At 66.1% G+C, this 57,671-nt stretch carries 50 protein-coding genes (2 of these 50 only partly in view); 35 read left to right on the forward strand and 15 right to left on the reverse strand.

Going from position 1 to position 57,671, the window contains the following annotated elements; genetic code table 11:
• Positions 1-1,319, forward strand: partial view of an NAD-glutamate dehydrogenase gene (locus tag DQ353_RS00855; RefSeq protein WP_113761223.1) — the final stretch only. 3,496 nt of this gene lie to the left of the window's left edge; 1,319 of the gene's 4,815 nt are visible here — the last part of the coding sequence; the start codon falls outside the window, past its left edge; it ends in the stop codon at positions 1,317-1,319.
• A gap of 5 nt (positions 1,320-1,324) precedes the next feature.
• Complete coding sequence (locus tag DQ353_RS00860; RefSeq protein WP_113760910.1) at positions 1,325-2,800, forward strand: sensor histidine kinase; 1,476 nt, start codon at positions 1,325-1,327, stop codon at positions 2,798-2,800.
• 90 nt (positions 2,801-2,890) lie between these two features.
• On the opposite strand, the gene DQ353_RS00865 is transcribed toward DQ353_RS00860, so the two are convergent.
• Complete coding sequence (locus DQ353_RS00865; protein ID WP_181578183.1) at positions 2,891-4,429, reverse strand: lytic transglycosylase domain-containing protein; 1,539 nt, start codon at positions 4,427-4,429, stop codon at positions 2,891-2,893.
• 201 nt (positions 4,430-4,630) lie between these two features.
• On the opposite strand from DQ353_RS00865, the gene DQ353_RS00870 reads away from it, so the two are divergent.
• Complete coding sequence (locus DQ353_RS00870) at positions 4,631-4,987, forward strand: Rv2175c family DNA-binding protein (protein ID WP_181578184.1); 357 nt, start codon at positions 4,631-4,633, stop codon at positions 4,985-4,987.
• Positions 4,988-5,102: 115 nt separating this feature from the next.
• Here DQ353_RS00870 and DQ353_RS00875 read toward each other — a convergent pair whose 3' ends face one another.
• Positions 5,103-6,209 carry a polyprenyl synthetase family protein gene (locus DQ353_RS00875; RefSeq protein WP_113761225.1) on the reverse strand — a complete coding sequence of 369 codons (1,107 nt, stop codon included), beginning with the start codon at positions 6,207-6,209 and terminating at the stop codon, positions 5,103-5,105.
• A gap of 99 nt (positions 6,210-6,308) precedes the next feature.
• On the opposite strand from DQ353_RS00875, the gene dinB reads away from it, so the two are divergent.
• The 22 genes from dinB (at position 6,309) to dnaE (ending at position 32,662) form a co-directional block, all read left to right on the forward strand.
• Entirely contained in the window at positions 6,309-7,511 is a 1,203-nt protein-coding gene (dinB, locus tag DQ353_RS00880; protein ID WP_113760912.1) for a DNA polymerase IV, read from the forward strand.
• A 175-nt stretch (positions 7,512-7,686) separates the two neighbouring features.
• Positions 7,687-8,064, forward strand: coding sequence for an SCO2097 family morphological protein (locus DQ353_RS00885; RefSeq protein WP_113760913.1), 378 nt, complete (start codon positions 7,687-7,689; stop codon positions 8,062-8,064).
• 605 nt (positions 8,065-8,669) lie between these two features.
• Entirely contained in the window at positions 8,670-9,098 is a 429-nt protein-coding gene (gene mraZ, locus DQ353_RS00890; RefSeq protein ID WP_113761226.1) for a division/cell wall cluster transcriptional repressor MraZ, read from the forward strand.
• A gap of 139 nt (positions 9,099-9,237) precedes the next feature.
• The gene (rsmH, locus tag DQ353_RS00895; RefSeq protein ID WP_113760914.1) at positions 9,238-10,266 is read left to right on the forward strand and encodes a 16S rRNA (cytosine(1402)-N(4))-methyltransferase RsmH; all 1,029 of its coding nucleotides are present in this window, start codon (positions 9,238-9,240) and stop codon (positions 10,264-10,266) included.
• A gap of 2 nt (positions 10,267-10,268) precedes the next feature.
• Positions 10,269-11,012 carry a cell division protein FtsL gene (ftsL, locus tag DQ353_RS00900; RefSeq protein WP_113760915.1) on the forward strand — a complete coding sequence of 248 codons (744 nt, stop codon included), beginning with the start codon at positions 10,269-10,271 and terminating at the stop codon, positions 11,010-11,012.
• Positions 11,013-11,087: 75 nt separating this feature from the next.
• Complete coding sequence (locus tag DQ353_RS00905) at positions 11,088-12,917, forward strand: peptidoglycan D,D-transpeptidase FtsI family protein (protein ID WP_113760916.1); 1,830 nt, start codon at positions 11,088-11,090, stop codon at positions 12,915-12,917.
• Entirely contained in the window at positions 12,917-14,545 is a 1,629-nt protein-coding gene (locus tag DQ353_RS00910) for a UDP-N-acetylmuramoyl-L-alanyl-D-glutamate--2,6-diaminopimelate ligase (RefSeq protein WP_113760917.1), read from the forward strand. Before DQ353_RS00905 ends, DQ353_RS00910 begins: the two co-directional genes overlap by 1 nt.
• 13 nt (positions 14,546-14,558) lie before the next feature.
• Entirely contained in the window at positions 14,559-16,034 is a 1,476-nt protein-coding gene (locus tag DQ353_RS00915; RefSeq protein WP_113760918.1) for a UDP-N-acetylmuramoyl-tripeptide--D-alanyl-D-alanine ligase, read from the forward strand.
• Entirely contained in the window at positions 16,031-17,134 is a 1,104-nt protein-coding gene (gene mraY / locus DQ353_RS00920; RefSeq protein WP_113760919.1) for a phospho-N-acetylmuramoyl-pentapeptide-transferase, read from the forward strand. Before DQ353_RS00915 ends, mraY begins: the two co-directional genes overlap by 4 nt.
• Positions 17,116-18,660, forward strand: coding sequence for a UDP-N-acetylmuramoyl-L-alanine--D-glutamate ligase (gene murD / locus DQ353_RS00925; RefSeq protein ID WP_113760920.1), 1,545 nt, complete (start codon positions 17,116-17,118; stop codon positions 18,658-18,660). The genes mraY and murD overlap by 19 nt, the downstream gene beginning before the upstream one ends.
• A gap of 9 nt (positions 18,661-18,669) precedes the next feature.
• On the forward strand, positions 18,670-19,959 hold the full coding sequence (gene ftsW / locus DQ353_RS00930; protein ID WP_113760921.1) for a putative lipid II flippase FtsW: 1,290 nt from the start codon (positions 18,670-18,672) through the stop codon (positions 19,957-19,959).
• A 39-nt stretch (positions 19,960-19,998) separates the two neighbouring features.
• Positions 19,999-21,126 (forward strand): undecaprenyldiphospho-muramoylpentapeptide beta-N-acetylglucosaminyltransferase, encoded by a 1,128-nt coding sequence (gene murG / locus DQ353_RS00935; protein ID WP_113760922.1) that lies wholly within the window; start codon positions 19,999-20,001, stop codon positions 21,124-21,126.
• 5 nt (positions 21,127-21,131) lie between these two features.
• Positions 21,132-22,532, forward strand: coding sequence for a UDP-N-acetylmuramate--L-alanine ligase (gene murC, locus DQ353_RS00940; RefSeq protein WP_113760923.1), 1,401 nt, complete (start codon positions 21,132-21,134; stop codon positions 22,530-22,532).
• Positions 22,532-23,287: a cell division protein FtsQ/DivIB gene (locus tag DQ353_RS00945; RefSeq protein ID WP_113760924.1), complete on the forward strand. Its 756-nt coding sequence runs from the start codon at positions 22,532-22,534 to the stop codon at positions 23,285-23,287. Before murC ends, DQ353_RS00945 begins: the two co-directional genes overlap by 1 nt.
• Before the next feature lie 199 nt (positions 23,288-23,486).
• Entirely contained in the window at positions 23,487-24,656 is a 1,170-nt protein-coding gene (gene ftsZ, locus DQ353_RS00950) for a cell division protein FtsZ (protein ID WP_113760925.1), read from the forward strand.
• 38 nt (positions 24,657-24,694) lie between these two features.
• Positions 24,695-25,438: a purine nucleoside phosphorylase YfiH/LACC1 family protein gene (locus DQ353_RS00955; RefSeq protein WP_113760926.1), complete on the forward strand. Its 744-nt coding sequence runs from the start codon at positions 24,695-24,697 to the stop codon at positions 25,436-25,438.
• Between the two features lie 170 nt (positions 25,439-25,608).
• Complete coding sequence (locus DQ353_RS00960) at positions 25,609-26,142, forward strand: cell division protein SepF (RefSeq protein ID WP_113760927.1); 534 nt, start codon at positions 25,609-25,611, stop codon at positions 26,140-26,142.
• A 21-nt stretch (positions 26,143-26,163) separates the two neighbouring features.
• A complete protein-coding gene (locus DQ353_RS00965; protein WP_071213501.1) occupies positions 26,164-26,469 on the forward strand; it encodes a YggT family protein in 306 nt (101 codons plus the stop codon).
• Between the two features lie 214 nt (positions 26,470-26,683).
• Positions 26,684-27,373 (forward strand): DivIVA domain-containing protein, encoded by a 690-nt coding sequence (locus DQ353_RS00970; RefSeq protein WP_113760928.1) that lies wholly within the window; start codon positions 26,684-26,686, stop codon positions 27,371-27,373.
• Positions 27,374-27,460: 87 nt separating this feature from the next.
• Positions 27,461-28,063, forward strand: a complete 603-nt coding sequence (gene lspA, locus DQ353_RS00975) for a signal peptidase II (protein WP_113761227.1) — start codon at positions 27,461-27,463, stop codon at positions 28,061-28,063.
• Positions 28,060-28,998, forward strand: coding sequence for an RluA family pseudouridine synthase (locus DQ353_RS00980; protein ID WP_113760929.1), 939 nt, complete (start codon positions 28,060-28,062; stop codon positions 28,996-28,998). The genes lspA and DQ353_RS00980 overlap by 4 nt, the downstream gene beginning before the upstream one ends.
• Before the next feature lie 97 nt (positions 28,999-29,095).
• The gene (gene dnaE / locus DQ353_RS00985) at positions 29,096-32,662 is read left to right on the forward strand and encodes a DNA polymerase III subunit alpha (RefSeq protein ID WP_113760930.1); all 3,567 of its coding nucleotides are present in this window, start codon (positions 29,096-29,098) and stop codon (positions 32,660-32,662) included.
• 36 nt (positions 32,663-32,698) lie between these two features.
• On the opposite strand, the gene DQ353_RS00990 is transcribed toward dnaE, so the two are convergent.
• A complete protein-coding gene (locus DQ353_RS00990) occupies positions 32,699-33,202 on the reverse strand; it encodes an SRPBCC domain-containing protein (RefSeq protein ID WP_181578185.1) in 504 nt (167 codons plus the stop codon).
• A gap of 168 nt (positions 33,203-33,370) precedes the next feature.
• Here DQ353_RS00990 and hisD point away from each other — a divergent pair, with 168 nt between their 5' ends.
• Together hisD and nrdR are read left to right on the forward strand one after the other, a co-directional pair.
• A complete protein-coding gene (gene hisD / locus DQ353_RS00995) occupies positions 33,371-34,729 on the forward strand; it encodes a histidinol dehydrogenase (protein ID WP_181578186.1) in 1,359 nt (452 codons plus the stop codon).
• Positions 34,730-34,879: 150 nt separating this feature from the next.
• Positions 34,880-35,368 (forward strand): transcriptional regulator NrdR, encoded by a 489-nt coding sequence (gene nrdR, locus DQ353_RS01000; protein ID WP_113760932.1) that lies wholly within the window; start codon positions 34,880-34,882, stop codon positions 35,366-35,368.
• Between the two features lie 121 nt (positions 35,369-35,489).
• Here nrdR and ppgK read toward each other — a convergent pair whose 3' ends face one another.
• Complete coding sequence (ppgK, locus tag DQ353_RS01005; RefSeq protein WP_113760933.1) at positions 35,490-36,272, reverse strand: polyphosphate--glucose phosphotransferase; 783 nt, start codon at positions 36,270-36,272, stop codon at positions 35,490-35,492.
• A 53-nt stretch (positions 36,273-36,325) separates the two neighbouring features.
• Positions 36,326-37,201 carry a type I methionyl aminopeptidase gene (map, locus tag DQ353_RS01010; RefSeq protein WP_113760934.1) on the reverse strand — a complete coding sequence of 292 codons (876 nt, stop codon included), beginning with the start codon at positions 37,199-37,201 and terminating at the stop codon, positions 36,326-36,328.
• A gap of 135 nt (positions 37,202-37,336) precedes the next feature.
• On the opposite strand from map, the gene DQ353_RS01015 reads away from it, so the two are divergent.
• Positions 37,337-37,531: an SPOR domain-containing protein gene (locus tag DQ353_RS01015; protein WP_113760935.1), complete on the forward strand. Its 195-nt coding sequence runs from the start codon at positions 37,337-37,339 to the stop codon at positions 37,529-37,531.
• Positions 37,532-37,554: 23 nt separating this feature from the next.
• Here the strand turns inward: DQ353_RS01015 and panB are convergent, their stop codons facing one another.
• Complete coding sequence (gene panB / locus DQ353_RS01020; RefSeq protein WP_286166536.1) at positions 37,555-38,409, reverse strand: 3-methyl-2-oxobutanoate hydroxymethyltransferase; 855 nt, start codon at positions 38,407-38,409, stop codon at positions 37,555-37,557.
• Positions 38,410-38,533: 124 nt separating this feature from the next.
• On the opposite strand from panB, the gene glnA (DQ353_RS01025) reads away from it, so the two are divergent.
• From glnA (DQ353_RS01025) to DQ353_RS01040, 4 genes are all read left to right on the forward strand, one after another.
• On the forward strand, positions 38,534-39,874 hold the full coding sequence (glnA, locus tag DQ353_RS01025; RefSeq protein ID WP_113760937.1) for a type I glutamate--ammonia ligase: 1,341 nt from the start codon (positions 38,534-38,536) through the stop codon (positions 39,872-39,874).
• Positions 39,875-39,895: 21 nt separating this feature from the next.
• Positions 39,896-42,916, forward strand: a complete 3,021-nt coding sequence (locus DQ353_RS01030) for a bifunctional [glutamine synthetase] adenylyltransferase/[glutamine synthetase]-adenylyl-L-tyrosine phosphorylase (RefSeq protein WP_113760938.1) — start codon at positions 39,896-39,898, stop codon at positions 42,914-42,916.
• A 70-nt stretch (positions 42,917-42,986) separates the two neighbouring features.
• The gene (locus tag DQ353_RS01035) at positions 42,987-43,316 is read left to right on the forward strand and encodes a cupin domain-containing protein (RefSeq protein WP_113760939.1); all 330 of its coding nucleotides are present in this window, start codon (positions 42,987-42,989) and stop codon (positions 43,314-43,316) included.
• A gap of 91 nt (positions 43,317-43,407) precedes the next feature.
• On the forward strand, positions 43,408-43,611 hold the full coding sequence (locus DQ353_RS01040; RefSeq protein WP_113760940.1) for an AsnC family protein: 204 nt from the start codon (positions 43,408-43,410) through the stop codon (positions 43,609-43,611).
• A gap of 117 nt (positions 43,612-43,728) precedes the next feature.
• On the opposite strand, the gene glnA (DQ353_RS01045) is transcribed toward DQ353_RS01040, so the two are convergent.
• Entirely contained in the window at positions 43,729-45,153 is a 1,425-nt protein-coding gene (gene glnA, locus DQ353_RS01045; RefSeq protein ID WP_113760941.1) for a type I glutamate--ammonia ligase, read from the reverse strand.
• A 280-nt stretch (positions 45,154-45,433) separates the two neighbouring features.
• On the opposite strand from glnA (DQ353_RS01045), the gene DQ353_RS01050 reads away from it, so the two are divergent.
• On the forward strand, positions 45,434-45,868 hold the full coding sequence (locus DQ353_RS01050; protein ID WP_113760942.1) for an RDD family protein: 435 nt from the start codon (positions 45,434-45,436) through the stop codon (positions 45,866-45,868).
• 141 nt (positions 45,869-46,009) lie between these two features.
• On the opposite strand, the gene DQ353_RS01055 is transcribed toward DQ353_RS01050, so the two are convergent.
• Genes DQ353_RS01055 through lipB form a run of 3 tightly spaced genes read right to left on the reverse strand, consistent with a single transcriptional unit; the run spans position 46,010 to position 48,475 of the window.
• Positions 46,010-46,765, reverse strand: coding sequence for a DUF4191 domain-containing protein (locus DQ353_RS01055; protein WP_113760943.1), 756 nt, complete (start codon positions 46,763-46,765; stop codon positions 46,010-46,012).
• 31 nt (positions 46,766-46,796) lie between these two features.
• The gene (lipA, locus tag DQ353_RS01060; RefSeq protein ID WP_113760944.1) at positions 46,797-47,798 is read right to left on the reverse strand and encodes a lipoyl synthase; all 1,002 of its coding nucleotides are present in this window, start codon (positions 47,796-47,798) and stop codon (positions 46,797-46,799) included.
• Complete coding sequence (gene lipB / locus DQ353_RS01065; protein ID WP_113760945.1) at positions 47,795-48,475, reverse strand: lipoyl(octanoyl) transferase LipB; 681 nt, start codon at positions 48,473-48,475, stop codon at positions 47,795-47,797. The genes lipA and lipB overlap by 4 nt, the downstream gene beginning before the upstream one ends.
• 105 nt (positions 48,476-48,580) lie before the next feature.
• Here lipB and DQ353_RS01070 point away from each other — a divergent pair, with 105 nt between their 5' ends.
• Positions 48,581-50,212 carry a serine/threonine protein kinase gene (locus DQ353_RS01070; protein WP_113760946.1) on the forward strand — a complete coding sequence of 544 codons (1,632 nt, stop codon included), beginning with the start codon at positions 48,581-48,583 and terminating at the stop codon, positions 50,210-50,212.
• Positions 50,213-50,261: 49 nt separating this feature from the next.
• Here DQ353_RS01070 and DQ353_RS01075 read toward each other — a convergent pair whose 3' ends face one another.
• The 5 genes from DQ353_RS01075 to DQ353_RS01095 all read right to left on the reverse strand — a co-directional run bounded on the left by DQ353_RS01075 (position 50,262) and on the right by DQ353_RS01095 (position 56,360).
• Positions 50,262-50,699, reverse strand: coding sequence for an OsmC family peroxiredoxin (locus DQ353_RS01075; RefSeq protein WP_113760947.1), 438 nt, complete (start codon positions 50,697-50,699; stop codon positions 50,262-50,264).
• Between the two features lie 178 nt (positions 50,700-50,877).
• Positions 50,878-51,228 carry a hypothetical protein gene (locus DQ353_RS01080; RefSeq protein WP_113760948.1) on the reverse strand — a complete coding sequence of 117 codons (351 nt, stop codon included), beginning with the start codon at positions 51,226-51,228 and terminating at the stop codon, positions 50,878-50,880.
• A 118-nt stretch (positions 51,229-51,346) separates the two neighbouring features.
• Positions 51,347-53,050 (reverse strand): 2-oxoglutarate dehydrogenase, E2 component, dihydrolipoamide succinyltransferase, encoded by a 1,704-nt coding sequence (gene sucB, locus DQ353_RS01085; protein ID WP_113760949.1) that lies wholly within the window; start codon positions 53,048-53,050, stop codon positions 51,347-51,349.
• Between the two features lie 146 nt (positions 53,051-53,196).
• On the reverse strand, positions 53,197-54,576 hold the full coding sequence (gene lpdA / locus DQ353_RS01090) for a dihydrolipoyl dehydrogenase (protein ID WP_113760950.1): 1,380 nt from the start codon (positions 54,574-54,576) through the stop codon (positions 53,197-53,199).
• A gap of 269 nt (positions 54,577-54,845) precedes the next feature.
• On the reverse strand, positions 54,846-56,360 hold the full coding sequence (locus DQ353_RS01095) for a leucyl aminopeptidase (RefSeq protein WP_113760951.1): 1,515 nt from the start codon (positions 56,358-56,360) through the stop codon (positions 54,846-54,848).
• 411 nt (positions 56,361-56,771) lie between these two features.
• On the opposite strand from DQ353_RS01095, the gene DQ353_RS01100 reads away from it, so the two are divergent.
• On the forward strand, positions 56,772-57,671 hold the 5' portion of the coding sequence (locus tag DQ353_RS01100) for a proteasome assembly chaperone family protein (RefSeq protein ID WP_113760952.1). Its footprint extends 36 nt past the window's final position; the window shows 900 of its 936 coding nt (coding positions 1-900); it begins with the start codon at positions 56,772-56,774; its stop codon lies beyond the right edge, outside the window.

The raw sequence follows: 57,671 nt of genomic DNA on the forward strand, positions 1-57,671 counted from the left end.
ACGAGGTCAACATCAAGATCTTCGTGGACCGCATGGTCGTGGCAGGGAAGCTGGAGGCCTCCGAGCGCGCCGCCTTCCTGCACTCGATGACCGACGAGGTCGCCCGCCTGGTGCTGAAGACCAACTTCGACCAGAACGTGCTGCTGCTCAACGACAAGCAGGAGCTCACCAGCTGGTCCCCGGCGTTCGAACGCCTCATGGACTGGCTCGAGGAGCATGCGGACCTTGACCGGAAGCTGGAGTTCCTGCCCTCCACCGAGGTGCTCGAGGCGCGCCTGGCCGCCGGGGGAACGCTGACCGCACCGGAACTGGCGGTGCTCGTGGCCTACGCGAAGATCCAGCTGGCCGGCGCCCTGGCGGCGTCCGACCTGCCCGACGACCCGCACTTCGCCAAGACGCTGCGCAACTACTTCCCGGTGCAGCTGGCCGAGCAGTTCGGGGCGGACCTCGACTCCCACCCGCTGCGCCGCGAGATCATCGCCACCGTGGTGGCCAACGACATGGTCAACATCGGCGGCACCACCTACGCGTTCCGCGTGATGGAGGAGACCGGTGCCGACGAGGCGCAGGTCGCCAAGGCATTCGTGGCGCTGCGGGAAATCTACTCGCTGGACACCGAGATCGACGCGATCAACGCGCTGCCGGCCTCCTTCGACTCCACGCACTGGTGCCGTCTGCACCTGGACATGCGCCGGCTGCTGGATCGGGCCACGCGCTGGTACGTCCACCACGTGGACCGCGAACAGGACGTCGACGACGCCGTGGCCGCGCTGGCCCCGACCGTGCGGGCGCTGCGCCCGGAGGTCGGTTCGATGCTCCGGGGGGTCGATGCCGAGCGCGTCGCGACCTGGACGACCGAGGGCAAGGGCTGGGGCCTGGACGAGGCGTTGGCGACGCGCTGGGCCGTCCAGTTCGAGTCCTTCGCGCTGCTGGACATCGCCACGGCCGCGGCCCGCACCGGGGCCGATGCCACCGAGCTGGCCAAGGTCTACTACGTGCTCTATGACCGCTTCGGCGTCGACTCGCTGCTGGAGCGGATCACCTCGCTGCCGCGCGACGACCGGTGGAAGGCGCTGGCCCGCGCCGCGCTGCGCGACGACCTGTACTCGACCATCATCGACTTCACCCGCGACGTCGTTGCCGTCACGGATCCGGGGGAAACGGACCCGGCCGCGCGTGTGGCTGCGTGGTTGGAGGCGAACGCGGCTAACCTTGATCGTGCACAGAACATGTTCGCGGAAGTGAACCGGCTGGAACGCGATGACATGGCGTCCCTGTCGGTCGCGCTGCGGCTGTTGCGTTCCATCGTACGGAGGTAATATCCATGGCCATCTTCACGGACCAGCTACGCCAGGGCGCGGACTTTGGTCCGGGGGATGAGGATTGGATCCACCTGTTGGTGGGGGACTGGCAACTCATCGCCGACTTGGCCTTTGCCGACTTGGTGTTGTGGTTCCCGGTCCCGGAGGGGACGTACAAGGCTTTGGCCCATGTGCGTCCCTCCACCTCGCACACCGTGTTCCACACGGACTTCGTCGGGGAGCGGATCCGCAAGGACCTCAAGCCGCTGGTCGAGCAGGCCTGGCAGACCCAGGACATCGTGCGTTCGGACGCGGGCACGGTGCGGCCCGGTGAGCACTCGATGCTCATCGAGGCCGTGCCGCTGGTCCGCAACGGGCGCACCCTGGCGGTGCTTTCGGTGCACTTCGACCTTTCCGGCTCGCGCCTGCCCTCGCGGCTGGAGCTGACCTACCGGCAATGCGCCGAGGACTTGCTGCGCATGTGCACCCGAGGGCTGTGGCCGGACTTCGCCACGCCCACCGGTTCCCGGCGCGGCGCCCCGCGCGTGGGGGACGGCTTCATCCGGCTGGATGCCGACGCGGTGGTGCAGTACGCCAGCCCCAACGCCGTCTCGGCCTACCGCCGGCTGGGGGCCGCGGCGACCCTGGAGGGCGTCTCGCTCTCCGAGGCGACGATGTCCCTGGTCAAGGACCGCCGGCTGACCGACGAGGCGCTGCCCCTGGTGGTCTCGGGGAAGATGCCCTGGCGCACCGAGATCGAGTCGATGGGCGTGACGCTGTCGCTGCGCGCGATCCCGCTGCGCAACGCCAAGGGACGCTACGGCGCCCTGGTGCTGTGCCGCGATGTGAGCGAGCTGCGCCGCCGCGAAAAGGAGCTGGTGTCCAAGGACGCCACCATCCGGGAGATCCACCACCGGGTGAAGAACAACCTGCAGACCGTTGCGGCGCTGCTGCGCATGCAATCGCGCCGGATGAAGTCCGAGGAGGGCCGGGCGGGCCTGGACCAGGCCATGCGCCGGGTCGCCACCATCGCGGCGGTGCACGAGACCCTCTCGCAGGGCCTGAGCGAGAACGTGGACTTCGACGAGCTCATCGACCGCCAGTTCCGGATGATCGTGGAAATCGCCTCGCCCGGGCAGAAGGTGATGACCGAAAAGACCGGGGCCTTCGGGCACCTGCCGGCGGAGCTGGCAACACCGCTCTCGCTGGTCATCAACGAGCTGGTCACCAACGCCGTGGAGCACGGGCTGGCCGAGCGCGACGGCACCGTCCAGCTGGCCGCCGAACGCAAGCGCAACGCAGTGGGGGAGGACATCCTGCGCGTGGCCGTTTCCGACGACGGGGTGGGGCTGCCCGATGGCCCGCGCACCGAGGGCCTGGGGTTGCAGATCGTGCGCACCCTGGTCACCAGCGAACTGAGCGGGAACATCCACTGGGAGGACCGCTCGGGACCCGGGACCCGGGTCGTGATCGAGTTGCCGGTCGCCGCCCGGCGCTAGGGCCAGGCAGGCAAGCCCACGACAACCAGGTGGGGCCCGGTTCCTGGAAAGGAACCGGGCCCCACCTGTCTGCGTGGTGCGAAGGAGTGCCTAGAACTTCTTGCGGTGTGCCAGGATGCTGGCGACGTAGGTCTTGGTGTCCGCATACATGCCGTTGCGCTTCACTCCGGCCGCGCCCTGGTAGTAGTAGGCGATGCCCAGCTCGACCGACGGTGCCGAGCGCTGGTGCGCGCGGATGATCGCGACACCGGCGGTGACGTTGTCCTGCGGGTCCAGCAGGTCGAGCTTGCGCCCGACCAGTCCCGAAGCCCATTCCCCGGCCGCGGGGATGACCTGCATGACGCCCACGGCGTTTGCCGGGGAGACAGCGTTCATCCTGAAGCCGGACTCCTGGAAGGCATGGGCCTGGGCCAGGGAGGGATCGACGCCCATCTGGCGGGCGGTGCTGGCCACCATGGCCTGCATGGCCGCAGGGGAGGGCAGGTTGCGGGAGAGCAGCTCGCGCTTGTTGTCGTTTGCCGAACCGACCACGTCCGACTTGTAGGTGCGGCCCAGGAACGTGTTGCCCACCAGCGGCTTCGAGCTGGTCGGGTTCACGTCCGAGGAGGATTTCGGTGCGGAGGTGCCGTTGCCGTTGACCTTCAGCGTCCGCCCGATCTGCAGGACCGTGGAGTAGCTCACCGACGGGTTCAGGCGCAGGATGGTGTTCAGCGGGGTCCCGGTCTTCAATGCAATGTGTCCCAGGGTGTCGCCGGAAACCACGGTGTAGCTGGAGCCGCCGGATTGGGCCTTGGGTGCGGCCGATGCCTTGGGGGACGACGGTGCGGCCGGCGCGCTCGGGGCGCCGCTGATCTTCAGCTTGTCGCCCGGCCGGATGATGTCGCCGTTGGACAGGTTGTTCAGCGCCATGAAGGCGGAGACCGACATGTTGTGCCGGATGGCGATCATCGAGGGGGTGTCGCCCGACTTCACGGTGTAGGTTCCGTGCGCGGAGGTGCTGTTGCCCTTGGGCGCGGACTTGGACGGGGACGAAGAGCCCTTGGATCCGAAGTGCAGCACCTGGCCGACATAGATGGTGTCCTTGGCGGGGTTGCCGGCGGAGTCGCGCACCTCGTCCAGGGACACGCCAAGCTTCTTGGCGATCGCACCCATGACGTCGCCGTCGGCGACCTTGTAGGTCTGTGCCGGCTTGGCGGAAGTGCGTGCGTTGTTCGTGGAGGCCTTGGGGGATGCGGCGCGTGCGTCGCTGCCGCCCAGGCGCAGCACGTCTCCGGGCTTGATCAGGTCGGAGGAAAGCTTGTTGATCTTCTTGAGTTCGGAAACCGAGACCCCGGTGCGCACGGAGATGTGCGAAAGCGTGTCGTTCTGCTTGACGGTGACGGTGCCGCTCTTCTTGGCCAGGGGAATCACCGAGCCGGGAACGTGGGAGGCCACCAGGTGGGCGCTGATTCGTGCCTCGGCTGCCTTGACCATGGCCGGGGTGGCGGCCTTGGGTGCCAGGGCATCGCGGGTGGGCAGCGGTGCTGCCTCGGCCGGGAGTGCGAGGGAACCAAGGACAACTGCAGGGATTGCGACCGTGGCTACGGCGCTGCCAATGGCTCTGACGCGATTGTTATGTGCAAGGGACATGGAGCGATCCTTTAGGTTGGGGCAAGGACGAATCGTTCGGTCGCAAAAGAACGCACGTGGGTTGTGGCCCATGTGCGTGTTGTGACTCATGGTGCAGGTGTGACTAATGTGAATTTACACCACAGAGTGGAATTTGTGAAAGATCCCACGAAGAAAACATTCATATGGCCCCTGAACCATCCAAGGATGTGGCACGCTGGAATGGTGAGCAATCTTGAGAACCTAGTGGCCGACTGGCTGCCCCTGCCCGACCTTGCCGAAGCGCTGGACGTTTCCATCAAAAGGGTCCATAGCCTGATCGACGAACGCGCCATCATTGCCGTGCGCGTGGGCAAGCGAAACATCCGCAGCGTACCCGCCGCCTTCGTGCTGGACGGGGGTATTGTCGAGAGCCTCAAGGGCACCATCTCGGTGCTCGTTGACTCCGGCTACGAGGACGAGGAACTGCTGGTGTGGCTTTTCACCCCCGACGAATCCCTGAACGGCACGCCCATGGATGCACTGCGCGCCGGACGCAAGACCGAGATCCGCCGCCGCGCCCAGGCGTTGAGCTGGTAGCAGGCACCGTGTTGCACCTGCCCGGTGCATAGCCCCGAACTCGACCAAGAAGCGACGGCCCCCACCCGGATGATCCGGGGATGGGGGCCGTCGCTTTTCTCGTGCCTGCCTGCTCCTACGAGGTCCGGCGAATTGCCGCCAGGCCCAAGGTGCGCAGCCCGTGGCGTGCCAGCGGGGTGACGGTGAGCCGGTCCAGGGCGGCCAGGCCCTGCTCGGAGAGCTCGGCGATGGAGGCCTCGGTGGCCGCCAGCGCCCCGCACGACTCCAACAACGCACTCATGCGGGTGACCTCGTCCGCGCGCAGGTCGTCGGCACCCAGGCGCGACTGGATGAACTCCTGGTCCGCCGGCGAGGCAAGGGTCAGTGCGTGCGCGATGATCTCGGTGCGCTTGCCTTCGCGCAGGTCGTCGCCGGCCGGCTTGCCGGTGATCGCCGGATCGCCAAAGACGCCCAGGACGTCGTCGCGCAACTGGAAGGCCTCTCCCAGCGGCAGGGCAAACCGGGAATACTGCTCCAGCAGGTCTGACGAAGCCCCGGCCAGCGCGCCGCCGAGCAGCGTGGGATTTTCCACCGAGTACTTGGCTGACTTGTAGCGCACGATGGTGCGTGCGCGCTTGACCGCTTCGGCGGGCCCGTAGGCGGGCCCGGCAGACTCCTCCAGGACATCAAGGTATTGGCCGGCCATGACCTGCGCGCGCATGCGGTCAAAGATGGTGCGGGCCTCGGGCACCAGCGGCTGGATGGTGGCGAAGAGCTGCTCGCTCAGCGAAAGACACAGGTCCCCGGCGAGGATCGAGGCGGCCTCGCCAAAGCGCGAGGCGTCCCTGTGCCAGCCCGAGGCGCGGTGCAGGGACTCGAAGCGCCGGTGCATGCTGGGCTGGCCGCGGCGGGTGTCGGAGCGGTCGATGAGGTCGTCATGGATCAGGGCCGCGGCCTGGAAGAGTTCCAGTGCGGCGCCGGCCTGCACGATGTCGGTGGCCTGGGCATCGCCGCCGGCCCCCAGATACCCCCAGAAGGCAAACAGCGGACGCAGGCGCTTGCCGCCGCGTGTCAGCTCGTCGATCGCGGTGACGATTTCCGCCGCCGCCGGGGCGATGTCCGAGATGGCTTCATGTTGTTCTGCAAGGAATTCCGAGAGCAAGGTCTCGAGCCGTTCCGAGAAGTCTGCGGAGAGGTCCCGTGCCTTTTCGGGGTCGGAGGTGTCCGCAGCATAAAGTGTCATGATTCCCATCCATAGGTTGCGCAACGTGGTGTTTCCTTAACTCTAGCCGTGCGGTTGCCGCCCGCTGGATTGTCGGAGTCGTTGGCTAGACTTCACTGCATGGCCCAAGGCAAGGTGCGCGCGATATTGCATGTCGACATGGATGCCTTTTTCGTGTCCGTCGAGCTGCTCACGCGCCCCGAGCTGGCAGGGAAACAAGTGATTGTCGGTCATCCGGGGGAGCGCTCCGTGGTGCTCTCGGCGTCTTATGAATGCAGGGCACTGGGAGTGAAATCGGCCATGCCGATGGCCGTGGCCATGAGGATGGCCCCGCGCGCTGTGGTGATCCCGCCGACGCAGGGGCTGTATTCCGCCTACTCCGCCAGGATCATGGAGATTTTCCACCAGGTCACGCCGCTGGTGGAACAGCTCAGCGTGGACGAGGCCTTCCTGGACGTGACCGGAAGCATCCGGCGCCTGGGGCCTCCGGAGGAGATCGGCGAGATGATTCGCGCACGGCTGCGCACCGAACTGGGGTTGCCCGCAAGCGTGGGCATTGCCGCCTCGAAGTTCGTGGCCAAGGTGGCCTCCACCCGCGCCAAGCCCGATGGCATGTTGGTGATCCGCCCCGAGCAGACTTTGGCCTACCTGCACACCCTGCCGGTGGGTGCGCTGTGGGGCGTGGGGGCCAAAACCGCGTTGGTGCTGCGGGAGATGGGGATCACCACGGTGGCCCAGCTGGCCCAGACACCGCAGAACACACTCAGCCGCCGGCTGGGAGCCACTGGAATCCACCTGTACAACCTGGCCTGGGGGCGGGACGACCGGTCCGTGGAGACCGAGCGCGAGGAAAAAAGTATCGGCGCCGAGGAGACCTTCGCCATCGATATCTGGGATGACGAAGCATTGCGCCGCGAAATACTCCACCTTGGCCATCGCGTGGCCACGCGGCTGCGCGAGGCCGAAAAAGTGGCGGGCGTCGTGGCCCTGAAGCTGCGCTACAGCGATTTTTCGACGCTCTCGCGAAGCCGGACACTACCCTTTCCCAGCAACGCGGCCGGCGACCTGGTCTCGGCCGCGGAAGGACTTTTTGAGAAGCTTGGCCGGCGGCCCCAAGCCGTGCGCCTTGTGGGTATCCGGGCGGAGAGGCTGGCTGACGCCGGCGGCGGGATGCAATTGAGTATCGATCCGCGAGACGACAACTGGCGGCAAACCGAGGCAACGATGGATTTGATCCGTTCCAGGTTCCCGGCCGGGGCGCTTCGCCCGGCCTCACTGCTCGAACGTGGGCAAAGAGAGAAAAAACCGGACCAACCTTCTTGACACATTCGCCGTGAGTCTGCTGCGAGTTGAATCCTGACTACCTTATTAGCAAGATTCGGGACTATTCTGGAAGTAGAAGTTGGCTAGCCGTATCGGCCGGGAACATTGCCAAGGCGTATTACGTTCAAGTAGGTAAAGGCGAGAGCCGGGACCGTGAAGTGAAGGGGAAGAGACGATGCCACTTTCCGAGCATGAGCAACGTCTTCTGGAGCAGCTGGAAAAGCAGCTACATGAAGACCATCGCTTCGCGTCGACGATGAAATCCGCGTCGACGGCGGGGAACTACTCAACGCGCAATCTTGCCTTGGGTGCTTTGATCGGCATCGTGGGGCTTGGGGTGCTGATCTATGGCGTTTCAAGCCAACTGATCATCGTGGGCGTGTTGGGATTCATCATCATGTTTGGTGGCGTGTATCTGGCCCTTTCGCGCAAGGGCGGCTCCAAGAAGGGCAGCGTGCCCGGCGCGGGCAAGAACCCCCAGAAATCTGGATTCATGAGCGATCTCGAAAACAGGTGGGAACAGCGCAAGCGTGACGAGCACGGTTCCTCGTAGGACACTTCTGACCGGCGGCCCGGAGGCCTGACACTCCGCCGCCGCACACTCCAGCCAAGGCTCCGCAACATGTGCGGAGCCTTTGCCTTTTAAGGTCTGGACCCTCCGCTTGCGGGCATGCGGCCCATGCAGTCGGGATGGACCGCTGGCGCTCGCCCCCGGTCAGTCCCCGGCAGACAAGGCCCGCACCGCTCCGGGCGCGCGACACGGCGACGCGCCGAGTATGCCCAATCGCCGTAATTTTTATTCCGGCTGTGGATCCCACACGCGGGCGCGGGCTGCCCAATTCCCTCCACTTGCCCCCACCGCCGCCGGCACCTCCCCCTGCCTTACCGCGTCCGCGTTCTGAAGTCCCTTGTGAATCCGCGAATTTCCAGAACCGGTCATGTGCGTCCCGTCACACCTTGCTTTCTGGGAGTTTGGTCTGAATCCAAATCCCTCCACCTCGGCCACATGCCGGAATGCCGCGGAAAATCAACACTTTTCGTTCTCTTTTCATCTCAGAATGTCGAAATGGTCGTTGACAGTGGAGGCTTGTGGAGTAAAGTGGAGCGAAATAGAGGGGAATGGGGCAAGTTGCTTCTTTCAACCGGGAGGCGGTCTGTGTGTTCCTAGGAACGTATACACCGCGCCTGGACGAGAAGGGGCGATTAATCCTCCCGGCCAAATATCGTGACGAATTAGCCAATGGTTTGGTTCTGACTCGTGGCCAGGAGCGCTGCATCTACGTCTTTAGCCAGCGTGAATTCGAGAAGCAGCATGAGCAAATGAGCCAAGCTCCGATCTCCTCACGCCAAGCCAGGGACTATGCGCGTGTTTTCCTCTCCGGTGCTTCGGACGAATTGCCGGACAAGCAGGGACGGGTCACGATTCCGTCCATGCTTCGTTCATATGCGGGGCTGGACCGTGAGGTCACAGTGATCGGCGCGGGAAACCGGGTAGAGATTTGGGATTCCACAGCGTGGAATGCCTACCTCGAAGAACAGGAGAATGCGTTCTCCGAAACGGATGACGAAGTACTTCCGGGTTTCTAGGCACCATACGGTGACTGAAAACCGGCCAATGGCTTGGACGAGATCTCCAGCCGCCCGTGCCACGCACATCCTGGCTCCACTTCCCCGGAGCCAGGCTGGGCAGCAACGGGTCGGAGGGGGATCTGGTCTCAGCCAACAGATGAGGCACATTGCCCACGCGAAAGGGGGAGCGGTGAATATCGACGGCAACGCGGAGCGACCCGCCTCGGAACGCCACGTTCCAGTACTGCTCGATCGATGCGTAGGGCTTTTGGCACCTGGCATCGAAGCCGGAATCGCCGCACGGGGCCGTGCCGTGGTCGTTGACTGCACCCTGGGGATGGGCGGCCACTCGGAAGCCTTGCTCCGGCGCTTCCCGGATATCCACTTGATCGGCCTTGACCGCGACGAGCAGGCCTTGGCCCTCGCCGGTGCCCGGTTGGAACCCTTCGCGAACCGCACGGACCTAGTCCATGCGATCTACGACGAAATCGCCGATGTCGTCGAGGACCTTGGGTTCGACGGAATCGACGGTGTGCTCTTCGACCTCGGGGTTTCCTCCCTGCAGCTCGATGAGCGCGATCGTGGTTTCGCCTATTCCTATGACGCCCCGCTTGACATGCGCATGGATACCTCGCGCGGCCCCACGGCGGCAGACATCGTCAACCAGTACAGCGAAACCGAACTCGTGCGCATCATCCGTGCGTGGGGCGAAGAGAAGTTCGCCGGACGCATCGCCTCGGCAATCGTCGAGGCGCGCAAGGCCAAGCCCTTCAGCACCACCGAGGAACTGGTGACGGCCATCCGGTCGGTCGTCCCGGCCGCAGCGGCACGCACCGGTGGCCACCCGGCCAAGCGGACCTTCCAGGCGCTTCGCATCGAGGTCAACGAGGAACTGGACGTGCTTGATCGGGCCATACCCGCGGCCATGGGCGCCCTGCATGTCGGGGGACGGGTTGTGGTGATGAGCTACCACTCGCTGGAAGACAAGATCACCAAGCGGCACTTTGCCGCAGGATCCAAGTCATCGGCTCCGGCGGGTTTTCCCGTGGAGCTTGAAGAACACAAGGCGCAGTTCAAGGTCCTCACCCGAGGAACCGAGAAGCCAACCGACCAAGAAATCGCCGAAAACTCACGAGCAGCCTCAGCGAAGCTGCGAGCCGTGGAACGCATCCTGAAGAGGAACTGAGTATGAGCAACCGGACACCCAACCGCGTACGTTCTCGCGTTATCGAGCTACCCGCAACACAGGGTGCCAACGCGCTCAGCCATGCCCCGCAGCCCATACCGGCCTCGCGCCCGGAGGAGTCATCCGCCAAGCGCCGCACCACCCTCTCGGTGGTGCCCGCGCTCGGGGCCAAGCGGCGGGTTCCGTTCATCGTCTCCATCTTCGTCCTGGTCATCGCCTCGGTCGTGGCGGTGCTGCTGATCAACGTGTACATCGCCAACGGCCAGTACACCGCGGTGGACCTGCGTGGGCAGGAACGTTCGCTGTCCCAGGAAAACGAGGCCTTGCGCCAGGAAGCGCTGTACCTGGGATCCCCCCAGGTGGTTGCCAAGAAGGCAGCAGACCTGGGCATGGTCAAGCCCGGCGCACCCGCGGCCATCAACCTGGACACCGGCAAGGTCGCCGGGACCGCCACGGCGGCCGAAAAGCCCAGCGCCGAAAACAGGGCCAAGAGCGGGATCCTGCAGACCCCGGCCAAGCCCGCAACCACGACCGAGGCCAAGAGCAAGACCGCGGCAACGGACAAGGCCGCCGAACCGGAGGCCAAGGACACCGCCACCGAACCCCCGGTGGCCGCCGAGGTGCCGCCGAAGTCCACCGTCGCCCGGACCCCGGTGCCGGCAGACGGCTCGCGCCCCGACTTCTCCCCGGCCCAACTCAATGGCGGGACGATCCCCGCACCAAGCCTGAAGACCCCGGGACAGTAACACCCGCCCGGAACCGGGGCCGCACCGGGCCCCGATACGCACCACCACGCCCACCCGGTATGAGCTGAGGACCGAATGCCACAAAAATCCCCAACCACCGGAACGACCCACCTGCGACTGCGCATGGTGGTGGTGCTCTCCCTGGTGTTGCTGCTGCTCACCGGCGGACGGCTGTTCTTTGTCCAGTCGCTCAACGCCAAGGCAGTGGCCGCCGAAGCGGTGGACAATCGCACCCGCTTCCAGGAAACGCAACCCAGGCGCGGGCAAATTCTGGATTCCAAGGGCACGATCCTGGCCACCAGCGTAGATCGCTACGACCTGGTCATCGACCAGCGAAAGGTCGATGCCGACAAGCCCATCGTGCGCAAGAAGCTCTCCGGAGGCACCACCCGGGAATCGGTGGGCATCGAGCAGGCCGTGGGCGAGCTGGCACAGATCCTTGACCAGGACGTCGACACCGTGCGCACCGCGATCGTGGGCGATCCGGGGGCGAAGAAGAACGCCTACTCCGTGGTGGCCAAGGGAGTGACCCCCGAGGTCCGCAACTCGGTCATGGAACTGCGCATCCCCACGCTGACCGGACAGCTGCGCAGCGAGCGCCAGTACCCCAACGGGGTGGTGGCCGGACCCCTGCTCGGCTTCGTGATGAACACCGACGACCAGCAATCGCTCAAGGGCGCCGAGGGCCTGGAAATGAGCCAGGACAAGCGCCTGACCGGCACCGCCGGAACGCGGACCTACGAGGTCGGCGCCGACGGCGTGCGGATCCCGGTTGCCGAGACCACCGAGGTTCCCGCGGTCGACGGGCAGGACGTGAAACTGACCCTGGACGCGGACATCAACTTCATCGCCCAGGAAGAGGCGCTGAAGAAGCAAAAGCAGTTCAACGCCGAATGGGTCTCGGTGATCGTCAGCGAGGTCAAGACCGGACGGCTGATCGCCATCGGCGACTCCAACCAGCTTGACCCCAACGACCCCAGCGCCACAGAGGCCACGTTCCGCCGCTCGGCCTCCATCACCCAGGCCTTCGAGCCGGGATCCACCGGCAAGGTGCCGACCTTCGCCGCGGCCATCGAGGAGGGTGTGGTCAAGCCCACCGACGCCTTCAAGGTCCCCAACGCGTACACCATCAACAAGGAAACCATCAACGACTCGTTGAAGCACTCCACCTACGACATGACCGCAGCGGGCATCTTCGCCCGCTCGTACAACACCGGCACGGTCATGATCGGCAACAAGATGAGCAACGAGACCCGCTACAAGTACATGAAGAAGTTCGGGCTCGGCAAGGCCATCAACATCGGCCTGTCCGGGGCCAGCCAGGGCATCCTGGCCAAGCCGCAGGACTGGGAGCGGCGCCAGCAGTACGCGACCATGTTCGGCCAGGCCTACACCCAGACCGCGCTGCACACCGCCCAGATCACCCAGGCCGTCGCCAACGGCGGGGTGCGCATCGACCCCACGCTGATCGATTCCTACATCAACCCCGACGGCACCATCGAGAAGCCCGCGGCGCCCAAGTCCGAACGCGTCGTTTCCGCGAAGACCTCCAAGGAGATGCTGCGCATGATGGAGACTGTGGTTTTGGAGGGAACGGGCACTAAGATGGCTGTGTCCGGTTACCGCGTCGGCGGCAAGTCGGGCACCGGCCAGGCCGCCGGACCAAACGGCGGCTACGACGGCTACACCAACTCGTTCGCCGGGGTAGCCCCGCTGGACGACCCCCAGATCGCCGTCGTGGTCACCATGTACCGCCCCAAGGGAGACTGGAAGTCCTGGTCCGTGGGTGACACCTTCAGCGAAGTCATGGGCAAGACCCTGAACGCCTACAACGTTCCGCCGAGCAATTCGAAGCCCAACGGGTACGACGTGTTCATCGGATCCGAACAAAAGAAATCCTGGTAATGCCTGAAGCCCTCACACCCCGCGCGGCGGAAGCGCTGCTGCGTCCGCTGAAAAAACGCACCACCACCCTGCGAGCCATGCTCGAATACCTGCATGAAACCGGGCGGGGTGCAAACATCATCGGAAACGGCGAGGCGAAGGTCACCGGCATCTGCCTGGACTCCCGCGCCGTGCTGCCCGGGGACCTCTACGTCGCCGTGCCCGGGGCCCGCTTCCACGGGGCGCAATTTGCCGCCGCCGCCGCGCAGGCCGGTGCCGCCGCGGTCCTCACCGACATCGAGGGCGAAGCCGCCGCCTCGGCGTTGGGCCTGCCGGTGCTGCTGGCCGGGGATGTGCGCGAGGTCGTCGGGGAACTGGCCGCGCTCGTCTACGGGACCGACGAGGACTGTCCCGAGCTGTTCGGGCTGACCGGAACCAACGGGAAGACCACCACCAGCTACATGATCCGCTCGGTGCTCCGGGCACTGGGCCGGGAAACCGGACTGGTGGGCACCATCGAGATATCCGCCGGGCAGACCCCGATCCCCAGCATCCTCACCACCCCCGAGGCCCCGCAGCTGCACGGCCTGATGGCCCGCATGCGGGAACTGGGAGTCACCTCCGCCACCATGGAGGTTTCCTCCCATTCCCTGTCCTACCGGCGGGTCGACGGCCTGCGCTTCGCGGTCTCCGGCTTCACCAACCTCACCCAGGACCACCTGGATCTGCATGGCAGCATGCAGGAATACTTTGCGACCAAGGCCGCGCTCTTCGACCTGGAACGCAGCGACCTGGCTGTTCTCACCGTGGATGACGAGTGGGGGCGTGCCATGGCCGCCCAGGCCACGGCCGAGGTCTGGACCCTGGCCACCACCGGCACCGGCACCGACGCGGACTGGGTCGTGGTCAACGTGCTCCCGGCCGGCCTGGGGCACCGCTTCGAGCTGCACGGCCCCGAGGAACAGGTGATCACCGCGGTCACCGGCCTGCCGGGGGACTTCAACGTCTCCAACGCCGCATTGGCCGTGGTGATGGTCCTGGCCTCCGGGGTCGAATTGGGGCAGCTGCAGGCAGCCCTGGATGCCGCCAACCCGCTGACCGTCCAGGTGCCCGGCCGGATGCAGGTCATCGCCGAATCCCCGGCCGCAATCGTCGACTTTGCCCACAACCCCGACGCCCTGGCCAGGGCCCTGGGATCGGTGCGCTCCACCGAACCAGGTTCCAAGGTCATCGTGGTCTTCGGGGCCACCGGCGAACGCGACGCGACCAAGCGCCCGATCATGGGCGCAGTGGCCGCCAGACACGCGGACGTGGTCATTGTCACTGACGACGACCCGCACTCCGAGGACCCGGCCCGGATCCGCGAAGCGGTGGCCGCCGGCGCGCGGGCCGAGATCCTCGCCAACGGGCTTGGATCCGAGGTCCACGAGATCCATCCGCGGGCGGCCGCAATTGCCGCCGCGGCGGCGATGGCGGGGATACACGACACCATTCTGGTCGCCGGACGCGGCCACGAGGTCTTCCAGGAAGTCATGGGCGTGAACCTGGAACTCGACGACCGGCGGGAGCTGCGCCGGGCATTGCTCGCCAACGGCTTCCACCCCCTGGAACCGGCTTCCGATTCCTTCGATCCCGCGGATGAAGGGTAAAGTCCTACTTGCCATGATTGAACTACTTTCCGCCGAAATCGCCGAAATCACCGGCGGGCGACTCACCTCCTCGGCCAGCGCCGACACACCCGTCCTCGGGGTCGACACCGACTCGCGTGCCTGTGAAACCGGATGGCTCTTCGTGGCCAAGCCGGGGGAGTCCTCCGACGGACACCACTTCATCGACGCCGCCCTCAAGCAGGGTGCGGTGCTGGCCCTGGCCGAGCGCGAAACCTTCGGGCCGGACGGCACCGTCCACCCGGCGATCATCGTCCCCGACGCCGTGCTGGCCATGGGACGGATCGCCGCGGCCATCGTGGCACGCCTCAGGGCCGCCAACGGGCTGCGCGTGGTGGGCATCACCGGTTCGGCCGGCAAGACCACCACCAAGGACCTGCTCGCCGCGCTGCTGGGCGAACTCGGACCGACCGTTGCCCCGGTGGGCTCCTACAACGGCGAGGTCGGCGTCCCGCTGACCGTCTTCCGGGCCACCGCCGAAACCAGGTACCTGATCGTGGAGATGGGTGCCACCGGCATCGGCCACATCACCTACCTCACCGACATGGTCCACCCCGAGGTCGGGGTCGTCCTGGGCGTCGGCTCGGCCCACGCCGGGGAATTCGGCGGAGTCGAGAACATCGCCAAGGCCAAGGGCGAAATGGTCGAGGCACTGCCAGCCACCGGGCTCGCGGTGCTGAACCACGACGACAACCTGGTCGCGGCCATGCACACCCGCACCACCGCGCCGGTGCTGCCCTTCGGGGTCCAGCGGAGCGCGCAGGACGCCGCCGGCGTCTGGGCCCGGGACCTTGAGGTCGACGAACACGGCCACCCCGTCTTCACCCTCGTGGCCGCCGATGCCACCGAGCACCCGATCGCCTCCGGGCTCATCGGGCGCCACCACGTGGCCAACCTGCTTGCCGCCGCGGCCGTGGCCGAATACCTTGGCCTGGCCCCGGCGAGGATCGCCGCGGTGTTGCAGGGCCTGGGCCCGACCAGCCGCTGGCGCATGGAACGCATCGAACGCCCCGACGGGGTGAGCATCATCAACGACGCCTACAACGCCAACCCGGACTCCATGCGTGCCGCCCTGGTCACCCTGGCCGAACTCGGCCTGCCCAACGCGGCCGGCCAGGCCCGCCGCACCTGGGCGGTACTGGGGGAGATGCTCGAACTGGGCTCCGACTCCATCCACGAACACGATCTCCTGGGCCGCGCCGCGGTGCGCATGAACATCAAGAAACTCCTGGTCGTGGGAATCGGCGCCAAGGCGGCCTACAACTCCGCCGTGCTCGAGGGCAGCTGGGGCGACGAGGCGTACTACGCCGAGGACGCCAAGGCCGCCACCCGCATCCTGAACGAAAACCTGCTCCCGGGGGACATCGTGCTGTTCAAGTCCTCCAACGGCGCGGGCCTGCGGCACCTGGGCGACCAGATTGCCGGAACCAACAACGGCGCACCCGCCGCAAAGGAGGGCACCGCACTGTGATTGCTCTAATCATGGGATCAGGCATCGCCTTGATCTTCACGATGGTCACCATGCCATTGTTCATCCGCATGCTCAAGCGCCGGCAATACGGCCAGGTGGTCCGCGACGACGGACCGACCTCGCACGCCACCAAGTCCGGCACCCCCACCATGGGCGGGGTCGTGATCATCGCCGCGGTGGTCCTCAGCTACTTCGCCACCCACGGTCTGCTGTCCCTGATGGGCCGGCCCTCGTCGGGGGTGACTTCCAGCGGGCTGCTGCTGCTGCTGCTCTTTGGCGGGATGGGCGTGGTCGGGTTCCTCGACGACTTCATCAAGATCGCCAAGAAACGCTCGCTGGGCCTGCGTGCCTGGGAAAAGATCGTGCTCCAGGCGGCAGTGGGCATCGGCTTCGCCGTGCTGGCGCTGAACTTCCCCAACGAGAAGGGGCTGACCCCGGCCTCGACCGCGATCTCCTTCCTGCGCGACACCAATATCGATCTGGCCTTCGCCGGCCCGGTCCTGGGGCTGGTGCTGTTCGTGGTCTGGTCCAACCTGATCGTCACCGCCGCCACCAACGGCGTGAACCTCACCGACGGCCTGGACGGGCTGGCCACCGGCGTGTCCATCATGGTCTTCGGCGCGTACACCATCATCGGGATCTGGCAGCAGAACCAGGCCTGTGCCCTGCACGAGGCAGCCAACGTCTGCTACACCGTGCGCGACCCCATGGACCTGGCACTGCTCGGCGCGATCCTCTGCGGCGCGTTGATCGGGTTCCTCTGGTGGAACGCGAAGCCGGCAAAGATCTTCATGGGCGACACCGGGTCGCTGGCCATCGGCGGCGCCGTGGCGGCCTTCGCCATCCTCTCCCGCACCCAGGTCCTGCTGGTCGTGCTGGCCGGGCTGTTCGTGATGGTCACCCTCTCGGTGATCATCCAGGTCGGGTTCTTCAAGCTCTCGGGCGGCAAGCGCGTGTTCAAGATGGCGCCGCTGCAGCACCACTTCGAGCTCTCCGGCTGGGCCGAGGAGAACGTGGTGGTCCGCTTCTGGATCCTCGGCGGGCTCTTCGTGGCCGCCGGACTGGGCATCTTCTACTCCGAATGGGTCGTTGGACTGTGACACCTGCCAATCTTGGGAACCTGGTCCGCTGGGAATCGGACTGGGCGGGGCTGCGCGTGGTCGTGGCGGGCCTGGGCCTTTCCGGCTTCTCCGCCGCCGACACGCTGATCGAACTCGGCGCCAAGGTCGTGGTCATCGACGGTGCCGACACCGAGGTGAACCGCTCGCGCGCCGAGACCCTGAAGATCGTCGGGGCCACCGACGTGCTGCTGGGCGCCGCACACACCGACGCGCTGCCGCTCATCGACGGGGCGGCCCCGCAGCTGCTCATCGCCTCCCCGGGCTGGAACCCGCGCCAACCCATGCTCGCCGCGGCCGCCGAAGCCGGGATCGAGATCTGGGGGGACGTGGAACTGGCCTGGCGCGTGCGCGAAAAGGAGGGCCGCAAGCTCGCCGAATGGGTGGTCATCACCGGGACCAACGGCAAGACCACCACGGTGGGGATGGCCGAGGCGATCTTCAAGGCCGCCGGGCTGCGCGCGATCGCCGCCGGCAACGTCGGCACCCCGATCCTGGACGCGATCCGGGACCCGGAGGGCTTCGACGTGATCGCCGTGGAGCTCTCCTCCTTCCAGCTGCACTTCACCCACACCATCTCCCCGCTGGCCTCCGTGGTGCTGAACATCGCCGAGGACCACGTGGACTGGCACGGCGGATTCGAGAACTACAAGGCCGACAAGGCCAAGATCTACGAGCGCACCCGGGTCGCGGCGATCTACAACGCCGAGGAGCGCGTCGTGGAGGCCATGGTCGAGAACGCCGACGTGATCGAGGGCTGCCGCGCCATCGGCTTCACCACCGGGGTCCCGTCGGTGAGCATGGTCGGGGTGGTCGAGGACCTCTTGGTGGACCGCGCCTTCCTGGAGGACCGCAGGAACTCGGCGGCCGAACTCATCGCGCTGAAGGACATCGGCGAGGTCGTACCCCGGCACACCGCCGCCAACGCCGCGGCCGCTGCCGCGCTGGCCCGCGCCTACGGGGTCGAACCCGCCGCGGTGGCCAGGGGCCTGGCCGGCTTCGACGCGGGGGACCACCGCATCCAGGCCGTGGCCCGCCGCGACGACGTGCTGTGGATCAACGATTCCAAGGCCACCAACCCGCACGCCGCCAACGCCTCGCTGGGCGCCTTCACCTCGGTCATCTGGATCGCGGGCGGCCTGTCCAAGGGCGTGGAATACGACGAACTGGTCTCGGCACACGCCGCGCGGCTCAAGGCGGTGGTGCTGATCGGCACCGACACCGCCGGGCTGCGCGAAGCCCTTGAACGACACGCACCACTGGTGCCGGTGATTGGGCCCGGGGTGCGCAAAACTGAACGGGAGAGCGCAGCAGGAACCACCGGCTCGGCAGCCGGCTGGGCCGTGATGGCCCAGGCCGTCAAGGAGGCGGCCGGGATCGCCGAGCCCGGGGACACCGTGCTCATGGCACCTGCAGCCGCCTCAATGGACCAATTCACCTCATACGCACAACGCGGCAATGCCTTCATCGACGCGGTCCGTGCGCTCATGGGGGAGACAAGCAAGTAAGGAGCCACCGTGAGCGGCAATTCCCGGACCCCACGCGGCAAGGGCGCCAAGTCAGGCACCCCGGGCCCGGCGCGTGGCCGGGGACGGGAACCACGCGGGCCCTCCGCCTGGTTCACCCGCCTCGAGGACCCCTCGCTGCGTGGCGCCCAGATCAACTACTACGTCGTGCTGGGCACCACGTTGGCGCTGACCTTCATGGGCCTGATCATGGTGCTTTCCTCCTCTTCGGTGGAGGCCATCGCCCGGAACAAATCGGCCTTCGGCGACTTCTCCCGGCAGTCGATGTGGGCGATCCTCGGGGTCGCGGCCATGGTCGGCATGCAGATGCTGCCGCTGCGGACCCTCAAGAAGCTGGCCTGGCCGGCGCTGGGCGTCGCCGCGGTGCTGCTGCTGGCCGTGCTGGCCTTCGGCACGGAGATCTACGGCAACAAGAACTGGATCTACATCGGTTCCTTCTCCATCCAGCCCTCGGAGTTCGCCAAGGTCGCCCTGGCCCTGTGGGGCGCATGGGTGGTCGAACGCAAGGCCAACCTGATGGACCACTGGAAACACGCCGTCATCCCGCTGCTGGTGCCCTTCGGGCTGCTGGTGGTCGGGCTGGTGCTGCTGGGCCACGACCTGGGCACAGCGCTGATCCTGCTGCTGATCCTGGCCGTGGTGATGTTCGTCGGCGGCGCCAAGGCCAGGCTCTTCGTGCTGGCAGGACTGCTGGGCGTGGTGGGGATCCTGGTCATGGTGCTGGTGGCGCCCAACCGCATGGGCCGCATCCTGGCCTGGCTGGGCATTGCCTGCGGGGACCTGAACGACTACTGCTACCAGGCCCAGCAGGGGCTGTTCGCCCTGGCTTCCGGAGGCTGGTTCGGCGTCGGGCTCGGCCAGTCCCGGCAGAAGTGGTCCCACATCCCCGAGGCGCAGAACGACTTCATCTTCGCGGTGCTCGGCGAGGAACTGGGCCTGCTGGGCACCATTTTCGTGATCGTGCTCTATGCGATGCTGGCGGTGGCCATGTACCGGATTGCGGTGCGTACCGGGACCATCTTCGGGCGGGTGGCCATCAGCGGCATCATGGCCTGGCTCATCGGGCAGGCGTTCATCAACATCGGGATGGTCACCGGCCTGCTCCCGGTGATCGGCGTCCCGCTTCCCTTCATCTCCTCCGGCGGCTCGGCCCTGCTTGCCGCATTCCTGGGCGTCGGGGTGGTACTGTCCTTTGCCCGGGAACAACGCGTTCGGCTGCAGCCGGCCGGAACCCCGCGCGGGCTGGCGGCCCTGCTGGCCAGGGCGCGGGCCGAACGCTGAAACCACTTCCCACACCTTCGAAAGCAGCACACCTTGCCCATGACTGACACCTTTGCCGTGGTGGTCGCCGGCGGCGGCACGGCCGGACACATCACCCCCATGATCGCGATCGCCGACGCCCTGCGCCTGGCGGATCCGGACACCGCCGTCACCGCGGTGGGAACCGCCGACGGCCTGGAAACCAGGCTGGTCCCCGAGGCCGGCTACGAGCTGCGCACCATCGCCAAGGTGCCCATGCCGCGACGTCCCTCCCTGGACCTGCTCAAGCTGCCCTTCCGCTTCATGGCCGCGATCAAGGCCGCCGGGAAGATCCTGGATGACACCGGTGCCCGGGCCGTGCTCGGGGTTGGCGGCTACGTGTGCACCCCGGTGTACCTCGCGGCACGCAAGCGCAAGCTGCCGATCTTCATCCACGAGGCCAACGCCCGGGCCGGGCTGGCCAACAAGGTCGGTGCCCGCTACGCCGCCGGCATCGGGACCGCATTCAGCGGCACCGGGCTGCCCGGTGCCAAGGTCGTTGGCATGCCGATGCGCGGCTTCGTGGCCACCATGGACCGCGACGCGCAGCGCGATGCGGCCCGTGCGGCCCTGGGCTTCACCGGGGACGCACCGGCATTGGTGGTCACCGGGGGCTCCTCCGGGGCCGCCTCGATCAACGCCACCATCGCCGCGTCGCTGCCGCTGCTGGCGCGCGCCGGGGTGCAGGTGCTGCACATCACCGGCCGCGGCAAGGCGGTGCTCGATGCCGCGGGCGAGCCGTTGGCCGCCGAGGGGTACCGGCAGGTCGAGTACGTGGACTCCATGGACCAGGCCTACGCCGCCGCCGACCTGATCGTCGCCCGCTCGGGTGCCGGCACGGTGTGCGAGCTCGCGGTGGCCGGGACCCCCTCGGTGCTGGTCCCGCTGCCCATCGGCAACGGGGAGCAGCGCCTGAACGCCGCGGACCTGGTCGCCGCCGGGGGAGCGCTGCTGGTGGAGGACGCGCAGTTCACCACCTCGTACCTGGCCAACACGCTGCTGCCGCTGCTGGCCGACGCCGACGCGTTGGCCGCCATGGGGGCTGCCGCCAAGACGCAGGGCAAGGCCGAAGCGGCCGCGGTCATGGCAGCGATGATCCGCCAGGGCCTGGGCCGCACGACGCCGCCACCAACCACCACGGGAAGCTAAGGGACATGCAGGAACTACATACACTCGAGAACCTCGGCAACGTCCACCTGATGGGCATCGGCGGCGTCGGGGTCTCCGCGGTGGCCAGGTTGATGCTGGCCCGCGGCCTGAACGTCTCGGGAACCGACGCCAAGGAGCTGCCGGTCCTGGACGACCTGCGCGACGCCGGGGCGCGGATCTGCGTGGGCTACGCCGCCGAGAACCTTGGCGACGCCGACACCGTGGTCATCTCCTCGATCATCAAGGCCGGGAACCCGGAGTACGACGAGGCGGTGGCCCGCGGGCTGCGCATCCTGCACCGATCCCAGGGCCTGGCCGCCACCATGGAGGGGCACCGGGTCATCACCGTGGCCGGCACCCACGGAAAGACCACCACGACCTCGCTGATCGCCTTCATGCTGCGCGAGGCCGGGATCTCCCCGACCTTCGCCGTCGGGGCGAACATCGGCTCGCTGGGGTTCAACGCCGAGTACGGGCAGGGCCGGGTGTTCGTGGCCGAGGCCGACGAATCCGATGCCTCGTTCCTGAACTACTCCCCGGACGTCGCGGTGATCACCAACATCGAGGCCGACCACCTGGACCACTACGGTTCCGTGGAGGCCGTGCACCAGGCGTTTTACGATTTCGCGTCCCTGCTGCCCGATGGCGGGCTGCTGATCTGCTGCGCCGACGACCCCGGATCTCTGGCCCTGGCCGTGCGGATGCGCCGCGAGCGCCCGGACCTGCGGGTGCAGACCTACGGCTTCTCCGAGGATGCCGACCGCCGCCTGGCCGATGCACACCCGCGCGGACAGCGTTTCGCCTGCACCCTGGAATGGGGTGCCGGGGAATCCGCCGAGCTGGAGCTTGCCCTGCCGGGGAACCACAACCTGCTCAACGCCGCCGCGGGCTTCGCCGTGGGCCTGGACTGCGGGCTGGATCCCGAGGTCGCGGTGGCCGGGCTCGGCGCCTTCACCGGCGCGGCGCGCCGCTTCGACTTCCGCGGCGAGGCCGCCGGGGTGCGGGTCTATGACGACTACGCCCACCACCCCACCGAGGTGCTGGCGGCGCTGCGTGCTGCCCGTGCCGTGGCCGGCGACGGGGCGGTCCACGTGTTGTTCCAGCCGCACCTGTTCTCCCGCACCAGGGAATTCCACCGTGAGTTCGCCGCTGCGCTCTCGCTGGCCGATTCGGCGTACGTGCTGGAGATCTACCCGGCGCGCGAAAGCCCGATTCCCGGGGTGACCAGCGAATTGGTGACCCGCGAGCTGAACACCGCAGGCGGGCTGGTGTCCATGGGCCAGGCCGCCGGGGTGCTGGCCGCGGCCGCGAAGGCCGGGGACGTTGTGATGACCATCGGTGCCGGGGACGTCACCGAGCAGGGCAGCGCCATCCTGGCCGCCCTGGAAGAACGCCCGGGCAGCTGATGCGGGGCAACACCGGGTCGAGGCCGGGGGATTCGAACGTCTTGGACCTGCCGCAGGACCCCGCGGTGCGTGCCCGGAAACGCTGGCTCATCGGCGGAGCGGTGGTTGCCGCGCTGGTCGTGGCCCTGGTGCTGGTGCTGACGTTTTCCCCGATCCTGGCCATCAGGTCGATCACCGTCTCGGGCAACGAGCTGGTCAGCGAGAAGAAGATCCAGCAGGCCCTCGAGCCGCTGCACGGGGTCCCGCTCTCGCGGGTCGGGACCGGGACCGTCATGGAGCTGCTGGCGGGGGAGCCGGCGGTGAAGGACGCGATCGTGCAGGCCGAGGCGAACAACACGCTGCAGGTCCAGATCGTGGAATTCGTTCCGGTGGCGGTGCTGCTCGAGGGCAAGCAGCGTTCGCTGGTGGGCCCCGACGGGCAGCTCTTGGCGAAGCTGGGAGCCAAGGACAAACAGAAGCTTCCGACCATCCGCTCCTCGAAAGTGACCAAGGATCCCAAGGTGTTTTCGATGCTCACGCGGGTTCTCTCAGAACTACCGGATAAGCTGTTGGCGACCGTGGATCATGCAACGGCCACCAGCAAGGACTTTGTCGAGCTCAAGCTCAACGACGGGACACTGGTGATTTGGGGCAACGACCAGGATTCGGCGCTCAAGACAAAGGTTCTTGAAGCACTTCTGGGGGCCCCGAAGGACAAGAAGGCACCGATCAAGGTGTACGACATTTCCAGCCCGCAGCACCCGGTGGCCCGTTAACGGCCCGCCAAAGGCGTAATTACAAGAAAAAACAACGACTTAGGGGCGACACGCTGCCTTGGTCGTTGCATGTACGAACCACGAAACATAGCGTTTTAACAGCGGTTGCTTGACATAACTATAACCTTCGAGTTGAGGGTTAACGTTGGTCCGGTTGAGCTTCCTCGGTCAGCAGCACATCGAACAAGGGAATCAGGACGTGGCAGCTCCACAGAACTACCTCGCCGTCATCAAGGTCGTCGGCATCGGCGGTGGCGGCGTCAACGCCGTCAACCGCATGATCGAAGTTGGCCTGCGAGGCGTCGAATTTATTGCAATCAACACGGATGCGCAGGCATTGCTCATGAGCGATGCCGACGTCAAGCTCGATGTGGGCCGCGAACTCACCCGTGGCCTGGGCGCCGGCGCCAACCCCGACGTGGGGCGCCAGGCAGCCGAGGACCACGCGGAGGAAATCGAGGAAGTGCTGCGCGGGGCCGACATGGTCTTCGTGACCGCCGGCGAAGGCGGCGGCACCGGCACCGGTGGCGCACCCGTCATCGCCCGCATCGCCCGCGGACTCGGCGCGCTGACCATTGGCGTGGTCACCCGTCCGTTCACCTTCGAGGGCCGCCGCCGCGCCACCAGCGCCGACAACGGCATCGAGGCGCTGCGCGACGAGGTCGACACCCTCATCGTCATCCCCAACGACCGGCTGCTCTCGATCTCCGACCGCAACGTCTCGGTCCTGGACGCATTCCGCCAGGCCGACCAGGTGCTGCTTTCCGGCGTCCAGGGCATCACCGACCTGATCACCACCCCGGGCCTGATCAACCTCGACTTCGCCGACGTCAAGTCGGTCATGCAGGGAGCAGGCTCGGCACTCATGGGCATCGGCTCGGCACGCGGCGAGGATCGCGCGGTCAAGGCCGCCGAGCTCGCCATCGCCTCCCCGCTGCTGGAAGCCTCCATCGACGGCGCCCACGGCGTCCTGCTGTCCATCCAGGGCGGCTCGGACCTCGGCCTGTTCGAGATCAACGAGGCCGCACGCCTCGTCCAGGAAGTCGCACACCCGGAAGCCAACATCATCTTCGGTGCCGTCATCGACGACGCCCTGGGAGACGAGGCACGCGTGACTGTGATCGCCGCCGGCTTCGACCAGGTCGACGCCACCAGCGCCCCGCAGACCCTGCAGCCCGCGGTCCGCAACGCCCCCGCGGCCCCGGCAGCGGCACCCGCGGCCCCCGCGGCGGCGCCGGCGACGGCGCGCGAGGAAGTTCGCGCGGCGGTTGCCACGGCCGAGCCGGGCTTCGAGGAACTCCCTGCCATCGTTGAGCCGGATCTCTCGGCCACCAACGACGACCTGGATGTCCCCGACTTCCTGAAGTAGGCGGGAAACCGCCGGAGAGGGATCCTTCAAGGCCCACCATGTTGCGATACCAATCGATGCTCGCCCCGAGCGTGCACATTGCATTCACTTCCGTGGCCGAAGGAAACCTTGCCTTCCACGTTCCGGATGATCGCGACGCCGTGCTGCTGCGGCGTCGCGATCTGGAACGGGACCTGGGCCTGGGCCCGAAGCGGTTCAGCTACATGGACCAGATCCACTCGGCCACGGTGCTCGAGGTGCCCGAGGATTCCCGGGACGCCGCGATCCCCACCTGCGACGCCTTGCTCAGCGGGAACGCCGCGGCGCCGCTGGCCGTGATGGTCGCCGACTGCGTTCCGGTGGTCTTCGTCGGAACCGGGGAGCACGGCGCGCTCAGCGCCGTCGCACACGCCGGACGCCGCGGACTGCTCGATGGCATCCTGGGCGCCACCGCCGAACGCTTGCGTGCGGCCGGTGCCCGGCAGATCGAGGCCTGGATCGGGCCGGCCATCTGCGGCGCCTGCTACGAGGTTCCCGAGGCCATGGCCGCCGAGGCTTGTGAACAACGCCCCGGGATCGGATCGAGAACCCGCCAGGGAACAGCCGGGCTGGACCTGCCGCATGCCGCGGCGACCGAACTGCGAGACCTTGGCATCAGGGTCACCGAATCGGGGATCTGCACCCTGGAGGACGAGGACTACTTCTCCTACCGCAGGGATCCCGGCACCGGACGGCTGGCCGGACTGGTGTGGGACACGGCCGACCCGGGCTCGCCGGGAATCGAACCGGGCTCCCGGTGCTAGGCCGCGGACCGACAGCCAAGCACCACCTTGCGCGGCCACCGCGGGGCGACACACCGCGCAAATCGCCCCAATGTCCTCCGGCACCGCCAAATGGTGCTGTAGCGTCTAGTTAGCGGAGAGACTTGCGGTTCGGTAAACCGCCGACCGCGCACGATTAAAAGGAGAAGACCATGGCTGGCGCATTGCGCAAGACAATGATCTACCTGGGACTCGCCGAGGGTGACGAGAACTTCGAGGCTGAGAAGCACGACATTGAAGCGCGTGAAGAAGTGCGCGTTGTCGAGCCTGTCCGCGAAGAGCCGGTTGCCGCACAGCCTGCTCCGGTAGCACCAGTGGCACCCCGCCCTGCCATCGAAAACGAATACCGGGCTCCGGTAACACCCATCAAGCGCGCACCTTCTGCTCGGGACGAGGACTCTTCATTGCGTCAGATCACCACCGTTCATCCACGTTCTTACAATGATGCAAAAATCATTGGCGAGAACTTCCGTGATGGCATCCCCGTCATCATGAACGTCACGGACATGGGTGAAGCGGACGCCAAGCGCCTGGTTGATTTCTCCGCGGGGCTGGTATTTGCCCTGCACGGCAGCATCGAGCGGGTCACCAACAAGGTGTTCCTGCTTTCACCCTCCACGGTCGAGGTCCTGGGTGAGGACAAGAAGCAGTCCGAAGACCAGGCCACGTTTTTCAACCAGAGCTAAGCCCAGGGGTTCGAAGGAATAGTGGAGCTAATTTTCGCACTGCTGTATGTGGTGCTGACGGTGCTGCAAGTCATGTTGCTCTTGCGCATAGTGCTTGATGTCACGGAGTCGTTTGCGCGCTCGTGGCGTCCGCGCGGCATGGCGCTGGTCGCGGTCTCGTTGATCGCCAAGACCACCGACCCGCCGATGCGCTGGTTGCGCTCGCGCATAAAACCGCTTGATCTCGGGGGAATCCGCCTGGATCTGGCGTTCATCATTTTGTTCTTCGCCGTCATCGTGCTCAAGATTATTGTGAACAACCTGGGCATGGCTACGGTGCAGGGATAGGCCTTGAGCGAGGCCTGAATTACGGTGCGACAAGGCCCAAGGCAAGCGACTTTTGGAAAGAAAGTGCGTTGCCTTTAGCCTTTACCGGCCCAGTCGTTATAGTGTTGTCACATTAGGCGCAACGACTGCACCGGGTTGCGCACCAATAAACGGTAAGTGTACTCGTGCCGCACTTCAGCGGTTCGAGGAGAGAACCAAGTATCGAGGTGACCAGATGGCTCTCACGCCAGAAGATGTAGTCAACAAGCGATTTCAGCCGACGAAGTTTCGTGAAGGCTACGATCAGGATGAAGTTGACGATTTCCTAGACGAGATCGTTGTCGAGCTACGTCGTCTGACGCAGGAGAATGACGAACTGCGTCGCCGCCTGTCGGAAGCCGGCATCAGCGAAGGCGAACAGTCCGTTCCTGCCCCTGTGGCGGCCGCACCGGCAGCCAAGCCGGTCGAGGCCGACAAGCCCAAGGAAGCCAAGGCTCCCGAGGTCAAGAAGGAAGAGCCCAAGGCAGCCGAAGCACCCAAGGCAGCAGAGCCGGCGAAGGTTGTTGCAGCAGCCCCGGCCGCAGCCCCAGCCCAGGCTTCCACCGCCGAATCGGCGGCAGGCGTTCTCGCCATGGCCCAGCGCCTGCACGACGAATACGTCTCCGCGGGTGTCGAGCAGCGTGACAAGATCATCGCCGAAGCCCAGGTCGAGGCCAACAGCCTTGTTTCCGAAGCCGAGGAGAAGAGCCGCAAGACACTCTCCGCCCTGGAACAGCAGAAGACCGTCCTGGAGCGCAAGGTCGAGCAGCTGCGTGGTTTCGAACGCGACTACCGTGCACGCCTGAAGACCTACATCGAGGGCCAGCTTCGCGACCTCGAAGCCAAGGGCTCCATGGACACGGCAGACGCCAAGGACAACGGCTAATCTGCTTCACCACTTGCCTCGCATATTGATGGATTAAGATTGTTGGCGGTCGGGTTACCGACCGCCAACAATGCGTTAAAGGACATGATGGAAAACAGCTCCGTACCACCGGCACCACAGGGTGCCGCCAAGCCCGCGGCACCCGGCGCCACTCGGCGCCACCTGGTGCTCGCCACGAGCACCCTGGCCGTCCTGGCGCTGGTCCTCGACCAGTTCACCAAGCGCATCGTTGAAACCAGCATGTACGAGGGCCAGGTGATCGATGTCTTCCCGCCGGTGCTGCGCTGGTACTTCATCAAGAACTCCGGTGCAGCCTTCTCCATGGGTGAGGGCGTCACCTGGATCTTCACCATCATCCAGGCCGCGGTGCTGCTCTATGTCGCGATCTTCCTGGTGCGCAAGGTCCGCGTCTGGTCCTGGGCGCTGGCCCTGGGCGGGCTGATGGGCGGGGTGGCGGGAAACCTCACCGACCGGCTGTTCCGCCCGCCGTCCTTCGGGCACGGGCACGTGGTCGACTTCATCGCCCTGCCGAACTTTGCCATCTTCAACGTCGCGGACATGTTCATCGTCTGTTCGATGGTCGCCATCTGCCTGTTGCTGTTCACGGGCCGAGAATTCGACGGCAGCAGGTCCGGCTCCAAGAACAAGTCCGGGACCGAGTCCGGGACCGAAACGCAGGAGAAGCCGTGAGCGGCGAACGCACCGAAACACTCCAGGTCTCCGCGGAAGAAGCCGGCACACGCATCGATGCCCTCCTGGCCCAGCGGCTGGACATCTCCCGTGGCCAGGCTGCACTGCTGTGCACCGAAGGCAACGTCACCATCGACGGCAGGGTCCTGGGGAAGTCCCGCAAGGCCCCCGCAGGGGCAACCATCGAAGTCTTCATCCCGCTTCGTCCGGACCCACTAGAAATCAGGGTAGAACTCGTGGAAGACCTCAAGATCATTGCCGACGACGATGACTACGTCGTCATCGACAAGCCCGTGGGCGTCGCCGCACACCCTTCGCCCGGCTGGGTCGGGCCCACCGTTGTCGGGGCCCTGATGGCCGCCGGCTACCGGATTTCCACCTCCGGCGCATCCGAACGCCAAGGCATCGTGCACCGGCTCGATGTGGGCACCAGCGGGCTGATGGTCGTTGCCAAGACCGAACGCGCCTACACGGCACTCAAGCGCGCCTTCAAGGAACGCACCCCTAAGAAGATCTACCACGCGGTGGTCCAGGGCCTGCCCGACCCGCTGGAGGGCACCATCAACGCCCCGCTGGGACGGCACCCGGGCCACGACTGGAAGTTCGCCGTCGTCGAGGACGGCCGCGACTCGGTGACCCACTACAAGGTCATCGAGGCCTTCGGCCGGGCCTCGCTGGTGGAGGTCAATCTGGAAACCGGGCGCACCCACCAGATCCGCGTGCACTTCTCGGCACTGCGCCACCCGTGCGCCGGGGACCAGACCTACGGGGCAGACCCGAAGCTGGCCGCCGCCTTGGGGCTGACCCGGCAGTGGCTGCACGCCCAGCGCCTGGGCTTCTTCCACCCGGTGAGCGGCGAATGGGTCGAATACACCAGCGACTACCCGCTGGACCTGAACAACGCCCTGGAAATGCTGCGCGACGGCAACTTCTAGGTCCTTCGGCGGCACCCGCGGCACGGCTTCGGGTGCCGCTATTCACATCCGGTTCGATTGGCCGGCATTGCTTGACGCAACGGCCTAGACTGGATCGGTGGCTAGCTCTAATCGCGATGGATTCGTACACCTTCACACGCACACCGAATACTCAATGCTTGACGGTGCTGCGCGCCTGACAGAACTCTTTGAAGAGACCAACCGGCTCGGGATGACCGCCCTGGCCACCACCGACCACGGCTATTTGTTCGGGGCCTTCGACTTCTGGTCCAAGGCAACCGCCGCCGGCGTCAAACCGATCATCGGCATCGAGGCCTACGTCACCCCGGGCACCGCCCGCGACGACAAGACCCGCGTAAAATGGCGCACCGACGAGTCCCAGCGCCGCGACGACGTCTCCGGCGGTGGCCTCTACACCCACATGACGCTGTTGAGCTACAACAACACCGGGATGAAGAACCTGTTCAAGGCCTCCTCCATCGCCTCGCTCGACTCGGTCTTCGGCAAGTACCCGCGCCTTGACCGGGACCTGCTGAACACGTACCACGAGGGCATCATCGCCACCACCGGCTGCCCTTCCGGAGAGGTGCAGACCAAGCTGCGCCTGGGCCAGTACGCCGAGGCCAAGGCGGCCGCGGCCGAGTTCCAGGACCTGTTCGGCAAGGAAAACTACTTCTGCGAGTTCATGGACCATGGCCTGGACATCGAACGCCGGGTCACCCAGGACCTGCTGCGCCTGGCCAAGGAACTGGACATCCCGCGGCTCGCCACGAACGACCTGCACTACACCCACGAGCACGACGCCCCGGCCCACGAGGCCCTGCTGGCCATCAACTCGGGTTCCACGCTGGACGAGCCGACGTACGACCAGGGCGGTTCGCGCTTCGCCTTCTCCGGATCCGGCTACTACCTCAAGTCCCCGGCCGAAATGCGCCACCTGTTCAGGGAAATGCCCGACGCCTGCGACAACACGCTGCTGATCGCCGAGCGCGCAGAGGTCTCCTTCGACACCAGCGCCAACTACATGCCGCGCTTCCCCTGCCCGCCCGGGGAAGACGAGACCAGCTGGCTGATCAAGGAAGTCGACACCGGACTGCACTACCGCTACCCCAACGGCATCCCGGACGACGTACGCCGCCAGGCGGACTACGAGCTCGACGTCATCATCAAGATGGGCTTCCCCGGCTACTTCCTGGTCGTGGCCGACTTCATCAACTGGTCCAAGGACAACGGGATCCGCGTGGGACCGGGACGTGGTTCCGGCGCCGGCTCCATGGTCGCGTACGCCATGCGCATCACCGACCTGGACCCGTTGCTCCACGGGCTGATCTTCGAACGCTTCCTGAACCCCGAGCGCGTCTCCATGCCCGACTTCGACGTCGACTTCGATGATAGGCGCCGCTCGGAAGTGATCAGGTACGTCACCGAGAAGTACGGCGACGAACGCGTGTCCATGATTGTGACCTACGGGTCGATCAAGACCAAGCAGGCGCTGAAGGATTCCTCGCGCGTGCTGGGTTACCCCTTCTCCATGGGCGAGCAGCTGACCAAGGCCCTGCCCCCGGCCGTCATGGCCAAGGACATCCCGCTCAACGACATCGAGGACCCCAAGTCCAAGCGCTACTCCGAGGCCGGGGACTTCCGCCAGCTGGTGGCCACCGACCCCGAGGCCGCGCGCGTCTTCGAGACCGCCAAGGGCCTGGAGGGGCTCAAACGCCAGTGGGGCGTGCACGCCGCGGGTGTCATCATGAGCTCGGACCCCATCATCGACGTCATCCCCATCATGCGCCGCATCCAGGACGGCCAGGTCATCACCCAGTTCGACTACCCGACCTGTGAGGGCCTGGGGCTGATCAAGATGGACTTCCTGGGCCTGAGAAACCTCACCATCATTTCCGACGCCCTGGAAAACATGAAGGCGAACCAGGGCGTGGACCTGGACCTCGAGCGCCTGGAGCTGGACGACGCCGGCGCCTACGAGCTGATGGCCCGCGGCGACACCCTGGGCGTCTTCCAGCTCGACGGCGGGCCCATGCGCTCGCTGCTCAAGCTCATGCGCCCGGACAACTTCGAAGACATCTCCGCGGTGCTCGCGCTCTACCGCCCGGGCCCGATGGGTGCCAACTCGCACAACAACTACGCATTGCGCAAGAACAAGCTCCAGGAAGAAACGCCGATCCACCCGACGCTCCTGGAGCCGCTGCGGGAGATCCTGGGCGGGACCTACGGCCTGATCGTGTACCAGGAGCAGGTCATGTCCATCGCGCAGAAGCTGGCCGGCTTCTCGCTGGGCCAGGCAGACATCCTGCGCCGCGCCATGGGCAAGAAGAAGAAATCGGAACTGGACAAGCAGTTTGCCGGTTTCTCCCAGGGCATGCTCGACAACGGGTACACCATGGAGGCCGTCAAGGCCCTCTGGGACATCCTGCTTCCCTTCTCCGACTACGCCTTCAACAAGGCGCACTCGGCCGCGTACGGGGTGATCTCCTACTGGACCGCGTACCTCAAGGCCCATTACCCCTCCGAATACATGGCAGCCCTGCTGACGTCCGTCGCGGACGACAAGGACAAGACGGCCATGTACCTGAACGAATGCCGGCACATGGGCATCACCGTACTGGCCCCCGACGTGAGCGAGTCGGCGCTGAACTTCACACCTGTCGGCACCGACATCCGCTTCGGCATGGGGGCGATCCGCAACGTCGGTGCCAACGTCGTCAACGCCCTGGTCGAGGCCCGCAAGGAAAAGGGCAAGTTCGAGAACTTCGCCGATTTCCTGCAGAAGGTCCCGGCCGTGGTCTGCAACAAGCGCACCATCGAATCCCTGATCAAGGCCGGGGCCTTCGACTCCATGGGCCATGCGCGCCGCGCCCTGGTGGCCATCCACGAGGAGGCCGTGGATTCGGTCATTGCGGTCAAGCGCAACGAGGCGGCCAACCAATTCGACCTGTTCAGTGCCTTCGACGACCCCACCGCCGCTGCGGGCATGACGGTGGCCGTGCCGGATTTGCCGGACTGGGAAAAGAAGGACAAGCTCGCCTTCGAACGCGACATGCTGGGTCTGTACGTCTCGGACCACCCGCTCAAGGGCCTGGGCGGACTGCTGGCCCAAAACGCGGACATGTCCGTCACCCAGGTGCTCTCCGACGACGGGCCGCAGGACGGCCACACCGTCACCATCTGCGGCATGATCACCTCGCTGCAGCGCCGTATCGCCAAGAAGTCCGGCAACCCGTACGCACGCTGCGAGATCGAGGACCTTTCCGGGTCCATGGAAACCATGTTCTTCGGCAACGCCTACGCGCCCATTGCCAACGTTTTGGCCGAGGATCTGATCGTGGTGGTCAAGGGACGGGTGCAGAAACGCGACGACGGCTCCATCACGCTCAACGCCCAGGAACTCACGGTCCCGGAGATCAGCGAGGACGGCGAGGGCGGGCCGGTGGTCATTTCCATGGCCAACCACAAGGCCACCGAGGAAGTCATCTCCGCGCTCGGAGACGTGCTGCGCGTGCACCAGGGCACCACCGAGGTGCGCGTGAAGCTGCACAGCACCCGCGGGACCTCGCTGGTGCGCCTGGGCATGGAATACCGGGTCAACCCGAACTCGGCGCTCTTCGGGGACCTGAAGGTGCTGCTGGGCCCCACCTGCCTGGACGGCTAGGGTGCGGGTCCCGGCTGCGCCGCGGCACGGGCGCTGCTACGGCTGCGCGGGCGCCGCGGCGTAGGCATCGGCCAGCGCGGGATAGAACTCGTCCCACGACACCTCGTCCGGGTTTTCCCCCAGCGTGTGGGCGATGGCCCGTTGCATGTAGTACTCCCAGCCCGGCCCCATGTTCCGCGGGTCGTCCGCATCACCGAGCACCTGGTGGAATTCCAGCTCGCATCCGCCGGCGGCCGGCCTGATCACCAGGCCCATGCCCCAGCCGCCGAACTTGCTGGTCGTGGTGTACTCGAGTTCGTGCGGCGCCCGGCACCGGGTGATGTCCAGTTCCTCGGGATCCGATTCCTGCCCGCCCTCGAGCATCGAGAAGGTGTGCTTGCCGGTGGCCTCGTCGGTGCGCAGCACCCCGATCCACCCGGCCAAGGCCGTGGCGTCGGTGAAGGTTTCCCACAGCCGTTGCGGGGATACCTCCACGGAGCGGGTGATGACGATCCGGGACTTGCCCTCGTGTAATTGTGTCGATCCGTGTGCCTCGCGCATGGTCAAGTGCTTCCTTTGCCCGTCGATGGTTTGGTCCTGGAAGCAGCCTAGGCCACCGGGCCCGGCGGCGGACAGGAACATGGGGCCGGAGGCACGGGGATTACGGCGCAGGAGTCCTCTGTGGCCACGGCTGCCGCACCGGGCCCCGGCTCGCGATAAACTGGCGTGGTGACTTCCAACGTACGCCCCCAGACCTTTTCCGCCCTCCAGGACCTCGACCTGCGAGGTGCCGCCCTGGACCATGCAAGCCTCAAGGCGGTGCTGCCGCGCCCGGAACTGAACTTCGCCACCGCGGCAGAAGCGGTCGAATCGATCATCCGCCGCGTGCGCACCGAAGGATTTTCCGCCCTGTCCGAGCTGGCCGAGCAGTTCGACGGCGTGCAGCAGGACCACACCCGGGTTCCGGCAGAGGCCATGGAACGGGCCCTTGCCGAGCTCGACCCCAAGGTGCGGGCAGGCCTGGAAGAATCCATTGCCCGGGCCCGCGTCTTTGCCGCGGCCCAGGTGCCCGGCGAGACCCGGGTCGAATACGGCGCCGGTGCCACCGTCACCCAGCGCTGGGTCCCGGTGCGCCGGGTGGGCCTGTACGTCCCGGGCGGGCTGGCCGTGTACCCCAGCTCGGTGATCATGAACGCGGTGCCGGCCCTGGCCGCGGGCGTCGGCTCCCTGGCCATCGCCTCGCCCCCGCAGAAGGAATTCGGCGGGCTGCCCCACCCCGTGATCCTGGCCGCCGCCCAATTGCTGGGGGTCGCCGAGGTCCACGCCATCGGCGGGGCCCAGGCCATTGCCGCCTTCGCCTACGGCGTTCCGGCCCGTGCGGGAATGGACCCGGCACTGGCCATCGAGCCCGTCGACGTGGTCACCGGACCCGGGAACCTCTTTGTGGCCACCGCCAAGCGCCTGGTCAAGGGCGTTGTCGGCATCGACGCCGAGGCCGGGCCCACCGAGATCGCGATCCTTGCCGACGCCACGGCGAACCCCGCCTTCATCGCCGCCGACATGGTCTCCCAGGCCGAACACGACCCCAACGCCGCCGCGGTGCTTGTCACCGATTCCCCCGAGCTCGCCGAGGCGGTGCGCGAGGCGCTGGAAGACCAGTGCGCCACCACCAAGCACTCCGAGCGGGTGCGCATCGCCCTGGGCGGGAACCAGTCGGCGATCATCCTGGTCGACGACGTCGCCGCCGGGCTTGCCGTGTGCAACGTGTACGCGGCCGAGCACCTGGAGATACACACTGCCAACGCGACAGCCGACGCCGCAAGGATCACCGCGGCCGGTGCCGTGTTCGTCGGACCCAACGCCCCGGTGAGCCTGGGGGACTACTGCGCCGGCTCCAACCACGTCCTGCCGACCAGCGGCACCGCGGCCTTCGCCTCGGGGTTGAACGTGAACACGTTCCTGAAGGCCATCCAGGTCATCGACTACGACCGTGCCGCCCTGGCCGCGGTGGCACCGCACGTGATCGCGCTGGCCAACGCCGAGGACCTGCCGGCCCACGGGGATGCGGTGGCCATCCGCTTCCCGTGAGGCGCCCGGGGCAACCGGGCCGCCATTGTGCCCGATTGTGAGCCCAACCACAACATGTGGTAATCACATTGTTGTGATTAGGCTATATATGGCCCTAAACTGATCCCGGGCACGTATGTGCCCGGCAAAAAGACCCGAGGAAGGGGTGCCATGTACTGTCCCTATTGCAGGCACACCGATTCGCGTGTTGTGGACAGCCGATTGACCGATGACGGCACCGCGATCCGCCGTCGGCGGCAATGCGCCGCATGCGGACGCCGGTTCAGCACCGCCGAGACCACCAGCCTGAACGTGCTCAAGCGTTCCGGGGTGGCCGAGCCGTTCAGCCGCGCGAAGGTCATCAATGGCGTGCGCAAGGCCTGCCAGGGCCGGCCCGTCACCGACGACGACCTGGCCGTACTGGCCCAGGAAGTCGAGGAAGCGGTGCGCTCCAGCGGAGCGGCGGAAATCAACGCACGCGAGGTCGGGCTGGCGATCCTTGCCCCGCTGCAGCGCCTCGACGAGGTGGCCTACCTGCGCTTTGCCAGCGTGTACCAGGACTTCAAGTCGCTCGAGGACTTCGAGTTGGCCATCGCCAAGCTGCGGGCCGAACGCGAGACCCGGCCGGTGGGGCACCAGCGCCCGCTGGGCGCCCGCTAAGGTCCGAAGGACCCGGCGGGCCCGTGGCATCAACCGCAAACGGCGGGCTGCATTGTTGTCCCTTCACGGAAACGTGAATGGGGATGGCAGGGGGCCCGCCATTGTTTTGCGCCCGTGGGGACTAGGAGAGCGCCGACTGCAGTGCCGCACCGACGATGCCCGCGTTGTTCTTGGACTTCGCCGTGGTGATCGGGGTGGCAATCGAAAGCTGCGGCAGGTAGTCGTCGGCGCGCTTGGAGATCCCGCCGCCAATGATGAACAGGGTGGGGGAGAAGAGGAACTCCACGTGGGAGAAGAACCGCTGCAGGCGCACCGCATACTCGTCCCAGGAAAGGCCGTCGCGTTCGCGGGCCGACGCGGAGGCGCGGGCCTCGGCGATGACCGAGTCGATTTCCAGGTGCCCGAGCTCGAGGTTTGGCACCAGCACGCCGTTGTGGATCAGGGCCGAGCCGATGCCCGTGCCCAGGGTGATGACCAGAACCGTGCCGTCGACGCCGACGCCCGCACCGAAGTGCACCTCGGCCAGTCCGGCGGCGTCGGCGTCGTTCATGACATGGACCGGGCGTCCCAGCTGCCCGGTGAACAGCGCATCGACGTCCGTGCCGATCCACGACTTGTCCACGTTGGCCGCAGAGCGTGCCACGCCGCGGTGGATGATCGCCGGGAAGGTGACACCCACCGGGGTCCCTTCGCCGGGGGCATCCCCGCGGGCATCGAGCTCGGCCACGATCTTGGCCACGACCTCGGCCACCGCGGCCGGGGTGGCCGGCTGCGGGGTGTCGATGCGGACGCGTTCGCCGATCAGCTTCCCGATCGAGAGGTCGACGATGCCGCCCTTGATGCCGGTGCCGCCGATGTCGATGCCGATGGCCAGGGGAGTCGGGGTGGATGCGCTGTGTGTCATGCGGTTGGGTTTCCTTCTCGAACGGGTACTTGACGGGGCGGTGGTGCCCTGCGCTAGGGCAGGGTCAGGATTTCGGCGCCGTCCTCGTTGACGAGCAAGGTGTGTTCAAATTGCGCGGTCCGCTTGCGGTCCTTGGTGGTGGCGGTCCAGCCGTCGTCCCACATGTCCCACTCGATGGTGCCCAGGGTGAGCATGGGTTCGATGGTGAACGTCATGCCCTCTTCGATGAGCTGGCTGTAGGCCGGTGCGGCATCGTAGTGCGGGATGATCAAGCCGGTATGGAAGGATTCTGCCACGCCGTGCCCGGTGAAGTCCCGCACCACGCCATAGCCGAAGCGTTTTGCGTAGGCCGAGATGGTGCGGCCGATGACGTTGATCTCCCGGCCCGGCATGACCGACTTGATCGCCCGGCGCAGGGACTCCTCGGTCCGCTGGACCAGCAGCCGGGATTCCTCGTCCACGTCCCCGGCCAGGAAGGTGGCGTTGGTGTCGCCGTGGACCCCGCCGATGAACGCGGTGATGTCGATGTTCACGATGTCCCCGTCCTGCACCACGGTGGTGTCGGGGATGCCGTGGCAGATGACCTCGTTGATCGAGGCGCACAGCGACTTGCTGAAGCCGCGGTAGCCCAGGGTCGAGGGGTAGGCCTTGTGGTCCAGCAGGAACTCGTGCCCGATCCGGTCAAGCTCGTCGGTGGTGACACCAGGGACGATGGCCCGGCCGACCTCGGCCAGTGCCTGGGCCGCGATCCTGGAGGCCACGCGCATCTTCGCGATGATCTCGGGGGAGCGGACCTCCGGGGCATCGGACTTGCGCGGTGCGGGGCGCCCGACATACTCGGGGCGGGGGATCGAGGCGGGGACGGTTCGTTGCGGAGTGGGGGTCCCTGGAACCAGGGAACCAATGGGCGCGGTTGAAGCTAAAGGCATGGTTTCCATTCTAGCGGTGTGACGGGGCCCCAAGCCACGGCGCATTCCCGTTTCGCAAGGCATCCCGCGGCCTCCCGGCGGTAGGGTGGGGAGATACCGAGTCACGGTGCAGGAACGAAAGGTGGGTCAGTCCCGATGAGTGGAGCATTGCCCGGCGAGGGCGAATTCTGGTTCAACATCACCACCGGCCAGGTGGAGTCCGGTCCGCAGGCGGATTGGTCAAAGCTCCTGGGCCCCTACAAGTCGCGGGCCGAGGCCGAACTTGCCATGAGCAAGGTGCGCGAGCGCAACGAACAGTGGGACGAGGCGGACGAGGAAGACGAAGAGTAGGAAAGGGAGCGGGCGAGGGCCGGCTACTGTCCGAACTCGTGTTCCGGGCCCGGGAAGACGCCGCCAAGGACCTCGTCGTGGTACGCCGCGGCGGCACCAGCCACCACCGAGCGCAGGTCCGCGTACTTCTTCACGAAGCGGGCGCCCTTGCCCGCGCCGAGACCGAGCATGTCCTGCCACACCAGCACCTGCCCGGTCGGGGCGCCGCCGGCACCGATTCCCACGGTGGGAACGTGCAGGGACGCATCGACCCGGGCTGCGGTTTCGGTGGGAACCATTTCCATCAGCACGGCAAACGCACCGGCGGCCTCCAGCGCCTGGGCATCGGCAACCATCGCATCGGCCGCATCGCCGCGGCCCTGCACCCGGTAGCCACCCAGGGCATGTTCGGACTGCGGGGTGAAACCGATGTGCGCCATCACCGGCACACCGGCGGCGACCAGCGCCCGCACATGCGGGACAAAGTACGCCCCGCCCTCGAGCTTGACCGCCTGCACCCCGCCCTCCTTCATCAGCTTCACCGCCGAGGCCACGGCCTGTTCGGGAGACACCTCGTAGGAACCGAAGGGAAGGTCGCACACCACCAGTGCGCGCTTGGCCCCGGAAACCACCGACTTTGCGAAGACGACCATGTCATCAAGGGTGATCGGCAGCGTGGAGGAGTATCCCATCACGGTGTTTGCCGCCGAATCGCCCACCAGCAGCACCTCGATGCCGGCGGAATCGAAGATGGACGCCATCATGGTGTCGTAGGCGGTCAGCATCGCGAACTTCGCACCCTGGTCCTTGGCCGATTGCAGGTGGTGCAGCCGGATGCGCGCGGCGGATGCGGTGCCTGGGGAGGCCGGACTTGCTGGTGTGGAAGGATGAGCACTCATGGGCAAGAGACTAATGCACATCCAGGTGAAGCGGTCGTTCCGTGTCATGAACCCAAAAACGTATAAAGTGAGTCAGTGGGGGCGGGAACCGCCGCCAAAGAACCCCTTGTGGAAGGAACCCGCCGTGGATCGCCAGCAGGAATTCGTCCTTAGAACCATTGAAGAACGAGACGTGCGTTTTGTGCGCCTGTGGTTCACGGACGTGGTTGGTTCCATGAAATCCGTGGCACTGGCCCCCGCCGAGGTCGAGGGCGCCTTCGAGGAGGGCCTGGGATTCGACGGCTCCTCCATCGAGGGATTGTCGCGCATCTACGAATCGGACATGCTGCTGCAGCCGGACCCCTCCACCTTCCAGATCCTGCCGTGGCGCGGCGAGGTCGAACCGACCTCACGGATGTTCTGTGACATCCTGACCCCCGACGGGCTGCCGGCCGCCGCCGACCCGCGCCACGTGCTCAAGCGCCAGCTGGCAGTTGCCTCCGAGATGGGCTTCACCTGCTACACCCACCCGGAAATCGAATTCTATTTGTTACGCTCCTCCGAGCTGGGCCCCGACGGCTACCCGGTTCCCGTTGACCGCGGCGGATACTTCGACCACGTCACCGGAGGCGTGGCCCAGGACTTCCGCCGCACCGCGGTGACGATGCTCGAGGCCGTGGGAATCTCCGTGGAGTTCAGCCACCACGAGAACGGCCCGGGGCAGAACGAGATCGACCTGCGCTACGCCGATGCGCTGCAAACCGCCGACAACGTGATGACCTTCCGCACAGTGATCAAGGAAGTCGCGATCCAGCAGGGCATCTACGCCACGTTCATGCCCAAGCCCTTCTCCGACGAGCCGGGGTCGGGCATGCACACCCACTTCTCCCTGTTCGAGGGCGACACCAATGCGTTCTTCGAGGCCGGGCGCGAGTTCCAACTCTCGGACACGGCACGCCAATTCATTGCCGGGATCCTGCACCACGCCCCTGAATTCACGGCCGTGACCAACCAGTTCGTGAACTCCTACAAGCGCCTCTGGGGCGGCGGGGAAGCCCCAAGCCACAGGTCCTGGGGACACAACAACCGCTCGGCCCTGGTCCGCGTGCCGCTGTACAAGCCCGGCAAAGGCCAGTCCGCGCGCGTGGAGTACCGCGGCATCGACTCGGCCACCAATCCCTACCTGGCCTACGCCTGCCTGCTGGGTGCCGGGCTGAAGGGCATCCAGGAAGGCTACGAGCTCGAGCCGCAGGCCGAGGAAGACGTCTGGGGCCTGAGCAGCGCCGAACGGCGCGCCTCCGGGCACGACCCGCTGCCCGGCTCCCTGCACGACGCAATCCGCGCGATGGAGGAATCCGAGCTGGTCGCCGAGATCCTGGGCGAACAGGTCTTCACCTCGTTCCTGCGCAACAAGCGCGACGAGTGGGAGGCCTACCGGCAGAACGTCAGCCCGTTCGAGCTGCGCCGCTACCTGGGGATCCTCTAGGTCGACAGGGGAGCGAATTTCTTGCAGATCTCCACACGGCAGTTGATTTCCGCCGGGTTCGACGACCTGGAGCGGGCCAAGCGTTTCCTGGGCGACAAGGAACTGGCGGGCGTCGACCACGCCCGGCTGGTGCGGCACCTGGCCCACGCCGCCGACCCGGACCAGGCGCTGCTGTCGCTGATCCGTCTGGTTCCGCATGCCCCCGCGGCGCTGGAACTGGTCGCCGACCCGCGCACCGCCCCGGGGTTCCTGCGCCTGCTGGGCGCCTCCGGGGCGATGGCGAACTTCATGATCCGCGAACCCGGGTGCCTGGAAGTCTTCCGGGCACCGGCCCCCGAACACATGGCGGGCCGCGACGCGATGGAACTGCGTGCCCAGGTGCTGCGCGCGGTGGGCGCCGATCCGGCATCCGGGATCCCGCCGGTGGCAGAGGTGTGGGGCGAAGAAGGCTACCGGGTGCTGCGCGTGGCCTACCGCAAGGCGCTGCTGTCCCTGGTCCACCGGGACCTGGGCGCCGCCGATGCGCTCGAGGCGATGCCGGAGGTCGGCCGGGAACTGGCCGACCTTGCTGCCGCCGCCCTCGAAGGGGCCCTGGCCATCAGCAGGGCCGAGGCCGCCGCACGCTTTTCCGTCGAGGACGTCGCCGACGTGCGCCTGGCGGTGATCGGCATGGGCAAGTGCGGCGCCCACGAACTGAACTACGTCTCGGACGTCGATGTCATCTACGTCCACTCGTCCGAACGCCTCGACGAGGACCTGGCCCACACCGTGGCCACGGAACTGGCCTCCGGAATCTCCCGGGCCATTGACGCCTCCGGAACCGAACCGGGACTCTGGGAAGTCGATGCCAACCTGCGCCCGGAGGGCAAGGACGGCGCCCTGAGCCGGACCCTGGAATCCCATGCCGCCTACTACGGGCGCTGGGCAGCATCCTGGGAGTTCCAGGCGCTGCTCAAGGCCCGGGCGATCGCCGGGGACGCCGAGCTGGGTGCGGCCTACGAGGCCATGGTCGCACCGCTGGTGTGGGGTGCCTCGGAACGCGACGGATTCGTCGAGTCCGTGCAGCGGATGCGCCGGAGGGTCACCGCAAACATCAAGCCGGCCGAGCTGGCGCACCAGATCAAGCTGGGCCCCGGCGGGCTGCGCGATGTCGAATTCACCGTCCAGCTGCTCCAACTGGTCCATGGCAGGGTCGACGAGACGTTGCGCGTGCGCTCCACCACCGGGGCCATCGCCGCGCTTTCCCTGGCCGGGTACATCGGCCGCGACGACGCCAAGAAATTCGACAGCTCCTACCGCTTCCTGCGCGTGCTCGAGCACCGCATCCAGCTGGTGAACCTGCGCCGGACCCACCTGATGCCACACAAGGAGTCGGGCCAGCGCGTGCTGGCCCGGGCGCTGCGCTCCACCCTGGGCGTCGAGCTGTCCACCGCCGCGGCGCTGCTGGAGCGCTGGGGCGAGACCAAGAAGCTGGTGCGGCTTCTGCACGAGCGGATCTTCTACCGCCCGCTGCTGTCCAACGCCGCCAACCTCTCCGCGGACGAGGTTCGGCTCTCGCCGGAGGCCGCGCAATCGCGCCTACGGGCCCTGGGCTACGTGGACCCGAAGGCCGCCATGCGCCACATCGAGGCGCTCACCGGGGGAGTGCGGCGCCGCGCCGCGCTGCAACGGCAGCTGCTGCCGGTGCTGCTTGGATGGATCGCCGAGGGCGTTGACCCGGATGCCGGGCTGCTGGGGTTCCGGCGGCTGAGCGAATCCCTGGGCGAATCGCACTGGTACCTGGGCATGCTGCGGGACTCCAACGCGGCGGCCGAGCGGTTGTGCAAGATGCTGTCGAACTCCCGCTTCATCACCGACCTGCTGGAGGTTTCCCCGGAATCGGCGGCGTGGCTGGGGTCCAGCAAGTCGCTGCAGCCCCTGGGGTACGAGGCGCTATGGGGCGAGATCTCCTCGAAGCTCAAGCGGAACCTCGGCCCCGACCAGGCGATCCGGCTGATCCGGGTCATCAGGCGCCGGGAGATCCTGCGCATCGCCCTGGCGGACGGCGCCGCGGTCATCGACCAGGACACCGTGGGACGGGCCCTGGCGGACAACGACAGGGCCGCCGTGCGCGGGGCTCTGGAGGTGGCCCAGCGCACCGAATATTCCGCCACCCCGCAGCTGGGCGAGTTCCTGGTGGTCGCCATGGGCCGGCAAGGCGGGCACGAGATCGGCTACTGCTCTGACGCCGATGTGATGTTTGTGCAGCGCGCCTTCGACGATGCCGACCAGCAGGGCGCCCAGGAACAGGCGATGCGCATCGCCACGGCCCTCGGCTCGTTGCTGGGCAGGCCCATGGTGCCGGCCATCCAAGCCGAACCCCGGCTGGAAATCGATGCGGCGCTGCGCCCGGAGGGCAAGAGCGGCCCGCTGGTGCGCTCCCTGGCCTCTTATGAGGAGTACTACCGGCGCTGGTCCCAGATCTGGGAACAGCAGGCGCTGCTGCGGGCCACACCCATGGCGGGGTCCGAGGAATTGGCCGCCGACTTCATGGCCATGATCGATCCGCTGCGCTACGAACAGGTCATGGGCGAGGAACAAATCCGCGAGATCCGCCGGATCAAGGCGCGCGTTGAGGCCGAACGCCTGCCCCGCGGCGCGGAGCCCGAGCGGCACCTGAAGCTGGGCCGCGGCTCCCTCAGCGACGTCGAATGGCTGGTGCAGCTGATGCAGCTGAGCCACGCCAAGGACCATCCGGCACTGCGCACCACCTCCACACGCCCTGCACTGGCGGCCATCGCCGAGGCGGGGATCATCCCGGCCGAGGACGTGGCGCTGCTGGACCATGCATGGTCCCTGGCGACCAGGATCAGGAGCGCCGGGTTGATTTGCACCGGGCGGGTCAGCGATGTCCTGCCCAATTCCTGGCGTGACATGGAAGCGGTGGCCCGCTGGTGCGGCTACGCACCGGGGGAGGCCTCGGTGATGGAGGATGATTACCTCAAGGCCACCCGGCGGGCTCGGCAGGTCTTCGAGCGCTACTTCTATGGCTTCGAGGACTGAAACGCCTGATGCGAAAGTAAGGTGGGTCGGGCCAGTTTGTTGTTGTCTTTGAAAGGGCAGGGAAAGAACCATGCACGTCACCAGCGCTGAACTTGATCAAATTGTCACGAAGGAATGGGAGAAGGCCGCGGCTTCGAACAATGGCCGCAGCGCCATCGCGGTGCTCAAGGACGGGCGCCTGCGCCACACCCTGGTCACGCTGCTGGCCGGGTCCACGTTGAACGACCATGAAAAGCCCGAGTCCGCGACCCTGCAGGTGTTGCGCGGGTCCATCGTGGTCAACTGGGAAGGCGAGTCCAAGACGATCGAGCACGGGGGCCTGTTCGTGCTGCCCGATGCCGTGCACAACGTCGTGGCCAACGAGGACTGTGCCTTCCTGCTCACCTCGTTGGCGGGCTGACCTCGGACCGTCGCTTGCCCAAGTCCTGTATCAATAAACCTTGACGAGCCGAAAGTGTCAAGATAGGTTGACGTTGGAAGGCAGGTGTTCGATGACCAAGACAAGGCTTGAGCAGGGCGAGGACGGAACGATTGACGCCTTGCGCGCGGTGGCCGACCTTCAACGGGACGCCAGGCGCCAGGAATCCGTGCTGGTGCGCCGCGCGCGTGCCGAGGGCTTCTCCTGGGAGGCCATCGCGCTTGTATTGGGCGTGAGCCGCCAGGCCGTGCACCAGCGTTACGGGAAGAAGTCCTAGCCGATTCCTTACCCATCGCAGAAAGCAGAAAAGTCCGCGCGGGGCCGGAGCTTCACTCTGAAGCAACGGCGTCCACGCGGACTTTTTAGTCGGTGCCGAGGAGTCCCGGCACCCTACCTAGCAGCCGTAGTACAGCTCGAACTCGTAAGGGTTCGGGCGCAGGGCCAGCGGCTTGATTTCGTATTCGCGCTTGTAATCGATCCAGGTGCGGATCAGGTCCTCGGTGAACACGTCACCCTCGAGCAGGAAGTCGAAGTCGTTCTCCAGGGCCTCGAGTGCCTCGTCCAGCGAAGCCGGGGCCTTCTGGATGTCCTTGGCTTCCTCGGCGGGCAGCTCGTAGAGGTCCTTGTCGATCGGGTCCGCGGGCTCGATGCGGTTCTTGATGCCGTCAAGGCCGGCCATCAGCTGTGCGGCGAAGGCCAGGTACGGGTTGCACGCAGCATCCGGTGCGCGGAACTCGATGCGCTTGGCCTTCGGGTTCGAGCCGGTAACCGGGATGCGGATGCCTGCGGAGCGGTTGCCCTGCGAGTAGACCATGTTGACCGGGGCCTCGTAGCCCTTGACCAGGCGGCGGTAGGAGTTCACGGTCGGGTTGGTGAAGGCGAGTACGGCGGAGGCGTGCTTCAGCAGGCCGCCGATGTACCAGCGGGCGGTGTCGGACAGGCCGGCGTAGCCCTTCTCGTCGTAGAACAGCGGGATGCCGTTGGCCCACAGCGACTGGTGGCAGTGCATGCCCGAGCCGTTGTCACCGAAGATCGGCTTGGGCATGAAGGTTGCGGACTTGCCCCAGGCATCGGCAACGTTCTTGACGATGTACTTGAACTTCAGGATGTCATCGGCCGAGTGGGTCAGCGTGTTGAACTTGTAGTTGATCTCCGCCTGGCCGGCTGCGCCGACCTCGTGGTGGGAGCGCTCGACCTCAAGGCCGGCAGCTTCGAGTTCCAGGCAGATGGCGTCGCGCAGGTCGGCCTGCTTGTCGGTCGGGGAAACCGGGAAGTAACCGCCCTTGAAGGGGGTCTTGTAACCCTGGTTGCCGCCCTCTTCCTTCTTGCCGGTGTTCCACGGGGCCTCGATCGAGTCGACCTTGTAGAAGGAGCCCTGCGGCTTGGACTCGTACTGCACGTTGTCGAAGATGAAGAACTCTGCCTCGGGGGCAAAGAAAGCGGTGTCGGCGATGCCGGTCGAGGAGAGGTAGGACTCGGCGCGCTCGGCCACGCCGCGCGGATCGCGGTGGTACGGCTCTCCGGTGCGCGGGTTCACGATGGAGAAGTTGAACGCGAGAGTCTTCTCGAGGCGGAACGGATCGATGTAGCCGGACGTGACATCGGGGATCAGCTGCATGTCGGAGTCGGAGATACCGGCGAAACCGCGGATCGAGGACGCATCGAACAGCTGTCCGTTGATGAAGAAATCCGCGTCGACGGTGCGTGCCGGAACGTTGAAGTGCTGCTGGATGCCGGGAAGGTCGGTGAAGCGGATGTCAACGAATTTGACGTCTTCTTCGGCAATGTATGCGATGACTTCTTCGGGACTCTTGAACATGGTCAGGGACTCCTGTGTGGGGTTTCTGCTGTGACGACTAGCGTGCCGTGCCGTGAAACGTTTACCAACGTTTTCTTCCTGTGTTATCAACACTAGCCCCCGGCGATTACTCTCCTGTGTCTCGATTGTTTCGGTTACGTTACACGGACGCGGAATTCGGCCAATGGTGCGTTAGCTAAATCACACCGTTGTCCCCAAGTATGTCGGAGGGTGCTTCGCCCGGTGCGAAAGGGGGACCTTGGGCGCGGACGCCCGGCGATTGCCCCGGTAGGCTGGGGGTGTGGAAAGAAAAGATTTTGGCTCGTGGCTCGAGGGCCCGCCGCAGCTAAGCAACCAGGAATGGCCCGGCAAGCGGTTGGGGCGTCCCGAAAAGGGACCCGGATCGGTCGCGCGCATTGGCCGGCGTGTCGCGGCGTTGTTGTTGGACTGGGGGATCGCGATGCTGATCTCGATGTTCTTCTTCAAGTCCGACCCCACCGCCAACTTGATCATCTTCGCGGCCACCCAGATGCTGTTTGTCGGCGTCACCGGGCACTCCATCGGACACCGCGTCTTTGGCATGCAGGTCCAGGGGCTGGATGGCAGTGCGGTGAAGCCGCTGACCGGCATCGTCCGGACGTTGCTGATCTGCCTGGTGGTCCCGGTCCTGTTCAGCGACTCCGACCAGCGCGGCTACCACGACCGCTTCGGCAAGACGATCCTGGTGCGCATCTAGCCCTTCCTCCGGACATTGCGCATGGGCGGCAGGCCGAAGGCCCGGTGCAACGCGCCGCATCTACCGCATTAAGCAAGCAAGGTGGGTGTTGGAACCATATGGTTCCAACACCCACCTTGCTTGTTAAGGAGTGCTTTGGCGTTAGCGCATCTGCTTGCGGTTGGGTCGTGCCCGGTTCGGGTCGATGCCCTTCGGGATCGGCAGCTTGGCGCTGCCCAGGGTGCTCAGGCGCTTGTCGACCGCGCCGATCTCCAGCTTGGTGATCGACTTCGGAAGCTTCCTCATCTTCTTGCCGACCTCGGCAAGCGGGGTCTGGCCCTCGTCGTTTCCGGCGTTGATCACATGGATCGGGACGTTCGGAAGCACGCGGCCCATGCGCTTGCGCTCGGCGTCAACCAGCGTGCGAACGCGGGCGTTGGGGCCCTCGGTGACCAGCACGACGCCTGCGCGGCCAATGCCCAGGAACACCAGGTCCTTGGTGCGCGGGTTCACCGCCACCGGCTCGTCCTTCAAGATCCAGCCACGGCGCAACACGCTCATGGCGGCGCCGGCAGCGCCGGGGCGGCCCTCAAGCTGCTTGAAAGCGGCCTTCTCTGCTCGACGCGAAAGGATCATGGTCGCCGCCAACAGGGCCAGCGGAAGCGCGATCAGCACCGCCGTGATCCAGTTGTTGATCAGCAGGCCAACAATCAGGCCCACAACAAGGATGCCCAGGGCAGCCAGAAGCATCAGCCAGACGACCATCGGGTCGTTCTTGCGGGTCATCTGGAAGACCTGGCCCAGCTGTTTCAGCCGGCCCGGTTCCTTGTTGGCCTTTTCGGCCTTCGGCTTGCGCGAGAACAGTCCGCGCTTAGGACTTGCAGCCTCGGACGAGGCGTTATCGGTGTTTTTGGCCATAGTGATTCAATTCTACGCGATCGGGCACGGGCTAGGAGCCGACCAGCGAGGAAGCCTCCTGGCGGGTGTCGCCGGAGCTGGCGATGTGTTCCAGCGCCTCCGGGATCGGCAGGCCCTTCTTGCGCATGGCCCCGGCCCACAACCGGCCCGCACGGTACGAGGAGCGCACCAGCGGACCGCTCATGACGCCGATGATGCCCAGCTCTTCGGCTTCCTGCTGCAGCTCCACGAATTCCTGCGGCTTGACCCAGCGCTCGACCGGGTGGTGGCGCTCGGTGGGGCGCAGGTACTGGGTGATGGTCAGCAGGTCGCAGCCCGCCGAGACAAGGTCCTTGATGGCCTCGGAGATCTCCTCGCGGGTCTCGCCCATGCCCAGGATCAGGTTCGACTTGGTGATCATGCCGTTGGCGCGGCCCTGCGTAATGACATCCAGGGAGCGGTCGTAGCGGAACGCCGGGCGGATTGACTTGAACAGGCGGGGCACCGTCTCGAGGTTGTGCGCGTAGACCTCCGGGGCGGAGGCGCAAATCTCGTCCAGGTACTCGGGCTTGCCGGAGAAGTCCGGGATCAGCAGCTCGACGCCGGTGCCCGGGTTCAGCTGGTGGATCCGCCGAACCGTTTCGGCGTAGAGCCAGGTTCCCTCGTCCTCGAGGTCGTCGCGGGCAACGCCGGTCACGGTGGCGTAGCGCAGGCCCATCTTCTTCACGCTCATGGCGACCTTGAAGGGTTCGGCGCGGTCGACGGCCTGGGGCTTGCCGGTGTCGATCTGGCAGAAGTCGCAACGGCGCGTGCATTCGGAGCCGCCGATGAGGAAGGTTGCCTCCTTGTCTTCCCAGCATTCAAAGATGTTCGGGCAGCCTGCTTCTTCGCAGACGGTGTTCAGGCCCTCGGACTTGACCAGCTTCTTCAGCTCCACGTACTCGGGGCCGATGTTGATCTTTGCCTTGATCCACTCGGGCTTGCGCTCCACTGGCGTGGCTGAGTTTCGCTGCTCAATGCGCAGCAGGCGGCGACCTTCGGGGGCGGCACTCATGATCGGACTCCTTCGGGGGTGGTAGCCGTCAACGACACAATCGGGCTGAGCAGGGCTTCTAGTTCCTGCTCGATCCGGTCGAGGACATCGGCTGGAGTGACGGTGGTTCCAGTTTCTTCGCTGATGCTTGTGACACCGGCGTCGGTGATTCCACAGGGGATGATTTGTGAATAGGGTGCAAGGTCGTTGGAGCAGTTCAGTGCGAAGCCATGCATGGTCACGCCGTGGTCGACGCGGATGCCGATCGCGGCGAGCTTGCGGTCCTGCCCGCCGTTGGTTCCGGCAACCCAGACGCCGCTGCGCCCCTTGATGCGGACGGCGTCGATGCCGTAATCCAACGCAACATTGATCAGGGCTTCTTCGAGGGTCGTGACGTATTCGCGGATGCCCTTCATGTCCAGCAACCGCACGATCGGGTAGCCGACCAGCTGCCCCGGGCCATGCCAGGTGAGCTTGCCGCCGCGATCGACATCGATCACGGGGGTACCGTCGACCGGCAGGTCTTCCGGTTCGGTACGGCGTCCGGCCGTGTAAACGGCCGCATGTTCCAGGAGAAATACAACGGGGCCTGCCACACCTTCGGTCACGTCATGGTGAACGCGGCGCTGCATATCCCACGCGATGCGGTAATCGACCAGCTCCGGGGCATGGCCAATTCGCTCGAATTTGATGGTCATGGCGACAACAGTACGCCGTCCACCGCGAGGCCCCCGAATCGTCTAGCCGTTTGTTTCTTGTGGATAACTCAAGCGTGGATTTTCTCTCCGGCGTAGAAATGAATCATGGAATTCAATGAAGAGCCGTTGGCGTTCCCGCGGATCGCGGGATACCGCACGCTCCGCCATCTGGATGAGGGCTCGGGCAGCAGCGTCTGGGTCGTTGAGGACGACGCGACACATGTCGAACTGGCCGTGAAGATCCTCGGCAAGGATGCTCCCGGGAATGCCGTCGCCACGGAAGCCCTGGACCTGTGCCACGAGTTTCTCGTCGAAGCGCTCGGGATCCTCCAGACCTCCCTGGGCCCCGGGATCCTGATGGAGTACTGCCCCGCAGGTTCCGCTGCACAGGTCGTGGCGGTGCGCGGCCCGCTGAGCGTGGGGGAGAGCATCACCGTGGTCGCTCCCATCGCCGCGGCACTGGCGTATCTGCATGCGCACGGACTGACCCACGGGGACCTGTCTCCACGCAACATCCTGTTCACGGCCGAGGGCAAGCCAAAGCTGGGCGACTTCGGGACACACCGCGTGGTGGGCCAGTCACCGGGAGACCTTGGCACCAAGGGCTTCTGTGCCCCGGAAACTTCCAGGGATCCCGAATCCGGGCAGCTCGAACCTGCGCGCGACGTCTACGCCCTGGCCGCGTGCACCTGGTACCTGCTCACCGGGCGGCCACCCAACGCGACCGCCAACAGGGTCCCGTTGGGGTCCATGGTTCCGGAAGTCAACGACGAGTTCGCGAAGTTGCTGGAGCTGTGCCTTGACCAGGACCCGGCGAAGCGACCCAGTGCCGACCAGTTCGGGCAACGGATCTTCGTCGCCGGTGAACCGCTTCCCGTGGAGTTGAGCGAGGCGATCGAGCCGGAGGCCCTCAAACACATGCTCACCACCCGGCAAGGACCGGTGTCCGGCGGGATCCTGGGCGGGCGCCGGAACAGGGGGAATCCGACGGCCGCAGACAGGGAACTGTTGAGGGAACGCAAGGCGCAGATCAAGGCGCAGCAAAAGCCTGTCCCGCGCCGGCTTCGGGCCACGCTCGGCCTCGCTGGGGCTGCGGCGGCCGATGCGGCAATCGGCGACGGGGAACGGCAATGGGCCCAGGATCACCGGATCCACGGCTTGAAGCGCGGGAATCGCCGGATCGCGGCGGCCGTGGCCATCGGGGCGCTGTTGGTGGCCGTGGCGGCCGGGGGAGCGGGCCTGCTCAAGGCAAGTGGCGACCTTGCGGCCGCAGAGCCGCCGCAAGGTTCGGCGCCCGCCACGACATCCTCCCCCGCAGTCGATCCCGCCCCGCGGGGGATGGCCGAATCGTCCCGGGAACTCATGCTGGTGGTGGCCGACCTGGCTGAGCGCCGTGACAAGGGATTGATGAGCGGGAAAATGGAGCAGCTCAGGGACGTCCACGCTGCCGGCTCGCCTGCGCTGGAGGTGGACGGAAAAGTCGTGGCCCGGATGCATGGGCTCGGTCTGCACCTGGAGGCCTTGGAAACGCGGCTGAGCGACGTCGAGGTGCTGTCGGGAAACGAGCCGGGAGAAACGGTTCTCGAAGCCCTCAGCGTGCAAAGCGGCTACCGCTACGTCGATGCCAAGGGCAAGACGGTGGTGGACGCCAAGAAGGCCGACAGTCAACGGGTGCGCATGGTCTTGCGGTTCGCCGAGGGATCATGGCGGATCTGGCAGGTGACCGCCGCGGGCTGATCCCACAGCGTGCCGGTGTGCCTTTCTGCACGGCACACCGGCAAGGCGGCTACTGGGTCAGGCTGGCATCAAGGGTGATGGATGGAACGGCTGCCAGGGCGGCGGACACCGGACAACCCACCTTGGCTGCTTGCGCGTGGGTTTGGAATTCTTCATCGGTCAGGCCCGGAATGGTGGCCTTGAGTGTCAGCCGGATTTCGCTGATCTTGGCGCCGTCGCTGGTGTCGAAGTCCACCTCCGCGGTGGTTTCCAGCTTCTGGGCAACGTGGCCGGCACCCTTCAAGATGTTGCTCAGCGCCATCGAGAAGCACGAGGCATGGGCCGCGGCAATCAATTCCTCCGGGCTGGTCTTGCCCTCGGCTGCCTCGGTGCGGGCACGCCAGGTAACCGGGAACGTGCCGATGCCAGAGGTCTCGAAGGTGGTTTCCCCGGTGCCGGAGGCCAGGTCGCCGCTCCAAACGGTGCTTGCGCTTCTTGTGAATGCCATGGTGATGACTCCTTGAATCTGCAACGAGACGAAGGCGAGCGCCTTCTAGGCCCATCCTAGGGGCACCGGGTGGCGAACCAAAGGGACCCGTTTAACGACGAAGCGGCCTGCCACCAGGAATCCTGGTGACAGGCCGCCTGCGCACCGGCAAGAAACCGGCGGGCGCCTGCTGGGGGGACTAGACCCAGAGGGTTGCCACGGCGATGGCGATCAGGGCGGTGCCGCCGGTTCCGTGGGCCAGCCCGGTGGGAACCACAAGTCCGTTCTTGATCTTCTTGCGGCCCAGCAGGGCTGCGACGAAGACACCGATGGCCAGCAGGAGCTTGACGCCGATCTTGAAGTTGTTCACATCAAGATCACGCATCTCGAGCATGCCGACGAGAAGCAGCCCGGTCACCAGCTGGGCGATGGCGCCATACCACTGCCAGATGTTGATTGTCGGGGTCTTGAAGTTGGCGAGCCAGCCGCCAAAGATCGCTGCTGCACCTAAAACGTGCAGGAATACCAGGAATGCAGTCAAATAGGTCATGCCGCAAGCCTAGTGGAAACTGCACACCATCAAGAATTTGCCCGGGCAAAGGTGTTACAGGACATAGCAAAGGGGGCGCCCACCGCCAAAAGCGGTGAGCGCCCCCTCCAACCAAGTCCTAGAGACCCAGGTCTGCCTGGAAGGCACCTTCTTCAAGGCGCGCCTTCAGCGTCTGCAGGAAGCGACCTGCATCGGCGCCGTCGACCAGACGGTGGTCATAGGTCAGCGACAGGTACATCATGTGGCGGATGGCGATGGTGTCGTCCCCGTCGGCGCCGGTCACTACGACCGCACGCTTCACGATGGCGCCGGTGCCCAGGATGGCAACCTGCGGCTGGTTGATGATCGGGGTGTCAAAGAGCGCGCCGACCGAACCGATGTTCGTGATCGAGAACGTTCCGCCGGACAGCTCGTCCGGGCCGATCTTGTTGTTGCGCGTGCGCGAGGCCACGTCGGTGATCTTGGCGGCCAAGCCGGCAAGGTTCAGGTCTCCGGCGTTGGAGATGACAGGAACCAGCAAGCCCTTGTCGGTGTCCACCGCAATCGCCAGGTGCTCGGCGTTGTGGTAGGTGATCTCCTGCTTGGACTCGTCGTACTCGGCGTTCAGCTTCGGGTGCTGCTTCAGCGCCTCGGCCACGGCCTTGAGGATGAACGGCAGGAAGGTGAGCTTGGAGCCGTTGACGGCAGCGAAGTCGTTCTTGGCGGCATTGCGCAGCTTGGCGATGCGCGTCATGTCGACCTCGTGCACCTGGGTCAGCTGGGTGGAGGTTTCCAGCGACTCGCGCATGCGGCGGGCGATGACCTGGCGGATGCGCGGAGCCTTCTCCACGGTGCCGCGCAGCGAGGAGGCAGCAACCGGGGCTGCGGCCTTTGCTGCAGGTGCGGCTGCGGGGGCCGAAGCTGCAGCAGGGGCGGTCTTTGTCGCGGCTGCGGCATCGATGACGTCCTGCTTGCGGATACGACCGCCAACGCCGGTTCCGGTCACGGTGGACAGGTCGACCTTGTTCTGGTTGGCCAGACGGCGAACCAGCGGGGTGACGTAGCCGTCGTTGCCAGCTGCAGGTGCTGCGGCTGCCACTGGGGCAGTCGGTGTGGCCGGAGCCGCGACCGGGGCAGGTGCGGCAACGGGAGCCGGGGCAGCCACCGGGGCCGGGGCCGCGGCAGGTGCCGGAGTGGCGGCCGGAGCGGCGGGTGCTGCCGGGGCAGCTGCGCCTGCGGAACCGATGACGGCCAGGACGGCGCCGACCTCGGCGGTCTCGTCTTCCGGAACGCGGATTTCCAGCAGGACGCCGGCGACCGGGGACGGAACCTCGGTGTCGACCTTGTCCGTGGAAACCTCGAGCAGCGGCTCGTCAACGGCAACTTCTTCGCCCACGGCCTTGAGCCAGCGGGTGACGGTGCCTTCGGTCACGGATTCGCCCAGTGCCGGGAGGGTGATCTCGGTGCCGGATGCAGGTGCCGCAGCGGCGGCCGGAGCTGCCGGAGCGGCTGCCGGAGCTGCTTCTGCAACCGGGGCCGGTGCGGCGGCCGGGGCCTCGACCGCCGCGGGTGCCTCTGCGGCCGGGGCGGCAGCGGCCGAACCCGAGCCATCGCCAATGCGAACCAGTGCGGCTCCAACTTCGGCGGTCTCGTCTTCGGCGACGAGGATTTCCTCGATGACGCCGGCTACCGGCGAAGGGATTTCGGTGTCAACCTTGTCGGTCGAAACCTCCAGCAACGGCTCGTCGACCTCGACGCGGTCGCCGACCTGCTTGAGCCAGCGCGTAACGGTGCCTTCGGTGACGCTTTCACCCAAAGCGGGCAAGTTCACGGTTTCAGACATCTTGTTCCCGTTCTCCTAAAACTAAAAAAATTTGTGTGCGAGAGATCCGCGGTTTCCCGCACATCCCGTTGGAGGTCAGTGCCTCCGAGCTTAGTGCACCGGGCACGCGCACCTCGTGGCGCGCGTGCCCGGTTAAGCGTTTGTGACTAACCGTGCAACGGCTTGCCGGCCAGGGCCATTGCGGCCTCGCCAAGCGATTCGTTCTGCGTCGGGTGTGCGTGGATGAGCTGTGCCACATCCTCCGGGTAGGCTTCCCAGTTCACGATCAGCTGTGCCTCGCCGATCTGTTCGCCGATGCGGCCACCGATGCCGTGAACGCCCACGATCGGGCCGTTCTTGACGCGAACCATCTTGATCAGGCCGCTGGTGCCCAGGATGGAGGACTTGCCGTTGCCGGCAAGGTTGTACTCGGTGACCTCGATCTGGTCGTCACCGAACTTGGCCTTGGCCGCCGGCTCGGAGTAGCCAACCGAAGCGATCTCCGGTTCGCAGAAGGTGACCTTCGGGATGTTGATGTCCTCGACGACCACCGGGTTCAGGCCGCCGATTTCCTCTGCGACGAAGATGCCGTGCTGGTAGCCGCGGTGCGCAAGCTGGACGCCCGGGACGATGTCGCCGATGGCGTAGATGTTGCCCACGCCGGTGTGGCAGCGCTCGTTGGCGAGCACGAAGCCGCGGTCCATCGGGATGCCCTGCTCTTCGTAGCCCAGGTTCGCGGTGACCGGGCCACGGCCAACTGCAACCAGCACGATCTCGGCCTCGAGGACCTTGCCGTCGGCCAGGGAGACCTTGACGCCGTTGGCGTCCTGCTCGACCTTTTCGAAGAAGACGCCGGTGTTGAACTTGATGCCGCGCTTCTTGAAGGCACGCTCCAGGTTCTTGATGATCGAGGGATCCTCGTTCGGAACCAGGGAGGGCAGGCCCTCAACGATGGTCACCTCGACGCCGAAGGACTTCCACACGGAAGCGAACTCGACGCCGATGACGCCGCCGCCGAGCACGATGGCGCTCTTCGGAAGGGTGTCCATGTTCAGCGCCTCGGTGCTGGTGAGGATGCGTCCGCCGATTTCCAGGCCAAAGGTCTTGGACTCGGAGCCGGTGGCGAGGATGATGTTCTTGCCCTTGTAGGCGACACCGTCAACGTCGATGGTGTCCTGGGAGACCAGGCGGCCGTTACCTTCGATAACGGTGACCTTCTTCATCTTCAGCAGGCCGGTCAGGCCCTTGTACTTGCCGGCGACAATATTGTCCTTGTAGCTGCGCACGGCGCCGAGGTCAATCGACTCAAGGGTGGTGTTGATGCCGTACTTGGCACCTTCGCGGGCATTCTCGGCCAGTTCGGCCGAGTGCAGGTACGCCTTGGTGGGGATGCAACCCCAGTGCAGGCAGGTGCCACCAAGCTTGGCCTTCTCAATCAAGCCGACGGTGAAACCCAGCTGGACGGCGCGCAATGCTGCCGAGTAGCCGGCGGAACCGCCGCCGAGAATGAGGATGTCGAATTCTTGCGCTGCTGCCGATTCGGCCACGTGAACGCTCCCTCGTTAAGAGTTGTGGCCAACGTGGTGGTCGGCCATGGTGTGTTGGGGTGATTCCACGCGCCCGTGTTGCGGGCGCGGAGAAACTGTAATGCAAGTGATCTATCAGAGTTACCTTAGCCCCATGAAACCGACAGAGCCACCTGCCGTGATGCACATTGCCGTCAACTGTGACGGGTTACACAACGCCGGGGAGAAACGGAAAAGTCCCGGAAAAACCCCGGCATTGTGCACGCCTCGTCCATGGGGGGCAGGTGGGACTACTTTCCTGCGGCCATTTCCTCGGCGAGGGTAACCAGGGTGCGCACCGAGGATCCGGTGGCGTTCTTGTGGGTGTATCCGTAGGCTGCCTGCTCGTTGAAGGCCGGGCCGGCGATGTCCAGGTGGGCCCACGGGATCTTCACGCCGTCGACCTCGCCGACGAACTCGTTGAGGAACACCGCGGCGGTCATCATCCCGCCCATCCGCTCGCCGATGTTGGCCAGGTCGGCAACCTGCGAGTCGATGCTCGGGCGCAGTTCCTCGGGCATCGGCATGGCCCAGGCGGTTTCGCCGGCCCGGTCCGCGGCGGCGACCACCGCATCGCGCAACGTGTCGTCGCCCATGACACCGGTGGTGCGGTGGCCCAGGGCCACGACCTGCGCGCCGGTCAGCGTGGCGACGTCGATGATCGCATCGGGCTTCTCGTTGCTCGCTGCCACCAGGCCGTCGGCCATGACCAGGCGGCCCTCGGCGTCGGTGTTGAGCACCTCGACGGTCTTGCCGCCAAACATGGTGATCACATCGCCCGGACGGGTCGAGGCTCCGCCGGGCATGTTCTCGGCCATGCAGAGCCATGCGGTGACCTTGATCGGCAGGCCCAGCTCGGCAATCGCAACGATGGCCTGGTTGATGGTCGCGGCGCCGGCCATGTCGTTCTTCATCAGGTGCATGCCGGCGGCAGGCTTGATGGAGATGCCGCCGGTGTCGAAGGTGATGCCCTTGCCGACCAGGGCCAGGTGCTTGGTGGCCTTGGCGGGGGAGTACTCGATCTTGACCAGGCGCGGTCCACGCTCCGAACCGCCGCCCACGCCGATCAGGCCGCCGTAGCCGTCCTTTTCGAGCTTCTTGTCATCGAGCACGGTGACCTTCAGCGGCAGGCCCTTGGCGTTGTCCTTGACCGCCTGGGCGAAGGACTCCGGGAAGAGCACGTTCGGTGCGGTGTTGACCAGATCGCGGGTGGCGCGCACGGTGCGGCCCAGGATCGCGGCACGCTTCAGCGCGGCCGGCAGATCCTTGTCCGCGGAGGCTGCGGTGGCGATGACGGCCTCGCCCAGCGGCAGCTTCTTGGCCGGGGTGGAACGGTGGTTGTTGAACTGGTAGGCGCCCAGGGCTACGCCCTCGGCAACGGCCGCGGCCTGTCCCACGGTGGCCGCCGGCAGGGCGAAGAGCACGGTGGGCACGCCGGCGAGCTGGCGCGTGGCGGAACCGGCGGCCCGGCGCAAGGCTTCCTCGGTCAGCGTGGATTCCTCGAAGGTACCCAGGCCGGCGAACGCCAGGGTCTCGGCCTTGGTCTCTGCGGTGGCGGGCAGGCGGACCAGTTCATCGGCGGCACCGGTGATGTTCAGGGCGGCCAGGGAACCCTGGAGGGATTCGGTGACCTTGGCGCTGAAGGGCGAGGCCACCAGAACCGGACCGTCGGTGCCCTTGGCGACACCAAGAACCAGTGCGCCGGCACTGATGCGCTTGATGTCGGTGGAGACAGCGGTCAGCTTGAGATCCATGGAGTTGATCACGAAACGATTCCTGTTCGTTGGATGTGTACATGCACGTCGAATGCCCATGCATCGAAGGAGCCGAAACGGCCGCGTGTTCCCGGGGTTCCCGGGACGCAAACGCCGATTGGCCTTTATCGATCGTATCGCTGAGACCGAGCCCACAGCGCATCGGCGGGGCAACCGGCCTAGAATCGGAGTCGGGCCACGGGAAGAAAACGGCTTCCGAAGCGGTTGACCACTTCAGTAGGCAACCGAACGAATCATCTTTGGGTTCACCCGGCCCCGCACCAACCCACGGCATTCCTGGAGTTTGCGCCGCACCGATTCGGTCGCTGCAGCAAGGAAGTCCGGGGCCGCCCGAAGGCCTTGGCGTTCGGGCGGCGGTGCGGCCGGCGTAACCCATGACGCAACCTGAAAGGAGCAGCGGCAATGCTTGACCCCCAATCCCTGATCAGGTTCGAAGACCACGATCTGGATGCACTCGAGCTTCAGGGCCTTGACCTGCTCATTGGCCTTCGCGGCCACGCGGACGCCGGACACGCGCTGTCCCAGGTCCGCACCGAACTGCTGGACTCGCTTGAGCCGCGGCTGATCGCCTCCTTCGACATCGACCAGCTGATCAACTACCGCGAACGACGCCCCCAGATTTCCTTCCTTGGCGACCACTTTGCCGCCTACCAGCCACCGCGCCTGGAGCTGTATCGGCTGACCGACGGGCTGGACCGGGACTTCCTCTTCCTGACCGGGCCCGAACCGGACCTGGCCTGGGAACGGGTCACCGCCGCCGTCGTCGCCCTGGTCAAGGCCTTCAACGTGCAATTGGCCGTTTCCTTCGATGCGGTGCCGATGCCGGTTCCGCACACCCGCCCGTTGGGCGTCACGGCCCACGGCAACCGCAAGGACCTGATCGAGGGGATCTCCACCTGGACCCCCACCGCTGAGCTGCCGGCGAGCCTGGCCGCCCTCATCGAGGTCAGGCTGATCGAGGCGGGGCGCGACGCGGTGGGGTATTCCATCCACGTTCCGCACTACCTCTCCGAAGCCGAATACCCGCAGGTCGCCGTCGGCATCCTGGAGTACGTGGGCGCGGCCATGGAACTTGGCCTGCCCACGGACCGCCTGCGCGAGGCCGGCCGCAACCTCGAACCACAGATCGCCGAGCAGGTTGCCGCGACCCCGGAAGTGGCTCGGATGGTGGAGAACTTCGAAACACGCTTTGACCAGCACATCCCGGAGATCGAGCGGCGTTCGCTGCTGGTGACCGCCGACGCCGAGGTCCCCGACGGCGACGAACTCGCCCTGGCCGCGGAGGCATTCCTCTCCGGCTTC

This window comes from Arthrobacter sp. AQ5-05, assembly GCF_003287975.1.
Classification (GTDB): domain Bacteria; phylum Actinomycetota; class Actinomycetes; order Actinomycetales; family Micrococcaceae; genus Paeniglutamicibacter.

What these genes read in the sequence shown, in the direction of transcription:
- glnA (WP_113760941.1), bottom strand. Translation starts at nt 45,153, where the DNA reads ATGTTCAAGAGTCCCGAAGAAGTCATCGCATACATTGCCGAAGAAGAC.
- DQ353_RS00905 (WP_113760916.1), top strand. Translation starts at nt 11,088, where the DNA reads ATGCCACAAAAATCCCCAACCACCGGAACGACCCACCTGCGACTGCGC.
- sucB (WP_113760949.1), bottom strand. Translation starts at nt 53,050, where the DNA reads ATGTCTGAAACCGTGAACTTGCCCGCTTTGGGTGAAAGCGTCACCGAA.
- DQ353_RS00990 (WP_181578185.1), bottom strand. Translation starts at nt 33,202, where the DNA reads ATGCGCGAGGCACACGGATCGACACAATTACACGAGGGCAAGTCCCGG.
- murD (WP_113760920.1), top strand. Translation starts at nt 17,116, where the DNA reads ATGGGTCGTTGGACTGTGACACCTGCCAATCTTGGGAACCTGGTCCGC.
- map (WP_113760934.1), bottom strand. Translation starts at nt 37,201, where the DNA reads ATGCCTTTAGCTTCAACCGCGCCCATTGGTTCCCTGGTTCCAGGGACC.
- DQ353_RS00960 (WP_113760927.1), top strand. Translation starts at nt 25,609, where the DNA reads ATGGCTGGCGCATTGCGCAAGACAATGATCTACCTGGGACTCGCCGAG.
- DQ353_RS00945 (WP_113760924.1), top strand. Translation starts at nt 22,532, where the DNA reads ATGCGGGGCAACACCGGGTCGAGGCCGGGGGATTCGAACGTCTTGGAC.
- DQ353_RS00910 (WP_113760917.1), top strand. Translation starts at nt 12,917, where the DNA reads ATGCCTGAAGCCCTCACACCCCGCGCGGCGGAAGCGCTGCTGCGTCCG.
- DQ353_RS01015 (WP_113760935.1), top strand. Translation starts at nt 37,337, where the DNA reads ATGAGTGGAGCATTGCCCGGCGAGGGCGAATTCTGGTTCAACATCACC.
- lipB (WP_113760945.1), bottom strand. Translation starts at nt 48,475, where the DNA reads ATGACCATCAAATTCGAGCGAATTGGCCATGCCCCGGAGCTGGTCGAT.
- lipA (WP_113760944.1), bottom strand. Translation starts at nt 47,798, where the DNA reads ATGAGTGCCGCCCCCGAAGGTCGCCGCCTGCTGCGCATTGAGCAGCGA.
- rsmH (WP_113760914.1), top strand. Translation starts at nt 9,238, where the DNA reads ATGAGGCACATTGCCCACGCGAAAGGGGGAGCGGTGAATATCGACGGC.
- DQ353_RS01055 (WP_113760943.1), bottom strand. Translation starts at nt 46,765, where the DNA reads ATGGCCAAAAACACCGATAACGCCTCGTCCGAGGCTGCAAGTCCTAAG.
- DQ353_RS01075 (WP_113760947.1), bottom strand. Translation starts at nt 50,699, where the DNA reads ATGGCATTCACAAGAAGCGCAAGCACCGTTTGGAGCGGCGACCTGGCC.
- ftsL (WP_113760915.1), top strand. Translation starts at nt 10,269, where the DNA reads ATGAGCAACCGGACACCCAACCGCGTACGTTCTCGCGTTATCGAGCTA.
- DQ353_RS00915 (WP_113760918.1), top strand. Translation starts at nt 14,559, where the DNA reads ATGATTGAACTACTTTCCGCCGAAATCGCCGAAATCACCGGCGGGCGA.
- DQ353_RS00865 (WP_181578183.1), bottom strand. Translation starts at nt 4,429, where the DNA reads ATGTCCCTTGCACATAACAATCGCGTCAGAGCCATTGGCAGCGCCGTA.
- murC (WP_113760923.1), top strand. Translation starts at nt 21,132, where the DNA reads ATGCAGGAACTACATACACTCGAGAACCTCGGCAACGTCCACCTGATG.
- dinB (WP_113760912.1), top strand. Translation starts at nt 6,309, where the DNA reads ATGGCCCAAGGCAAGGTGCGCGCGATATTGCATGTCGACATGGATGCC.
- DQ353_RS01040 (WP_113760940.1), top strand. Translation starts at nt 43,408, where the DNA reads ATGACCAAGACAAGGCTTGAGCAGGGCGAGGACGGAACGATTGACGCC.
- DQ353_RS00970 (WP_113760928.1), top strand. Translation starts at nt 26,684, where the DNA reads ATGGCTCTCACGCCAGAAGATGTAGTCAACAAGCGATTTCAGCCGACG.
- DQ353_RS01080 (WP_113760948.1), bottom strand. Translation starts at nt 51,228, where the DNA reads ATGACCTATTTGACTGCATTCCTGGTATTCCTGCACGTTTTAGGTGCA.
- panB (WP_286166536.1), bottom strand. Translation starts at nt 38,409, where the DNA reads ATGAGTGCTCATCCTTCCACACCAGCAAGTCCGGCCTCCCCAGGCACC.
- DQ353_RS01035 (WP_113760939.1), top strand. Translation starts at nt 42,987, where the DNA reads ATGCACGTCACCAGCGCTGAACTTGATCAAATTGTCACGAAGGAATGG.
- nrdR (WP_113760932.1), top strand. Translation starts at nt 34,880, where the DNA reads ATGTACTGTCCCTATTGCAGGCACACCGATTCGCGTGTTGTGGACAGC.
- lspA (WP_113761227.1), top strand. Translation starts at nt 27,461, where the DNA reads ATGGAAAACAGCTCCGTACCACCGGCACCACAGGGTGCCGCCAAGCCC.
- ppgK (WP_113760933.1), bottom strand. Translation starts at nt 36,272, where the DNA reads ATGACACACAGCGCATCCACCCCGACTCCCCTGGCCATCGGCATCGAC.
- DQ353_RS00955 (WP_113760926.1), top strand. Translation starts at nt 24,695, where the DNA reads ATGTTGCGATACCAATCGATGCTCGCCCCGAGCGTGCACATTGCATTC.
- DQ353_RS00870 (WP_181578184.1), top strand. Translation starts at nt 4,631, where the DNA reads ATGGTGAGCAATCTTGAGAACCTAGTGGCCGACTGGCTGCCCCTGCCC.
- DQ353_RS00860 (WP_113760910.1), top strand. Translation starts at nt 1,325, where the DNA reads ATGGCCATCTTCACGGACCAGCTACGCCAGGGCGCGGACTTTGGTCCG.
- DQ353_RS00875 (WP_113761225.1), bottom strand. Translation starts at nt 6,209, where the DNA reads ATGACACTTTATGCTGCGGACACCTCCGACCCCGAAAAGGCACGGGAC.
- DQ353_RS01070 (WP_113760946.1), top strand. Translation starts at nt 48,581, where the DNA reads ATGGAATTCAATGAAGAGCCGTTGGCGTTCCCGCGGATCGCGGGATAC.
- murG (WP_113760922.1), top strand. Translation starts at nt 19,999, where the DNA reads ATGACTGACACCTTTGCCGTGGTGGTCGCCGGCGGCGGCACGGCCGGA.
- DQ353_RS00885 (WP_113760913.1), top strand. Translation starts at nt 7,687, where the DNA reads ATGCCACTTTCCGAGCATGAGCAACGTCTTCTGGAGCAGCTGGAAAAG.